Raw genomic sequence first — 56,695 nt, forward strand, 5'->3', positions numbered from 1 at the left:
AGGTCCTTCAGGATCCGCACGAACGCCATCGTGGTCGCGGCCGCCTGCTTGCCCGAACCCCGCTTGGCCGTCTCGTACGCCTTGTCCCCGGGCAGCACGACGTCGGTGTGCCTGGTGCGCCGTTCGGGCACGAACCCGCCGAGCTCGCGGCGGCGCTCGAGCAGGTACTTGATCTCCGGGGCGTCGGCGCCCGGGTGGTAGTACGGCGCGTTGTAGAGGTCGTCGTCGATCTGCTCGTCGGTGACCGGGATGCGCAGGTGGTCACGGAACGCCTTGAGGTCGGCGTTGGTGAGTTTCTTCATCTGGTGGGTCGCGTTGCGGCCCTCGAAGTGCGGGCCCAGGCCGTAGCCCTTGACGGTCTTGGCGAGGATGACGGTGGGCTTGCCCTTGAACTCCGTGGCGGCCTTGTAAGCGGCGTAGACCTTGCGGTAGTCGTGCCCGCCGCGCTTGAGGTTCCAGATCTCATCATCCGAGAGGTCCTCGACCATGGCCTTGGCCTCGGGGGACTTACCGAAGAAATGATCGCGCACGAACCCGCCGGACTCGGCCTTGTAGGTCTGGTAGTCGCCGTCGGGCGTCTGGTTCATGATCTCCACCAGCGCACCGGAATCGTCCTTCTCCAGCAGCGCATCCCACTCACGCCCCCACACGACCTTGATGACGTTCCAGCCGGCACCGCGGAAGAACGCCTCGAGTTCCTGCATGATCTTGCCATTACCGCGCACCGGCCCGTCCAGGCGCTGCAGGTTGCAGTTGATCACGAAGTTCAGGTTGTCGAGCTTCTCGTTCGCGGCCAGCTGCAGCAGACCCCGCGACTCCGGCTCGTCCATCTCACCATCGCCCAGGAACGCCCAGACCTGCTGCTCCGAGGTGTCCTTGAACCCGCGGTTGTGCAGGTACCGGTTGGACTGCGCCTGGTAGATCGCGTTCATCGGCCCGATGCCCATCGACACGGTCGGGAACTCCCAGAACTCCGGCATCAGGCGCGGATGCGGATACGAGGACAACGCCGAGCCCTCCTTGGACTTCTCCTGCCGGAACCCGTCGAGGTCGTCCTCGCTCAGGCGGCCCTCGAGGTACGCCCGCGCGTACATGCCCGGCGACGCGTGCCCCTGGAAGAAGACCTGATCCCCGCCACCGGGGTGGTCCTTGCCCTTGAAGAAATGATTGAACCCGACCTCATACAGCGTCGCCGCGCCCGCGTAGGTGGAGATGTGCCCGCCCACGCCGATCTCCGGTCGCTGCGCGCGGTGGACCATGACCGCGGCGTTCCAGCGCATCCACGCACGGTACTTCCGCTCGATCTCCTCATCCCCGGGGAACTCCGGTTCCTGATCCGCCGGGATGGTGTTCACATAATCCGTCGTCGTGACCATGGGCACGCCCACGGACTGCGCACCGGCACGCTGCAGCAACGAACGCATGATGTACTGCGCGCGCTCGGTGCCCTGGGTGCGAATCAGCTGGTCGAGGGATTCGATCCACTCCGCGGTCTCTTCCGGATCCCCATCGGGCTTACCGACGGTCAACCCGCTCAAAATTTCTGAAACATCGTCAGTGACGCTCATCAGACCCTCTCCTAGACGTTGAGCGATCAGGATCACCAGATTTCGCTCATCGGAATTATTATTCCGTGATACAAGATACAGTGATTGCTGCCCGGCAGAACAGCGAGACGCCGCGCATCGCCTGTAGACCCGCATCTGAAGGACGTCCGGTATGCCAGAGCCCACATCCCACGCTGCTCCTGCCCGGATGCTCCCGGGTTCCCTTCCTCCCCCGCGGCCGGCCGGCGCGCCTCTCGATGGGGCCATACCCTCTCCGGCGCATGCCTCTGCGATTCAACCCGTGGCCGGCCCCGTACACACCGGACCGTCCCCGAAGCTCGGAACTGCAGTCGTGACCGGTGCCGGGTCCGGCATCGGTCGTGCTGTCGCACAGCAGTTGCATGAAGTGGGGTTCAACGTCGTCCTCGCCGGCCGGACGTTCACCTCACTCCAGGAGAGCGCATCCGGCATGGACAACGCCCTCTGCGTACCCACGGATGTAGCCTCGCCCCACGATGTAGCGGCTCTCTTCGCGGCGGCACGCGCCCGGTGGGGCAGGGTGGACCTGCTCTTCAACAACGCCGGCATCACAGGACCATCGAAGCCGCTGGAGGACATCACCATGACGGAATGGCTGCAGGTCGTACAGGTCAACCAGACAGGGGCTTTCCTCTGCGCAGCTGAGGCGATCCGAACCATGAAACGACAGCAACCCTCAGGCGGGCGGATCATCAACAACGGCTCGATAGCAGCCCACGCACCGCGCCCCCACGCAGCCACCTATGCCATGACGAAAAGTGCTGTGACGGCGCTGACGAGAAGCATCGATCTCGAGGGCCGGAGTTTCGGCATCACTGCGGGCCAGATCGACATCGGCAACGCCTCCACGGGCATGATGGGCACCTTGGGCGTCGATAGTGGCGCTCTGCAAGCGGACGGAACCCGCACCGTCGAACCCACGTTCGACGTCCATCAGGCAGCACGGGCCGTAACACTGATGGCGACCATGCCGCCAGAGGCCAACATCAACAGTCTGACCATCACCGCCTCCGGAATGCCATTCATCGGTAGAGGCTGACGAACACCGTTCGCCCGGACGATAGGACAGCGATCACTGCACGACCGACCACTGGCTCCTGGATCCCACCGTCACGGACCTCGAGGCCCGCGCGACCTCGCCCTACCGGCCGTCGGCTCCGTCCATGAAGACGGCCAGGGCCTGAGGCCTCTTCACTCCGAGAATCTCGTGCTGCTCGAGCGTTGCCAGATCGATCATCGTCAGACCGTCCCAGAATCCATCCCTCGTGTAACCCCCGGAGAGAAGCGCGTACTCGGAACCTCCCACCGCAGGTGACCAGGGGAGCACGTTCTCGTGGAGCCGCTGCAACGGTATGACCACCTCGGATCCGGCGGCCAGGTCCCGCACCGTCAGGTTCGGGGTTCCCGTTGCGTTCCCGAAGGACCCGGTTCCCACCACGAGCAGACTGGTATTTCCTTGGGTAAGGGCGGCACCGTGCTGGTGTGAATTCGCGGTCATGAGCTCGAGTCGCGTCGATGCCGTCGCTGGATCAAGGATCGCCAGGGTCCTGCCCTGAAAAGGCAGAAGCAGGGAACCGTCAGCCGCCAATGCACCGTAATGAGGTTTCTCCCATGATGCCAATCCCCCTTCGGTCCCGAAAGGCGCGATCGCAACCTCCACTGCGCCCATCGATGAGGTCTGGATGATGTGCACCGAGAAGCTGTCATGGTTGATCGAGTACAGCTCCGCCCCATCGGCTGACAGGACGATGTCGAAGGGCCGCTGGCCCACCTCGACCCAGCCCTCCCGCGACCCGTCCCGAAGATCGATCTTCTCCACGACGGCCGCCCCGGTAGTTCTTACGACCGCCACGTAACCGAAACGCCCATCCGGCGAGATCGCGACACCCGTTCCGCCCGGACGATACTCACCGTACAGAACCTGATCCGGCCCGAAGGTGTACGGAATGGTCCGAATCGCTTCCTGCACACCGAGGTCGATCACCGTCAGACCAACAGCCGTAGAGACGACTGCCTGCCCGGTGGCTTCCGATACTGCAACATCCCAGGGAGCCGGTCCTACCTCGATCCGCGCCACAACCTCACGGTTGACCGCAGCAGGGTCCAGGACGGCGACGGTAGAACTGGTGGCCTCCGTTGCCAGCACCAGGGAGCGTAACCGGTGACCCGCTGTTGGAACCGGTTCTGCCACTGGCGCCGGTGCGGTCTGCCCTGCAGGAGGAAGGGGCCCGTTGCTCACTGAGGGACGCGGATTCGACGTCCGTGACGGCGGGGCCACAGACCCCTCGGAGGCCGAACAGGAAACCATCGACACCAGCAGGATCGCACTCACGACCTGCCCGACCCGGACCGCGGCCCGTCTCACGGTCCCACCTCCCGTTGCAACGCGTCGTCGTATGGTCGGTGCCGGCCGGCAGATCCCGACCACCGCTGAAGAGCCGCGACCCACGCAACGCCAGCCAGTAGAGCAAGAACGCTCAGGGCGAGCCAGGCCGTGCCCGGTCCTGCAACCCAGCGGCCACTGAGCATCAGGGCTGCCGGAACGGTGGTGGTCGGCAATGCCCACAGGACCGTCAACCAGCCGGCGAACATGGAAAGCCACTTCACGTGCAGGGCGAACTGCGAAAAGAGCAGGACCCACAGCGCTGCCCACGCCATCCACAAGACCCCGAGCCCAGCATCGTCGGACCAGGTGTCCCAGGCAAGATACCCTGCTGCACCGGCCACGAAGAGGGCGAACCACCCGGTACCTTCCTGCGGCAGACCAGCAAGATCCGAGATCCCGATCGAGAGATAGGTGAACCCGAAGAGGAACAGTGGAAAGGCCTGCTGGTTCTCCCCCATGCCCGCCTCCGGGTGGGCGAGCACCAGAAGAGGGACCGTGCACTGGAGGAGCCCGACGAGAATGTTCATCAGCGCCGCACCGCGCACCGGCAGGAAACCCAGGGAGGCAAGGCCGTTGAGAAGAAGTGCAGCGCCCACGTAGAAAAGGCTGACCGACGTCACAACCGCACACCTCTCACTGACCGAGCCTCCAGCCCGATATCACCTGACGGAAAAACAATTTCATAACCCGACTCTACTGGGCGCAACCCGGAGGACCGAGCACGCCTGGTCGTCGCCTTCCCGGGCAGGCGGAAATAATCCCCGCCTCCCCGTGGCTGGAAGGGACATGGAGCAGCGCATCGCAGTCACAGGTTCAACCGGCACCGTGGGTGGCCAGGTCGCCCGCACCCTCGCAGCGGAAGGGGTGCCGCTGATCCTGCCGGTCCGGTCGCCGGACCGCGCGCAGCACCTGCCCGAGGCGATCGTGCGTCAGACCACCTACGCGGACTTCGACACGTCCGTGGAGGCACTCGCCGGCGTCGACCTCCTGTTCATGGTGTCGGCCGCCGAGGAAGCGGACCGCGTCGCCACCCACCGCACCTTCATCGATGCAGCGAAACGAGCGGGTGTCCAGCACATCGTCTACACCTCCTTCCTCGGCGCCGCTTCCGACGCGACGTTCCTCCTCGGGCGCGACCACTGGTACACGGAGGAGCACATCCGCCGGTCCGGCATGGCGTGGACATTCCTCCGCGACAACCTGTACCTCGATGTCGTGCCCGCCTTCGCCGAAGACGGCGTCATCCACGGACCGGCCGGGAACGGACTGCTGTCCGCAGTCGCCCAGGCCGACGTCGCCCGTTCCGCCGCTGCGGTACTGCGGGCACCCGACGCGCATGTCAACACGGCGTACCACCTCACCGGACCGGAAGCCTTCACCCTGGCCGAGGTCGCGGCACTCATCACCGAGCTCACGCCCGCCACGGTCCGGTTCGAGGACGAGACCTACGAGGAGGCCCTCGCGTCCCGCGCCCACCACGGCGCCCCGCGCTGGGAGGTAGAGGCCTGGATCAGCACCTACACGGCCATCGCCCGTGGCGAGATGGCTGAGGTGACACCCGACGTCGAACGCCTCACGGGGCGCCGGCCGCTCAGCCTCCGGGACCTCCTCACGGCGAAGTCCTAGCCATGCGCAGGGACGTCGTGCCGGACCCGGAAGCGAGCCGCGCCTTCTACAGGTTCCTCACCTCCGTCGTCGTCCCGCGCCCCATCGCGTGGGTCTCGTCGACGTCCGCGGACGGGGTGGACAACCTCGCGCCGCATTCGTTCTTCACGGTCGCCTCGGTCAATCCGCCGATCATCCAGTTCACCTCCGTGGGCCGCAAGGACTCCGTCCGCAACATCGAAGCCACGGGCGAGTTCGTGGTCAGCTTCACGCCCGAGGACCTGTTCGAGGCCGTCAATGCCACCGGCACCGACTTCCCGCCCGACGTCAGCGAGTTCGACGCCGTCGGCCTCACCCGGGAGCCCAGCGCCACCGTGCGCCCGCCGCGCGTCCTCGAATCACCCGTAGCCCTCGAGTGCCGGCTACACCTGATCCAGGACATGGGCGACTGCACACTCGTCTTCGGCGAGGTGCTGCACGCCGTGGTGTCCGACGACGTGCTCGACGGCGACCTCCCGTCCATCGACGCCCTGAAGCCGCTCTCGAGGCTCGGCAGGAACGAGTGGGGAACCGCGGGCAGGATCCGCACCATCACCCGCATTCCCGTCAGGGAATGGCCGGGCCACTACGATGCGCCCGGGGAAGCCGGCACGCATTGATCGGATGGCCCGGAATCAGGTCCCGCGCAGGGTGCTCCCGTAGAGTGGGGGCATCTGCGGGTTAGCACCCCACCCCGGCTGGGAAGCCTACCGCTACCCCCAGGGACCCCCATGAGCGTTACCGCTGCCCCGCGCACCGTCCGCATCTCCAAGCCGAACGACATCGTCGCCTCCTACTCCGTCCTGCTCAAGCAGGTCCGCAAGGAGGGCCTCCTGAACCGCCGTCGGCGATTCTACGTCTCTGTGTTCGCGGTCCTGGCCCTGGCCATGGGCGCGGCCTGGACGGGCTTCGCGCTCCTGGGCGACACGTGGTTCCAGCTCCTGGTCGCGGCCGTGCTCGGGGTCGTCCTCACGCAGATCGCCTTCCTGGCCCATGAGGCCTCGCACCGCCAGATCTTCAGGACCCGGGGCGCCAACGACTGGTCCGGGCGCATCCTCGCAGCCGGTGTCGTCGGCATCAGCTACGCGTGGTGGATGGACAAGCACACCCGCCACCACAACGACCCCAACACCCGGGGCAAGGACCCGGACATCGAGGTGGACACCATCTCGTTCCTCGAGGAGGACGCCGCCAAAGCCCGCGGCCTGCAAGCGTGGATCACGCGGCGCCAGGGTTACCTCTTCTTCCCCCTCCTGACCCTGGAGGGCATCAACCTGCACGCCCGTTCCATCAGCACCCTGTTCTCCCGCCGCACCATCAAGGGCCGCTGGGTGGAACTGGCGCTGCTCGGGGCACGCTTCGGCGCCTACCTCGGCATCCTGTTCTGGTTCCTCCCCGTCGGCCTGGCCTTCGCCTTCCTGGGCGTCCAGCTGGCGGTATTCGGCATCTACATGGGCGCGAGCTTCGCGCCGAACCACAAGGGCATGCCCGTGGTGCCGAAGGACAGCACGCTGGACTTCTTCCAGAAGCAGGTCCTCACCTCGCGCAACATCCGCGGCGGGTCCTTCGTCAACAACGCCTTCGGCGGCCTGAACTTCCAGATCGAGCACCACCTCTTCCCCGACATGCCGCGCCCGCACCTCCGCCGCGCCGCCGTCATCGTCCGGGAGCACTGCGAGCGCCTCCGCGTGCCCTACACCGAGGTGGGCGTCGCGGCATCCTACGGAGCCGTGGTGTCCTACCTGAACCGCGTCGGCCTCGCCGCGCGCGATCCCTTCGACTGCCCCCAGGTCAACCGCTTCCGTCGGCCCTAGGTACCACGCGGGGATGCTGCGGCAGGAATACTAAGGGTGCTTTCTACTGCACCCTCGGCCCGTTACTGTGGATGAATGTTCTTCCTCTTCGGCCTCACCACACGTGAGCACCTCCAGTTCACGCGCTCAGCCACCTGCCGCTACTGCAGGATGCACGCACCCCAGCAGGTGATCCAGCGCAAGACGAAGCTCTCGGTGTTCTTCATCCCGCTCCTCACCCTCAAGAAGACACGCCTGCAGGTCTGCACGAACTGCGGCGGCACCTCGAGGATCAGCGGCTCGGAGCAGCGCGCCCTGGCCTACTGACCCTGGCCCTCAGCTGCTCGCGGCGTGAATGGTGCCCCTGACCATGCTGATGCTGGAATGGGCGGGGTTGCCGTCCAGCGGCTCGTCCGAGACGTCGACGATGGGATACCTCGCCAGATCGATGTCGGTGGGCACGGCGAAGCTGGCGTGATCCGCGTCCATGAGCCCGACGCTGTACATCTCCTGCAGGTCGGGGGCTATCAGCCACACCTGCCTGTACCCCTCCGGAGTGGCCCCCGTCAGGTCGACGTCGAGGCTTCGGGTACCGTCGTCGGCGCGGGAGACGGTCGCTTCCCCGGACCCCGAGAAGCCGGGCAGGGGTTCCAGCTCGGCCTGGGCCAGCACCACACCCTTCTCGTCCGCACGCAGCGATTCCAGCCCCCACAGCGCTCCCCCACCCACGAGGATCCCGATGCCGGCGGCGACCGCCAGCCAGCGGGCGGAGAACTGCCGCCGCCTGCCGCCCTCGTCCCGGGCCGCCACCAGGGGGCGTACGTTCCCCGACGGTTCGGGGGCCGATGCCGCACCGTCCACCCCCAGCTCGGCGGGCAGGCCGAGTTCGGTCTTGATCGCGTCCCAGACGGCCGGGCTCGGACGTTCGAGGACGGTCACCGGCCCCTCGGCCTTCGCGGTGGTGACGACACGGCGAAGGGCGTCCACCTCGGCGGAACAGGTGCTGCACTGCCCCAGATGCTCCTGCGACCGGAGGTCGAGTGGCTCACCCAGCGCGGCCAGGCCGGCGGCGTCCGGGTCAAGATGCTGCATCCCACTCCTCCAATCGATTGCGTAGGTGCACGAGACTCCTTCGGATGTGGCTCTTGACGGTTCCCAGCGGAAGATTCATCCTCGCAGAGATCTGCTGGTGGGTGAGGTCTTCGTAGAAGGCCAGCCTGAGGATTGACCCCTGGGGTTCTCCGAGCCGTTCGAGCTCCGATGCGAGGACAACGCGGTCGGCGATGGTGTCGACGCCGGAATCGAGTGCCGCGCCGGTTTCGGGGGCGAATCCCGCCCGTACCACCAGGCGCTCCTGCCTGCTCCTGGCCGACAGATGATCGAGGATGACGTTCCGGCAGATCCCCACGATCCATGCCGGCAGAGGACCCGACTGCGGATCGAAGCTGTCCCGGGATCGCCACGCCCTGACGAAGACGTCCTGGGTGATGTCGGCCGCTGCCCCACTGTCCCGCAGGGACCGGAGGGCGATAGTGTAGACGAGCGGGGAGAAGCACCCGTAAGCGGTGGCCATGGCGTGCTCGTCCCCCGCGGAGAACTGCAGGTCGAGTTGCCTCGTCCACTCAGGGTCAGGAGCTGCCATGTGTGACTCCTCAAGCCGGGGCCGCACCGATGCGACGTCCTGCGATCCTCGGCTCCTGTCCCCCGAGACTCAGAGCGGTAGGGCCGTGAGCACCACATTATCCTCATAGTCTCCTATCTCCGACAGCCATTCACCCCCGCAGGTGATGATTTTCAGTTCGTGGTCACCGCCGCGCTCGAAGATCTCCGATCCGTTCAGCGTGGCCTTCGGGACGTTGCGCACATCGGAGACGGCGTAGGTCAACGACCGTCCGTCCTCCAGCCCGACCGTGACGGTGGTCCCGATCGGCACGTCCTTCAGCTGGGCGAAGGGCATCACCTCCGTGAGGCTGTCGACGTGGGCGGCGATCACCGCATTCCCGGCCTTCGCTCCGGGTGCCGGGCCGTACCGGTACCACCCCGCCTCGTAGAAGCTGTCCGGGATCTCCATGGCGCCGTTCTCCTCGATCCCGACGCCCACGACGCTCACGGAGATGTCCGTGCCGGCGATGTCGAGGGTCACCGGGGCCGGGGCGGGAGGCTGGAGCGCACCGTCCGCCTGCTGGATGGGCACCTGCGCGACCGCCGGAGGCGTCGCTGCGGTGTCGGTCGTCGGGGCGGTGTCGGCTGCGGGGGCTGCTGTGCCCTCCTCGGGGCCCGGCCGCGCGGAGGGGGGCGCCGTGAGCACGGGCGCCGGGTCCGCCGACGCGTCGTCGCCTCGCGCACATCCCGTGAGGAGGATGGACGCAAGAACTGCCACGGCGATCGCTGATTGTCTGGAATGCACGGTGTCGGACTCCCCTGGGATGATGGCCGGGCGGGGAGGGTCGAACAGCCTCCCCACCCGGCGTGACGGCTTCAGATCCGCACGGTCCGACGACGGGCTGCGGCTACGGCACCGGCGAGCAGCACCAGGAGCACTGCGCCCATCCCGACGGCCGCCCCGTCGTCGTCCTGCGCTGCAAGGCCGGACTGGCCCCCGGGAACGGCGCCGGGGGACGAGTGGAGGCCCTCGATCGTCTGGGTGGCGAGAGCGAGGTTGCCGGCCTCCAGGCTTCCCCAGGCGTAGACGATCGTCGAGGTACCTTCGGGGAGGTTCAGGTCGGCAGGGCCGATCACGGGGGCGGTGGTACCCGTGGCCGCGACAGCCGCCGACACCGTACCGGGATCCGTGGTCAGCGAGGCCTCGCCTGGATTGGCGAGGTTCTGGACGATCGCCGCGCCTCCGGCCAGGACGTCGACAGCCGGGGCGGCTGCGACATGGCGGACCGTCAGCCGCGTCTTGCCTGCCTCGATGGTCGAGACGTCATTGGTGTAGAAGTTCGCCGTGGGCTGCCCCGCGGCATCCAGGTTCGCGGTCGCGGTGTAATTCCCGCCCGCCTCGAGCTTCACGTCCACGGGGCCGATCACCGGCGCGCTGGCGTCCGCGGCGTCGGCCGCCGTGATGGCCAGCTGGTAGTCCCCGGCCGGCAGGTCGAGCGGACCCGCCAGCGTGCCCGGGGCGAAATCGTCCAGCGTGAGGGCGCCGTTCACATAGACGTCCACGGTGAGATCCGGCACTCCATGGAGGACCGACAGGGTCGCTCCGGCCGGCGTTTCGGCGGCGGTTGCCGGGGCAGCGACGGATGCCGCTCCCAGGGCTGCTACGGCTCCAATGGCAAACAGGCTTCTTTGCATGACTACTCCTTGGTGTGGTCCCGTGGCGGGGACTTTTCGCTGACATCCGGTACTACCCGGATGAGCGGCGATCTGGATGCAAGGAGCTGGAAGTTTTTTTGGTCAGGCGTTCCAGAGGCCGTAGGAATCAGCCAGCGAGGAGATCTTCTGTGCGCGCGCAAGACGCGGCAGGTAGGACCCGTCGCCGACGACGGCGCCCGCGGCATGCTCGCGCAGGAGTTCGGCGGCCCAGCTGATCTCGGACTCGCTCGGTGACAGCCCGCGGTTGATCGTGTCGGCGGCCTCGGGCCGCAGGCACAGCTTGCCCGTCATGCCCATCGAGGCGGTGACCTTGCAGGCGTCGAGCAGTTCGTCGCCCAGGGCTCCGACGGTCGGACCGTCGATCGGGCCGGGCAACTGCCCGACACGTGATGCCACGACGAGCTTGGACCGCGCGTAGGCGAGCGCCATCGGCTCGTCGGACGCCCCCGTGTCGCGCCTGAAATCGCCGACGCCGAAGGCGAGGCGGAACGTGCCGGGAGCACTGGCGATCGCCGTCGCATTCTCGATGCCGAGGGCGGATTCGACCAGGGCGAGGACGGGCGTCCCCGCCTGCAGGCGCATGGCGGTGTGGGTGACCTGCTCGGGCTTCTCCGTCATGGCGAGCATGACCCCGCGCAGGCCGGGCGCCTTGGACAGGGCAGCGAGGTCATCGGCCCAGTACTCGGTCTCGATGCCGTTGACGCGCACCCACGCGGTCATGCCGGTGGACAGCGCCTCGACCACGCGCTCGCGGGCCTCGGCCTTGCCCGCAGCGGGGACCGCGTCCTCGATGTCGAAGACCACCGAATCCGCCTCCGACGTGAGGGCAGGGATGAAGTTGTCCTCTGAAGCAGCGGAGGCCAGGAGCCAGGATCGGGAGAGCTTGGCGGGAAGCGCGGCTGCGCGGCTGTTTCTGAGGGAAGCCATCCTCAAACAGTACTGAGGACTGCCGCGCATTATCCAACGGAGACGCCCCGCACGTCGTGAACACTACGACCAAAACGGGCTGCCGGGAGGGAGATCCGCCAGTATGGCGCGCAGCATCGATGCCGGGGCAGGAGGATCGGCACCCTCGATGACTGCCTCCTGAGGTCAGCGCCGCACGCGGTAGCGGGAGATGACGACGCCCGAACCGAAGACACGGCTCCCGACGAGCTCGAGGTCCGTCCGGCGCTGGTGGCGGGGGAAGAACGGGCGCCCACCACCCACCAGCACCGGGTGGACCCTGACCCGGTACTCGTCGATGAGGTCCAGCGCCGCCGCCTCCTCCGCGAGCGCGGCCCCTCCGATCGCGATGTCCCCCTCCGCCGGCTCCGCTCGCAGGCGCTCGATCTCCTGCGCGAGGGTGCCCGACGCCAGGCGGGTGTTGCTTCCCCGGACCGCTGAGAGCGAGTGGGAGAACACCACCTTCGGGAGTGGTTTCCAGAGTGCGGTCCACTCGCGTTCCGCCTCATCGGTCGACGGGTCCTGGTCGGCGGTCTCCCAGTACAGCATCGTCTCGTAGAGTCGGCGCCCCAGCAGGTGGACGTCGACCGTGCGGATCTCGTCGATGGCCGACCGGAAGACCTCCTCATCCGGTGTCGTGAAGTCGAAACCGCCATCCGGCCCGACGATGTAGCCGTCCAGGGAGAGCCCCATCGAATAGGTCACCGTGCGCATCAGATCTCTCCTCCGTGAAGTGTGAGTGCTCGGACCCTCGCACCCGCGTCCGCTCGTGCTGCGGCTGATCCGGGGACTTCCCTGCAGGGCTCCGCCGTCAGCGCCGGATCCCTTTCCAGAAGTACAGGATCGGGCCGAAGAAATTGACCGGTATGACCGCGGCCCAGGTGCCCTTGTTCCCGTTCACCTGGTCCCTGGGGCGTGTGGCCAGGTCGGCCCAGGCGGAGGCCACCAGGGACAGTTGCACGGAGGCGAGAACCAGCACCCCCGCTTTCTGCCTGCCGGTCAGGTCGCTCCACCGCTTGCGGCCGGAACCCTTGCGGCCGCGCGTTCTCCGGGCAGGTGCTGTGCGGTCAACCATGATGTCTCCCGAGTCGGAGCCCGTACCGGAAACGGGGTGAAGCGTCGTTCCCGGCGCGCGGGCGGGTGGAACCTTCGGGTGCCTATTCCACCACGGACCCTGGGTCCGCCACCATGCTGCAGGTGGATGTTTCCGGGAAGGAAGAGGAGGGACAGCGCCGGCTGGCCGGAACTGATGCCCGAGCCCGCGGGAGGAGGGAGTACTACAGTGAAATCCCGCGGACTTTCCACTCGCGGCCACCAGTCGCCACAGGAGAAACGCATGGCTCCCAGCCGCAATCCACTCGATGACCTGCGCGAAACCATCGGCCATCTGGCCGATCAGCTCAAGCTTCCCGGTTCGGAGCGGGTGGACGACCTGATGGGCGACCTCATCGGTGCCCGGCCCGGACCGGCCCGACCGCTCTCCGAGGTGCAGGCGGAGCTCGACGCGCTGGTGGGACTGGAAACCGTGAAGGAACAGGTGCGGGCGCTCGTCGCACTGCTGCAGGTCCAGGCCCGCCGCAAGGCGCACGGCCTGCCGGAAGTGGCCACGTCCCAGCACCTGGTGTTCCTCGGGAACCCCGGTACCGGCAAGACCACCGTGGCGCGGCTCCTGGCCGAGATGTACCGCGCCGTCGGCCTGCTGCAGAAAGGCCACCTGGTCGAGGTCGACCGCTCCGGCCTGGTGGGACAGTACGTCGGCGCTACCGCCATCAAGACGGACCGGGTGATCCGGCGGGCACTGGACGGCGTCCTGTTCATCGACGAGGCCTACGCCCTGGCTCCGGAGGACGGCCGGACGGACTTCGGCCCCGAGGCGATCGAGGTCCTGCTCAAGCGGATGGAGGACCACCGCCACCGCCTGGTCGTGATCGTGGCCGGCTATCCGCGGCTGATGGAGGCGTTCCTGCTCTCGAACCCCGGCCTGCGCTCCCGGTTCGCCCGCGAGATAACCTTCCCCGACTACTCCGTCGACGCACTCCAGACGATCTTCTCCCAGATGCTGGCCCAGCACGAGTACACGCTGGAGCCGGGCGCGGACCAGATGCTGCGCCGCATCCTCGCCGGCCTTCACACCGGCGAGGACTCCGGTAACGCACGGTTCGCCCGCACACTGTTCGAGCAGGCGCTCAACCGCCAGGCGCTGAGGCTCTCGCTCGACGAGGACCGGGACCTCGACGCACTGGACCGCGAGGACGTCATGACGCTCACCACGGCCGACCTCGTCGAGGCCGCCCGAGCCCTGGGCGAGGGACCGGCACCGGAACCCGACCCCGAACCCGAACCGTCGCGGTGGTGGCGCTGGCTCCTGTGACGGCCGCGGCCCGTACCGGGGGAGGCACGTGATCAGGGCGGGTCGCCGTCGTGGCTCCGGGCCCCTCTCCCGCTAGGCTCCAGTCATGACGCGATCCTCCGGTCCCCGGTCCATCCGACGAACCGCCGGAGTCACAGCCCTCCTGCTGGGGGTGGTCTCCGCTTTCCAGGCCGCACTGGCGGGAGGAGCACCGTGGGGCTCGGCTGCCTACGGCGGCTACCACCGCGGAACACTGCCCGCCAGGTTCCGGGCGACCAGCGCTGCCTCGTCACTGGCCTACCTCGCGCTCGCCCTCGTCACGGTGGACAGACGCCTGCGGACGACGACGAAACGCCGGATCCTCACGGGCTCCGCGGGCCTGATGGGGGTGGGCACGGTGATGAATCTGGCCTCGCGGTCCCGCGTCGAGCGCCTGCTGTGGACGCCGGTTGCAGGGGCGCTTGCAGTTACCCTGCTGCGCGTCGCCCGGCACCTGCCGGACCAGCCCTGACCCCTACAACTGGTCCTCGAGGTGGAAGACCTCCTCGAGCCGGAGGAAACCCTCGTCGGGCCGGCCGTCGAGCGCCAAGAAGAACGGCGCCATGTCCGCCTGCCACCGCGCATTGACCTCGGTCCCGGCCATGGCTGCCTGGGAGGCGGCGAAGTCCTCGCATTCCACGTAGCCGATCAGCAGGCCGTCCGGACGCAGGAACAGCGAGTAGTTGTTCCATCCCGTCTCCTTGAGCGCCCGGGCCATGTCCGGCCAGATCGCGGCATGGCGCTCGCGGTACTCGGGGATCCGCTCGGGCCGGACCTGCAGCTGGAAGCACACGCGTTCCATCGATTGTCGTTCCTTTCGAAAGGGGTGACGTCGGAGGGGCGACGCCGTAGGGGCGACGTCAGAGGCTGACGTGGCGATGTTCGACGCCGAGGAGGGAAGCAGCCGCCTTCACGTCGGCGGCACGGTGCCCCACACAGAGCGCCCAGTGGTGGCCGATGCCGGTCTGGCTCCAGGCGTCCACCCACAGGCCGGGGTCTCCCCCGAAGTCCACGCGCGACGTCGTGTTGCCGATGGCCAGCAGCGGACCGGGAACCACGGTCCCCTCGGACGTGATGAAGACGTAGGAGCCGTCCGGGTCCTGTCCGATGCCGAAGGTCGTGACCGGGCCGTGCCGCACGTCGAACTCGACCGAGACGCCCCAGCCGCGCTTGCCGTGATACACCCCGAGTCCGCGCAGCAGCGGGTCGGCGGCGCTGACGGCGAGGTGGGCCGGGCCGTCGTGGCCCATCTCCACCACGTTGTCGAAGAAGTTCAGTGCCTGGATCTCGGTGAAGGAGCCGCCCGCTCCCATGGCCTGCGCGGCCAGCATGGCGATCGACGTCCGTAGCTCGTACTCACCGGCCATCGGCACGCCGCGCGCGGTGAGGATCGAGGCGCCGAGGATCATGCCCGCCCCGAGACGCTCATGCTGCTCGCCCGCGAGCCCGCGGTGGTAGTAGGCGAGGGAGTCCAGGTCGAATTCCGCCACGAGCCGGTCGAGCCCCACGGAGACCCTGGCGCCCCAGGCGAAGTCCTCGTCGTTCACCGACTCGTCCACGGTGAAGAGGCTCCGGGCGAGAGCCACGCGCTCGTGCACCTGCTCCTCTGTCACCTCGCCCACGAACTCGCGCAGATCGTCGAATTCGAGGACCTCGACATGCGAGCCGAACGTCGTCGACACCGTGGTGAGGTCGGTGGAGACGTCGAGCATGCCGGGATACACATGGCCCATGAGGCCGTGACGGGCGTGCCGCAGTCTGCCGCGGACCCCCGCCGCGTGGACCCACTGGTTGATGCGCTCCCATGCCGATTCCTGCTTCAGGTGGCCGGACACCGAGCGGAACGGGATACCCGCCCGCTGGAAGACGTTGGCCACCTCGGGCACCGGGCACTGGCCGCAGTAGGCGAGCCATTTGCCGGTGTCGAAATTCGAGTGGTCCATGGCCTCCGTCGGCTGGAGGTCGATCACGAGGACCGGCGCCTGCGACCGCTGGGCGATCGGCAGCACCATCGAGGACGTCAGGTACGTGGTCAGGAAGATGACGATCAGGTCGCAGTCCGCGCGGCGGAGCTCCTCCGCCGCGGAAGCCGCCTCGCGGGCATCGGACACGAAGCCGACGTCGGTCACCTCGGCGTCGAGCTCGTTGAACCGGGCGGTGACATAGCGGGCCGATTCCTGCAGCTGCGGAAGGAGGTCGGGAAACTGGGGCCAGTACGCGCCGAGGCCGCCCGAGACGAGTCCGAGGCGGGTTGGCCGGCGGCGGATCGGTTCGAGCCGGCCGGACAAGGCCAGCGGGGCGGACGTGGCGGGAGGATCGGTGGTCATGGATGCTCCTCGAACAACGGATGCGACGACGGATGGAAGAAGCGGGAGGAATGGAAAAGGGCGGGACGCCTGAGGACGCCCCGCCCCTGGAACGACTAGAAGTCGTACTCGTCGATGTTGTCCGCGTTGAACTGCGTGGGCGGGCCGACCAGGACGATCCCGCCGTCGCCGACCTCACGCTCGCCGAGTTCCCCGGCCTCGAAGGTGTCACCGGTCTCCCCGGTGATGTCGCCGTCGGCCAGTGCCTTGCCGGCGAACGCCGCCACGTATCCGAGCTGTGCCGGATCCCAGAGCGCGAACTCCTCGACGGTGCCGTCCTTGACGAACGGGCGCATCTCGTTCGGCAGGCCCAGGCCCGTGAGTGCGACCTTGCCCTTGTACTCCGAGGTGGAGAGGTAGCGGGCGGTGGCTGCGATGCCGACCGTGGTGGGCGAGATGATGCCCTTCAGGTCCGGGTAGGCCTGCAGGAGTCCCTGCGCCTCCTGGAAGGACTTCGTGTCGTCGTCGTCGCCGTACACCTTCGCGACGAGCTCGATCTTCGCGTAATCCGGGTTGGACTTCAGTTCCTCCTCCATGAACTTGATCCACTCGTTCTGGTTGGTGGCGTTGGCCGTGGCCGAGAGGATGGCGATCTCGCCCTCTCCACCGATCTGCTCCGAGATCAGCTCGAGCTGGATCAGGGCCACGTCCTTGGCATTGACCTGGCTGACGAAGAGGTCGCGGTAGTCGGGGTTGGTGTCCGAGTCGAACGCCACGATCTTCGCACCCGCCGCGCGGGCTTCCTCGAGGGCGGGCCCGACGGCGTCGGGGTCGTTCGCGGCGATGACGATCACGTTGGTGCCGCGCTGGGTCTCGGCGTTGATGAAGGACACCTGGCTCGAGGCGCTGGCGTCCAGTGGCCCGACGACCTCGGAGGAGGCGAACCCTGCTTCCTTCGCGCCGTCCTCGCCGCCGCCCAGTACCACGTCGGTGTAGGGGTTGTTGAGTTGCTTGGGGATGAAGGTGATGGTCTGGTCGCCCTCGGACCCGCTGCCGGACTCGCTGCCGCTGCCTTCGGTGGCCGCACCGCCGCCACAGGCGCTGAGGACCAGGGCTGCGCTGGTTGCGAGGGCTGCGAATGCCGCCCGTCGTCCGGTGGATCCGGAATGGATGAACCTCATTGTTTCTTCCTTTCGATGGGCGCTGGGAACCCGGCGCCGGGTGCAACCCTAGGAGGACGGCCTAGGGAAGTGGAGCAGTGCGGACGCGCCGGGAGTGGCGGGCCTGCTTGATGGCGGACGCGATGTTCGGCGCCACCACCGAGATGATGAGCAGCGAGCCCGTCACGATGATGAGGACCACTTCGGAGACGCGGTCCAGTTTGAGGGCGTAGTTGATGGTGCCGATCAGCAGCACCCCGGCCAGGACGCCCGGGATGGAGCCCTTGCCGCCGAAGATCGAGACGCCCCCGAGCAGCACCGCTGCGATGACGGCGAGTTCGAGGCCGCTGGCGTTGTCGCTGCGGGCGCTGGAGTAGCGGAGGGTCCAGTAGATGCCGGCGAGCGCGGACACGGTGCCGGTGGCCAGGTACAGCAGGAACTTGGAGCGGGCGACATCGATGCCGACGAACGTCGCCGCTTCCTTGCTGTAGCCGAGGGCGAAGAGCCCGCGGCCGAACGGCGTGAAGTGCAGGACGACGGCGAAGGCGATGATGAGCAGGACGACGCCGACCATGACCGTGGGGATGCCCGTCCCGCCGATCTTCGAGGTGAAGAAGGCCGTGAGTCCCGGCGGGAAGTTCGCCACCGCGTTGTCGCCGATGACCACGAGGGCGAGGCCGCGGAAGAGCGCCAGCGTGCCGATGGTGACGGCGAGGGACGGTAGGCCGAGGTAGGCGATGAGCAGCCCGTTGAAGGCGCCGGCGACGAGGCCGGCCAGCACGCAGATCGCCAGGACGAGGCCGATGTTCATGCCCCCCTGCCAGAGGACCCCCATGAGGGCGCTCGTGAGCCCCGCGATGCTGGCGACCGAGAGGTCGATCTCCCCCGAGATGATGACGAGCGTCATCGGCAGGGCGATGAGCAGGGTGGGGATCACATCGAGGAGGAGGAACCCGACCGTGACCGGGGAGGCGAACCGCGGGATCACGATGCTCGCGTAGATCACGACGACGAGCAGCACGTAGATCATGACCGCGTCGCGCCCGAGCAGGATCCGCGCTGCACCCGTGCGGCCCTTGGGCACGGCCAGCACCTTCGAGGTGTCGGCCTTGCCCGCGCCCTGTCGTGCCTGCTTCGGACGCTTCCCGACCCCCTGGCTGGTGCTTCCAGGTGTTCCTGCCATGAGCCTGCCTTTCGCTGGGGAGCCGTTGTCCGGCCGGTGCCCTTCGGGCGGGAGGATGGTCCGGGCGCCTGAGGGATCAGACATTGCGGGCCTCCGCGATCCGGAGTTTCCGCGCCGACCGCACGCTGGCGATGCGGTCGATGACGACGGCGGCGAGGATGAGGATGCCCACGATGGCCTGCTGCCAGAACTTGTCGACGCGCAGCGCTGTCAGGGCACTCGTGATGGTGGTCAGGAGCAGGGCGCCGACGGCGGCCCCGAAGACCGTGCCGCTGCCGCCGAAGATCGCGACGCCGCCCACCACCGCGGCCGCGACGACGTCGAGCTCGAGACCGGATCCCGTCGTCGCGCCCACCGAGTTGAAGCGGCTGGCGTACAGCACGCCGGCGAGCCCGGCCAGGAGCCCGTTCACCACGAAGGCGAGCAGGACGCGGCGCTGGACGGGGATGCCGAACAGCCGGGCTGCGTCGGGCTCGGATCCGATGGCGTACAGGTCGCGTCCCGGGCGGGTGCCGAGCATGTACACGGCGACGAATGCGACGACGACCACCGCGATCAGCGTGATGACCGGGAACCCGAGGACCGTGTCGACGGAGAGGTTGCCGAAGGCTTCGGGGCGGTCCCCCGCGAAGTACTGTGTGCCGCCGGCCCAGGCGTTGCTGATGCCGCGGAAGATGTAGAGGGTCCCGAGCGTGATGACGAGGGCCGGGACCTTCGCGATGGTGATGAGGAGGCCGTTGAGGGCCCCGAGGACCGCGCCGAAGAGCATGCCCAGCACGAACACCGCGACGATCGGCAGGTCCGGCGCGGCCACGAAGATGCTGCCCGTCCCGAACGCCACGAGTCCGAGGATCGAACCGACGGAGAGGTCGATGTTCCGCGTGATGATCACCAGGGTCTGGCCGACGGCGAGGATCATGAGGATGGTCGCGTTCAGCAGCAGGTCCTTGATGCCCTGCTCGCTGAGGAACAGCGGATTGAGCGCCCAGGTCACCGCGACCAGCACCACGAGGGCGAAGATGACGGGGAGTTCGCGGAACTTCATCAGTGACGCGAATGCCGAGGGCCGTGCGTGCTCGGACGGGGTGTGTGCGGGGGCCGCACTCTTGCTGTCGAGGCTCATCGCGATGTCTCCAGGGATGCGGTTGCGGCGTGCATGACGGTTTCGGCAGTGGCGTCCGAGCGGTCCAGCCGGCCCGTGATCCGGCCCTCGCGCATGACCAGCACGCGGTCGGCCATGCCGAGCACCTCGGGCAGCTCGGAGGAGATCATCAGGATCGCGATCCCCCGCCCGGCGAGTTCGGAGATCAGGCGGTGCACCTCGCTCTTGGTGCCGACGTCGATGCCGCGCGTGGGCTCGTCGATGATGAGCAGCTTCGGGTCCGTGGCGAGCCACTTCGCGAGGACCACCTTCTGCTGGTTGCCGCCCGACAGGGTGGAGACGGCGTGTTCGGGCGAGCCCGCCTTCACCTGCAGCCGCTTGCCCCAGGTCTGGGCTGCCTCGCGCTCGGCCCTGCCGCTGATGAGCCCGAACCTCGCGAGCGAATGCCGCAGGGTCAGGGCCGCGTTGCGTTCCACGGAGAGCTCCATGACGAGGCCCTGCTTGCGGCGGTCCTCGGGGACGAAGCCGATGCCGGCGTCGATCGCCGCACGGGGGTCCTTGCCGCGCAGCCGCTGCCCGAACATCTCGACGGTGCCCGACTCGTACCGGTCGATGCCGAAGACGGCGCGTGCCACTTCGGTGCGGCCCGCGCCCACGAGCCCGGACAGAGCGACGATCTCGCCTGCCCGCACCTCGAAGTCGATGTCGTGGAACACGCCGGGCCGCGTCAGCCCGCTCACCTTCAGGACGACGTCGCCGACGTCCGTCTCGCTCTTGGGGAACAGGGCGTCGATGTCCCGGCCCACCATCTCGCGGACGATCGCCTCGACCGACGTCGCACCCGTCTCGTGGGTGGCGATGTACGTGCCGTCCCGCATGACGGTGATGCGGTCGCACAGGCCGAAGACCTCGTCGAAGCGGTGCGAGATGAAGAGGATGCCGCTGCCGGCGTCGCGCAGGCGGCGGGCGACGGCGAACAGGCGGTCCACCTCGACGCCGCTGAGGGCGGCGGTGGGCTCGTCCATCACCAGGACCCGGGCGTCCAGCGAGATGGCCTTAGCGATCTCGATGATCTGCTGGTCGGCGATCGATAGTCCCTCCGCCACGCGGTCGGGATCGATGGGGACGCCGAGCTGGTCGAAGAGCTCCTTCGCCCGGCGGCGCATTTCCACGCGGCTGATGAGGCCGAAGCGGCCCTTGGGCTGGCGTCCGATGAAGATGTTCTCGGCGACCGTGAGGTCCGGGAAGAGCGTGGGTTCCTGGTAGATGACCGAGATGCCGGCAGCCTTGCTGTCGGCGACGTTGCGGAAGCTGACGGGCTGCCCTGCGACGAGGAATTCGCCCGCGTCGGGCTGGTGCACGCCGGCGAGGATCTTCACGAGCGTGGACTTCCCGGCGCCGTTCTCCCCTACCAGGGCGTGGATCTCGCCGGCCGCGAGGTCGATGGTCCCGTCCGCGAGGGCGACCACCGGGCCGAACGTCTTCAGGGCTCCCCGCAGGGTCAGCACGGGGGTCCGTGCCGGTACGGCCGGGTCGGCGGCCTCACTGCCACGACCATCAAAGTGCGTCACTGCGACTCCTCCGGAGAAATGAATCGTTTCAGAGCTACGATCCATTCCGAATACTAGGCGTGACGCCCATCACCGTCAACAGGCCGAGATCGAGTTGTTACTCCGGCTGCCGGGGCACGGAAAGTCCCTAGCTGACGGCGCGGACCGGTGCCGTCGTGCTGCCGCGCTCCACGAGTTCCGGGTCGAAGATGACCTGCCGTCGCCGCGAGGCCGGACCCTCGATCTCCTCGAGGAGGAGCTCGACGGCGGTGCGTCCCATGAGTTCGGTCGGCTTGCGGACACTCGTCAGGGGCACCACGGCCGAGGCGGAGAAATCGATGTCGTCGTAGCCGATGAGGGCCAGGTCCTCGGGGATCCGGAGTCCCCGGATCAGCAGGACCGCCTGCATGACACCGATCGCGAGGAGGTCGTTGGCACAGAAGATGCCGTCGGGCAGGTCGCCCGGCCGGCGCTGCGCGATCGCCTCCCCGGCGTCCCTGCCCGCGAGGACGGTCATGGCATCGGCTTCGACCACCTCCAGCACCGCGCCGTCGTGTTCGTCGACCGCCTGCCGGGCACCTGCCAGCCGGTCCGCCACCTGGCGGTAGTCGGCCCGGGTGCCCACGAAGACGATCCGCCGGCGTCCCGCCTCGAGCAGGTGCCGCACGGCCATGTAGCCGCCCGCGACATCGTCCACGGATACGGAACTGCAGCGGCGCTGCGGGTCGACGCGGTCGACCAGCACCACGGGCATACCGCGCTTGCGCAGCGCCTCGACACGGGGCCCCACGTCCCCGACGGGCGAGATCAGCATGCCCTGCACACGCTGCTGCTCGAAGACGTCGATGTACCTGGCTTCGCGTTCGGGGTCCTGGCCACTGTCCCCCAGCACCACGGTGCTGCCGTTCTCGGCGGCGCAGTCCTCGGCCGCCCTGGCGAGGGAGGAGAAGAACGGGTTGCCGACGTCGAGCACGATCAGGCCGATCGTGCGGCTCTGGCCCGCCCTGAGTTGCCGGGCGGCATCGTTGCGGACGAAGCCGAGCTCGTCGATCGCTCCCTGCACGCGCTCCCTGGTGGCGGCGGAGACGCGTGCGGGGTGGTTCAGCACATTGGACACCGTGCCGATCGCCACACCCGCCCGGTCCGCAACGTCCTTGATGCTGACTGGTCGACTGTCCATGGGTACCTCGAAGCTCGTGTCCGGCGCCGATCGCGATCGGCGCCGGGACTGTTGACACTCGGTCTTCTGCAAGGATAACTTTGAAACGTGCCAATGAAACGATTCAATGGCGCACCAGTTCTGCGCCCTTCTCCCGGGTCCCGCCGGGGTACAGGAAGTCCGCTGAGAAACCCCCGCCCGGAGAGCACCCGGTCGCCACCACGCTGGAGAGAGTACATGACTGTCATCGACGACATCGCTGCGGAGCTGGATCAGCTCGCCATCGAGGTGCCCTCCTGGGCCTACGGAAATTCCGGAACACGCTTCAAGGTCTTCGCGACCCCTGGCACCCCCCGCACGGTCGAGGAGAAGATCGCGGACGCGGCGATGGTCAACAAGCTGACCGGACTCGCCCCCAGCGTGGCCCTCCACATCCCGTGGGACAAGGTGGACGACTACGGGAACCTCGCGTCCTTCGCGGGTGAGCACGGCATGAAGCTCGGCACCATCAACAGCAACACGTTCCAGGACGACGACTACAAGTTCGGCAGCCTGACGCACAGCGACGCCGCAGTGCGGAACAAGGCCATCGACCACATGTACGAGTGCATCGAGGTCATGAACGTCACCGGTTCCCGTGACCTGAAGATCTGGCTCGCGGACGGCTCCAACTACCCGGGCCAGGCCGACATGCGCTCCCGCCAGGACTGGCTGCAGGACTCCCTGCGGAAGGTCTACGACCGCCTCGGCGAGGACCAGCGGCTGGTCCTCGAGTACAAGTTCTTCGAGCCGGCGTTCTACCACACGGACGTCCCCGACTGGGGCACCTCGTACGCCCACTGCCTGCAGCTCGGCGAGAAGGCCCTCGTCTGCCTCGACACCGGACACCACGCACCCGGGACCAACATCGAGTTCATCGTGGCGCAGCTGATCCGGCTCGGGAAGCTCGGCTCCTTTGACTTCAACTCGCGCTTCTACGCGGACGACGACCTCATCGTCGGTGCCGCCGATCCGTTCCAGCTGTTCCGGATCATGGCCGAGGTGGTGCGCGGCGGCGGCCTCGACCCGTCCAGCGGCATCGCACTCATGCTCGACCAGTGCCACAACCTGGAGGAGAAGATCCCCGGCCAGATCCGCTCCGTGCTGAACGTGCAGGAGATGACGGCGCGGGCCCTGCTCATCGACCGTGCCGCGCTGACCGCGGCGCAGGAGTCCGGCGACGTGCTGGGCGCCAACGCCATCCTGATGGATGCCTTCTACACCGACGTCCGCCCGGGCCTGGCCTCCTGGCGCGAGTCCAAGGGCCTTCCGGCGGACCCGATGGCCGAGTACCGGGCCAGCGGCTACCAGGACCGGATCAACACCGAACGACAGGGCGGCCAGCAGGCCGGATGGGGAGCATGACAGTGACGACGACGACAGGGCCCGCGACCAGCTCCACCACGAACCCGACGGTCAGTGAGCTCATCGGGCGCTCCAACCGGCTCGGCGCCGACAAGCGCAACACGAACTACGCCGGCGGCAACACGTCGGCGAAGGGCACGGGCTTCGATCCGGCCACCGGCGAGGACGTGGAACTGCTCTGGGTCAAGGGCTCCGGTGGTGACCTCGGGACCCTGAAGGAATCCGGGCTCGCCGTCCTGCGGCTGGACCGCATGAAGGCGCTGCGCTCTGTGTACCCGGGGGTGGAGCGTGAGGACGAGATGGTCGCGGCCTTCGACTACACACTGCACGGCAAGGGCGGTGCGGCGCCGTCCATCGACACGGCCATGCACGGGCTCGTCGATGCCGCGCACGTGGACCACCTGCATCCCGACTCGGGCATCGCGATCGCGACGGCCGCCGACGGCGAGGCCCTGACCGCCACGATCTTCGGCCCCAAGGTCGTCTGGGTGCCCTGGCGCCGGCCCGGTTTCCAGCTCGGACTCGATATCGCCGCCATCAAGGAGGCCAACCCGCAGGCCATCGGCACCATCCTCGGCGGTCACGGCATCACAGCGTGGGGCGACACCTCCGCCGAGGCCGAGGCGAACTCGCTGGAGATCATCGAGACGGCCGAACGCTACATCGCCGAGCAGGGCAAGGCCGAGCCCTTCGGTCCCGCCCTCGAGGGCTACGCGGCACTGCCCGAGCAGGAGCGCCGGGCCAAGGCCGCGGCCCTCGCCCCGACCATCCGCGGACTCGCCTCCACGGACAAGGCCCAGGTGGGCCACTTCACGGACGACCCCCGCGTCCTGGACTTCCTGGCCTCCACAGCGCACCCGCGCCTCGGCGCGCTCGGGACGAGCTGCCCGGACCACTTCCTGCGCACCAAGGTCAAGCCGCTCATCCTCGACCTCCCGGCGGAAGCCGACGTGGAGAGCTGCCTGCTGCGCCTGCGTGAACTGCACGCCGAGTACCGGACGGACTACGCCGCGTACTACGAGCGCCACGCGACGGACGACTCACCCGCCATGCGCGGCGCGGACCCGGCGATCGTGCTGGTACCGGGCGTGGGCATGTTCTCCTTCGGGGCGAACAAGCAGACCGCCCGGGTGGCCGGGGAGTTCTACCTGAACGCCATCAACGTGATGCGCGGTGCCGAGGCCATCTCGACCTACTCCCCCATCGAGGAGAGCGAGAAGTTCCGCATCGAGTACTGGGCCCTCGAGGAGGCCAAGCTCGCACGGATGCCGAAGCCGAAGTCACATGCCGGGCGCATCGCCCTGGTGACGGGGGCGGCGTCGGGCATCGGCAAGGCGATCGCGACGCGCCTCGCCGCGGAGGGCGCCTGCGTGGTCATCGCGGACCTCAACATCGACAGCGCGAGCACGGTCGCCGAGGAGCTCGGCGGTTCCGACGTCGCCATCGGCGTGCAGGCGGACGTCACGGACCCGGCGCAGGTGCAGGAGGCCGTGAAGGCGGCCGTACTGGCCTTCGGTGGGCTCGATCTCGTGGTGAACAACGCGGGCCTGTCCATCTCCAAGCCCCTCCTCGAGACCACCGAGAAGGACTGGGACCTGCAGCACAACGTCATGGCGAAGGGTTCCTTCCTCATGTCGCAGGCCGCCGCGAAGGTGCTGATCGAGCAGGACATGGGCGGGGACATCATCTACATCTCCTCCAAGAACTCGGTGTTCGCGGGCCCCAACAACATCGCCTACAGCGCCACCAAGGCGGACCAGGCACACCAGGTACGCCTGCTTGCCGCGGAACTCGGCGAATACGGCGTCCGCGTCAACGGCATCAACCCCGACGGCGTCGTCCGGGGCTCCGGCATCTTCGCCGGCGGCTGGGGCGCCAAGCGGGCCGCCGTCTACGGCGTGGAGGAGGAGAAGCTGGGCGAGTACTACGCGCAACGCACCCTGCTCAAGCGCGAGGTGCTCCCGGAGAACGTCGCGAACGCCGTCGCCGTCCTGACCTCCGCCGAACTCTCGCACACCACGGGCCTGCACATCCCCGTGGACGCGGGCGTCGCCGCGGCGTTCCTGCGCTGACATGGGCGTCGGTTCTGGAGCAGTCTTCGCCGCCGTCGACATCGGGGCATCCTCCGGACGCGTGATCCTCGGGAAGCTGACGGACCACGGTCCCGAGCTGGTGACGGCGCACCGTTTCCCGAACGGCGCGCAGTTCATCGGGGGTGCCCTGCGCTGGGACGTCGAGGCACTGTTCACCGAGGTGGTCGCCGGACTGGCGACCGCCGCGGACATGGCGGCGCGGGCCGGGGACACCGTCACGAGCATCGGGATCGACACCTGGGCGGTGGACTACGGGCTGATCGACGGCTCCGGCACGCTCCGGCACCTGCCGTTCAGCTACCGCGACGCCCGCACCGACGCGACCATCGGCGTCGTGCACGCCGCCCTGCCGCCGGAACGGCTGTACGCGCGCACCGGGCTGCAGTTCCTGCCCTTCAACACGCTGTACCAGCTGGCGGCGGAGCGGTCGCTGGCCGGGGTGCAGGCACTGCTCATCCCGGACCTGCTCGCCTACCGGCTGACCGGCGTGCGCCGCACCGAGGCCACCAATGCGTCCACCACAGGGTTGCTCGACGCCGGGACGGGCACGTGGGCGGAGGACCTGTTCGCCCCGCTCGGGCTGGCACCCGACCTCTTCCCTCCGCTCGTGGAACCGGGCGCGGTGGTCGGCCGGCTGCTGCCCGCCGTCGCCGCGGCAACGGGACTTCCCGGGTCCACCGCCGTCGTCGCCGTCGGTTCCCACGACACCGCGTCGGCCGTCGCCGCCGTCCCGGCCGAATCGCCCCACTTCGCCTACATCTCGTCCGGCACCTGGTCGCTGGTCGGTGTCGAACTCGACGCGCCGATCCTCACGGACGAGAGCCGCGAGGCGAATTTCACCAACGAGCGCGGCGTGGACGGGACCATCCGCTACCTCCGCAACACGGGTGGCCTCTGGCTCCTGCAGGAATGTCTGCGGGAGTGGGGCATCGAAGGGCCCGAGCCGGACCTCGCCGGGCTGCTCGCAGCCGCCGCGGCGCTACCTGCCGGCGGGCCGACCATCGACGCGGACAGCAACGACTTCCTCGCCCCGGACGGGATGCCGGGACGGATCCGCCGGGCAGCCGAAGCTGCAGGGCATGCCGCACCGTTCTCGCGGGAAGCGGTGGTCCGATGCATCCTGGACAGTCTTGCCGATGCCTATGCCCGCACCCTGCACGACGCCGCCCGGCTGTCCGGTCACCGCATCGACGTCATCCACGTGGTCGGTGGAGGGTCGCAGAACGCGCTGCTGTGCCAGCTGACCGCGGACCGGACAGGCCTGCCCGTCCTCGCGGGCCCCGTGGAAGCGACCGCGCTCGGCAACATCCTCGTCCAGGCACGTGCCGCCGGCCTCCTGGCTGCCGGCCCGGGTCTCGCCGGCATCCGGGCGGCGGCCCGGGCTGCGGCCCGGACCGTCCGCTACGAACCCGCGGACGCGGCACTGTCCTCGGCGAGGTGACCCCGCTACGTGCGGTCGCAGGTGGGACTCCGAAGGGGGTCCCGCGTGCGGCCGCGCGGCCTCACATGCGGCCGAAGATGGAGCGGATCACCGCGAAGATCCCGTAGCAGATCAGGCCGACGGCGATCGCCGTCAGGACGTAGACGCCCACCGGGTGGTACTGGAGCGACTTGAGGCTGCCATCCAGCCCCGTCGATTCCTGCGGATTGCGGTCCAGGCCGGCGAGAACGAACAGGCCACCCACAAGGAGCAGCGCGAGGCCCTTGGCCACGTGCCCCACGACGCCGAAGACCTCGATGACCCGCCCGCGGTGCGTGTCCTCGAACTTCCTGAGTTCCGGCCGGAAGCCGCGGCGCATGCCCTTGACCACGAAGTGCACCCCGATCCCCAGGATGACGCCTGCTGCGATGAACACGAGGAGGACCCCGAAGTTCGAGGTCAGGAGGGACCGCGTGAAGTCGACGGTGGACTCGGAGGAGTCGGGGCCGTCGCCGAGTGCGAAGCGCGCGAACGTGCCGGCCATGGACCCGTAGATGAGGACGAGCGCACCGGAGGAGATGTGCTTGCCGATCCGCTTCCCGGTGGGAAGATGCCGCGCGCGCAGTGTCGCCTCACTGAACTGCCACAGGGCCAGGCCGGCGCAGCCGATCGCGCAGACCCACAGGATCGGTGTTCCGAACTGCCCCTCGGCGACCTCCTCGAGCGCGCCCGTCGGCTCGGCCTCGCCGTTGCCGCCGAAAGCGATGCGCAGTGCGATGGCGCCGATCAGCACGTGCACCAGTGCGAGCGCCGCGAACCCCAGCCGCGCCGTGACATCGAGTGCGCGCGTGTCGGAGACCTGCTCGATGACGTCCGCGGCCCGGCTCGGCAGGCTCTGCGGGTCCGCGCTGCTGTCCGTCGTCACTGCGTCATCCTCCCGGTGCCGTCGTCCGGGCGCCGTTCCTCGGGAGGACGGTCGCCGTGGTGGTTGCTCAAGCATAGGAGAGCCGACGGTGCCGGAGGCAGCCGATGCGCAGGCTTGTGCCGTCCGGCCCGAGGGGCTTCCCGTTCCCCGACGTCAGGAGGACCGTGCAAGCCGCTCGTGGAGTGCTGCCCGCACCAACTCCGCACCGCCCTGGCCGCCGTAGTTCGCCGCGAAGCGGGGATCGGAGACGTACATGTCGCCCAGCCCGCGGACATACTCCGCCGACGGGCCGCCGTCCTCGTCGGAGGGCACGCCGGGGATCCCGGAGAGCCACTCGATGTGCTGCCGGGCGAGTGCCTGTGCCTCATCGCTGGTCGGAGTTGCTCCCCGCGCAGCAGCATCCGTCCAGCCCCTGTTGAGGTCGGCGACCTTCCTCGAGAACGCTTCCTTCTCGTCGTCGGTCTTGCCGCGCCACCAGGAATCGCCCTGCGCGTAGGCGTCGGGCCCCCACCGCTCCTCGACCTCGTCCCTGTAGCGCGCGGTGTCGAATCCGTCGAACATCTTCTCTGGCATGGGTTCTTCTCCTCGTTCGAGGGCCTCCACCGTTGTGAAGACCGCGCTGATCTGCCGGTCGAGCCGGTGACGCTCGCCATGGAGGTAGTCGAGATGGATCCGCAGAGCCTCTGCGGCGCTGTCCGGGGCGCCGTCGTCGATCGCCACGCGGATCGCCGGCAACGGCAGTCCGAGCGATCTCAACAGCAGGATGCGTTGGAGCCGCAGCAGGGCCGCGGAGTCGTAGTACCGGTAGCCGTTCGCCCCGACGCGGGACGGTTGAAGCAGTCCGATGTGACCGTAGTGGCGCAGCGTGCGGCTCGTGGTGCCGGCCAGCCGGGCGACGGCGGTGATGGGGTAATCCATCTGCCCTCCTCCTCTTCCCGGCACACGGGGCGCCGGTGCTACCCACAGTAGGAGTTGACGCACCGTCAAGGTCAAGGGAAGGAACCTGCGCCCGGGCGGCAGCAAATGGCCCGCGGGCTGTCTTCGCCCGCACGGCACCCCGCGCAGGTCCGGCCACCTGCGGCGGACGGACCAGCCTGCCGGAGACGATCAGGAAATCAGCTGTACCAGAACCACTGCGGCGGACGCCACGATGCCGGAACCGTATGGGCGTTGAAGGTGCCGCACTCGGAACAGGTGTAGCTCGCGCTGGCCGCGATCAGGTCGATGGAGTGGTCCGCCTGCCGCACGGGGACGAATTCCTCGAAGATCAGGTATTCGTCGGTTCCGCACCGGGGGCAGGAGGGTGCCTCACCCGTGTCCATCTGGAAGAAGGAGCCGCTCGTACGCAGGCTCCGCCCGGAATCGATTGTTGTCATCATGATCACCGTCCAGTCTTGCAACCGACGCTGGAAGCAAGTAGTAAGGGTACTTACATCCAAATATAGGCACCCGCTACGCGTTGCGGAAGCGAAGGCCCCGTGCTGCCCCTGGGGATGGCGTGCCCGCCGGCTGGCACAATGTCCCTATGACGGCCAGGGCCCCGAGATCCGCAGCAGCACTCCCACCCGAGCAGGCGGGCCCCCTGCGGCGTGCCCTCACCGACAGTGCCGACGTGACGGTGTTCGTGGACGGCACCGCCCACCGGCTTCCCGCCGAGGCGCAGGCCGCCGTCGTCGACCTCCTCGCCCGGCTGTCCGACGGCGACGCCGTCCAGGTGACCTCGGTGGCCGAGCTGCTGACGACCTCCCAGGCGGCCGAACTCGCCGGGATCTCGCACAGCTACCTGCGCAAGCTCACGGATGCAGGCACCCTCCCCGTCGAGTACCGCGGCTCCCACCGGCGCCTGCGGAGGTCCGACGTCGAGGAGTGGCTCCGCAGCCAGCTGCGGCGTACTGATCCGTCCGCCCCGCCCGCTACCCCGAAGCCGGCGGATCCGGCCGCGTCCTAGGACTGCTCGAAGCGGGGGCGGGACCGCCAGCGCCGGGCCTTGAGCGCGAGGTGCAGTTCCAGCCGCACCATGCCGCCGAGCGGGTCGGCGCCGATGAGCGACCGGATCCGCGCCAGCCGGTTGTACACGGAGCTGCGGTGCAGGTGGAGCTGCGCGGCGACATCCTGCACCGAGCCGTTCTTGTCGTAGAGCAGTTCGAGGACCGGAAGGAGCTCGCCCACGCGGTCGGCGTCGCTCAATTCCGCGAAGTGCACACTGCCGTGGGCGGGCGCCTGCCAGCCCACGGCACCGAGGAACTGGTAGACGCCGATCTCCGCATAGGAGGACACGTCGCCGAGCTGCGGGTCCACCGAGGCCGCCTGCACGGTGTGCTGCGCCTGGGAGAACGCGTCGGCAAGGCCCCGGAGATCGGCTGCGGGTTCGCCGAGCCCGAGCACGACGCGGCCGGCAGGGCGCCCCGCCCGCTTGGACACCTCGGCGCGGTACCGGTCGAGGACCTCCTGCAGGGCCCTCCGCCCGATGTCCGGGGTGCACAGCAGGACGGAGAAGGTGGAGGCTCCGGCGCTGAACAGGACGGGTGCGACGCCGACGGTCGCCTGGAGCGCGAGGGTCCGCTGAAGGAGGGCGGCCTCGTGCGGATCGTGGCCATCGCCCCCCGCCGGCTCCGTCCGCCCGGCGGAAGCCCTTTCCGCCCGTGAGCCGGGCAGCGAACCCCTGGGCGTTCCTCCTGGCGCCGCCGTCGTCGGCCCGTCCGGCCCCGCCCCGGCCAGCTCGTGCACCACCGCCACGCGCCAGGGCCCGCCGCCGAGTTCACGCCAGCCCCGCAGTTCCTCGACGGCAGCGGCGACACCGCGGCAGGCCGCGAGGAACGTGGCCTCACGCTGCGTCCGGCGCTCGGAGGACGCCGTGTCCGTCTCGAGGAGCAGTTCGGCGAGGCGGTCGATGGTCGGCCGGACGGCCGGCAGGGCCGCCAGGATGCCGGACGCCGGATCGTCGTCCGATTGCTGCTGCACCCACAGGTAGCCCACCCGGAAACCGCGCACCAGCAGCGGGACGCACACCCGCCCCAGCATCCCGAGCTCCTCGTTCGCCGGTACGGCGACGGCGCGCACGGCCCGCGCGATCCCGTGGCGCAGCTGCCACTCGCTCACGTCCGCGGGAACCTTTTTGCTCAGCAGGAAGTTGACCCTCACGCGGTCGGCCGAGGTCTGGTGGCTGCTGTAGGCGAGGAGCACGCCGTCGGGGTCCTCGAGGGAGAGGCCGCGCCCGAGCTCCTGCGCGATCGATTCGACGACGTCCTCGATGACCTGGTTCTGCACAGCCCCACAGTAGACGGGCAGCGCGGTCCGGACGACATCTGCCGCTCTCGAACTCGACATCTGTCGATGGCGGCCGGAGCGGACGCATGCTAGTGGTCCAGCTCACACAATGCGAGAGCCGCGGAATGACGGGTTCGAGGCTCCATCCGGCTGGTCAGGCCCCGCGGAGGGGTGCCGCTCGTTCGTCGGGGATCGGCCGCGGGCTTGAGGTCCTGTCCCTATTCTGGAGCTACCCGCCCATCCCGATCCCGTGGAGAACCCAATGATCATCGGCGTCCCCAAAGAAGTGAAGAACAACGAGTTCCGTGTCGCCATCACCGCATCCGGCGTCCACGAGTTCACCGCGCACGGGCACACCGTGCTGGTCGAGCGGGGAGCGGGCGTCGGCTCCACCATCACCGACGCGGAGTACGAGGCCGCAGGCGCGGAGATCGTCGATGCCGCCGACGACGTCTGGGCGCGCGCCGACATGGTCCTGAAGGTCAAGGAGCCCATCGCCGCCGAGTACCACCGGTTCCGCAAGGGCCTCATCCTCTTCACCTACCTCCACCTCGCAGCGGAGCCCGAGCTGACCCGGGCACTCCTCGACGCCGGCGTGACGGCCATCGCCTACGAGACCGTCCAGGACGGACGGGCCCTGCCCCTGCTCGCCCCGATGTCCGAGGTGGCCGGCCGGCTCTCGGTGCAGGTGGGCGCCCAGGTGATGACCGCCCCCGCCGGTGGTCCCGGGCTGCTGCTTGGAGGCGTCGCGGGAGTCCGTCCCGCGAAGGTGGTCGTACTCGGAGCCGGAGTCGCCGGCACCAACGCGACGGCGATGGCCGTCGGCACGGGCGCCGAGGTCACGATCCTCGACATCAACATCGCGCGGCTCCGCGAGCTCGACGCCCTGTACACGGGCCGGGTGAAGACCGTCGCATCGAACTCCCTGGAGATCGAGAAGTCCGTGCTCGAGGCCGACCTCGTCATCGGTTCCGTCCTCATCCCGGGGGCGCGGGCGCCGAAGCTCGTGACGAACGCGCTCGTGGCCCGCATGAAGCCCGGCAGCGTGCTCGTGGACATCGCCGTGGACCAGGGCGGATGCTTCGAGGACTCGCACGCCACGACCCACGAGGACCCCACCTTCACCGTGCACGGGTCGCTGTTCTACTGCGTGGCCAATATGCCGGGCGCCGTCCCCAACACCTCGACCTACGCCCTGACCAACGTGACCCTCCGCTACGCGCTCGCGCTCGCGGACAAGGGTGTGCGGGCCGCCTTCCATGCCGATCCGGCGCTCGCCCGAGGCCTCAACGTCGCGTCGGGCACCGTGGCCCACCACTCGGTGTCGCAGGCCCACGGTCTCGACCTGGTCGAGGACTGGGCGGCGCTGGTCTAGCGTCCCCGCCCGGCCGCCTTCCCCGCCCCGCGCAGGGCAGGGAAGGCGGCATGCACCTGCTCGATGATGCGCACCACCTCCAGCGCATCCTCGGCAGCCACCGGCGGCGCACCGCTTCCCCCGATGGCGGCCGCCAGGCCGGCGTAGAAAGCGGTGTACGTGCCGGGGCGGACGGCGAACGGCTCGGTGTGACCGTTCCGCACGAGGAGCCCAGCGGCGTGGTCTGGATCCACGGGCCTGCCCGGGATCTCACCCGGCAGCACCCCGGCCGCCAGGAGTTCCTCCTGCTGGTCTGTACCGGCGATGGTGAGGGCGGCCCCGTCGCCCATGACCCGGAAACGGGGACGGGCCAGTGGCACGAGGGTCCCCGCATGGAGGTGGCTCGTGAGGCCGTCGCGATGCCGGAGAGCGAGGAAGAAGGAGTCGTCGGCCCGGGCGCCCTCGCGGTCCAGCCGGAGTTCGGCGAACACCGGGACGGCAGGGCCGAACAGGGTGAGGGCCTGATCGATCAGGTGCGGACCGAGATCGTAGAGGACTCCCCCGCCGTCCCCGGGTCCGGCCTCCAGCTTCCACTGCTTGGTGATCGACGGCTTCCAGGATTCCAGCGCGGATTCGAAGGTCCGGATCCTGCCCAGGGAGCCCGACTCCACGGCCGACCGCACGGCCAGGAAGTCGCCGTCCCACCGCCGGTTGTGGAACGGCACGAGGAGGCGGCCCGCCGCCCGTGCGGCCTCGATGAGGCGCTCACCGTCCTTCGAGCGCACCACGAAGGGTTTGTCGATCACGACGTGCAGCCCCCTGCCGATCGCTGCCGTGGCGAGCGGCGCGTGGGTCGCGTTGGGCGTGCTGAGAACGGCCAGGTCCAGGTCCGGCACCGCCTGGAGGGCGTCGTCCAGGGTCCCGACGACGGCGGCGCGGGGGTACATGCTCCTAGCCGCCTGCTGTCGGTCCGGACTTCCCGTCACGATCGCGGCGAGCTCGAAGCGCGGGTCGTGGGCGATCAGCGGGGCGTGGAAGACGCGGCCGCCGTGCCCGAATCCCATAAGCACCGTCCTGACAGGTGCATCCTGCGCCATCCGCGTCCCCCGCTCGCTCCCGCCGGGAGGAACTCCCGGAGCGTTCCGAGTGTACTCGGGGGGCGGTGCACCAAGAGCGATGGACGAGGACAAGCCGGGTCGGTATCGACTTGAGCGACATAAGGTGGGCTACCGGTCGTCAGCAGTCCTTTGAGGACTGGGATGATGAGCAACTGACATCGACGGTCCTTCAGTTGGCTAGTGGTCAGCCTTCGCATTCGGCGCAGTACTTGTCGCCGTTCTTCTCGCGGGCGAGCTGGGTGCGGTGATGGACGAGGAAGCACGACATGCAGGTGAACTCGTCCTCCTGGACAGGGATGACCTGCACCAGGAGTTCTTCTTCGAGGATGGCACCGGGCAGGTCGAAGCCTTCGGCGGTGTCGCCGTCCTCTACGTCGATGACGGCGGTCTGCGTGGTGGTGCTGCGCTGGGCCTGGATAGCCTCGAGCGGCTCATTAGCCGGCTGGTCTTCCGGACGGACGCGTGGCTCGTCGTAATCCGTTGCCATGGTGTATCTCAGTCCTATCGTTGTGGGGGGCGTCGCAACAGGGTACAGGCGCACGCGGGGTAGCCGGTTTTGGTTTCGCTGGCTGCCGATTTCTGGACTATTCGGAGAGGAACAAGGGGGTCGTTCGAACCGGCGCGGCGGGCACACGTCTTGGAGATGGCGCGTGCGGGTGTCACCGTGGGTGTTCATCAGGGGCTCGGGGGCGGCTCAATGACTCGGCGGGTCAGTGGGGTTCTGGAAGGATCGAAGCATGACAACCCCTGACGTCGCCCTGCCTGACGGGTACGGCTCGACCCTGCAGGCGCTGAAAGACCGCGTGCGGCGTGCTCGCCAGAGAGCCCAGCGGACGGTCAACACGCAGCTGATCGAGCTGTACTGGCACCTGGGCCACGAGATTCTGATCCGGCGTGAGCGCCAGGGGTGGGGGACCGGTGTCATGAAGCAGCTGGCCGATGATCTGCGGGCTGAGTTCCCGGACATGACCGGTCTGTCGCGCAGCAACCTGCAGTACATGCGGGCCTTCGCAGCGGCATGGGACGAGGAAGCAATTGTCCAACAGGCTGTTGGACAATTGCCGTGGGGCCACGTCGTCCTGCTTCTGGACAAGCTCGACAACCGGGCATCGCGTGACTGGTACGCCGCCGCAGCGGTGGAGTACGGGTGGTCCAGGAACGTGCTGGCGAACATGATCATGAACAAGTCGATGGAGCGCACCGGCACGGCGCCGTCAAATTTCACCCGCAGCCTGCCAGCAGCCGACTCCGAAATGGCACAGCAGACAGCCAAGGATCCCTACGCCTTCGAGTTCCTCGGACTCTCCGGCGAGGTCGCCGAGCGGGATCTTGAGCAGGCCCTCATGGACCGCATCGTCGACACCCTCCGGGAGCTAGGCCCAGGGTTCGCGTTCGTCGGCCGACAGGTACACCTCGAGGTCGAGGGAGACGACTTCTACATCGACCTGCTGTTTTTCCACGTCGAGCAGCTGCGCTACTTCGTCATCGAGCTCAAGACCGGGAAGTTCCAGCCCGAATACGCCGGGAAGCTGAACTTCTACGTCGCCCTTGTCGACGACAAACTTCGCCGTGAAACACACAATGACACCGTCGGAATCCTGATCTGCGGCAGCAAGAACGACCACACCGTTCGCTACGCTCTCGGCCGCTCCGAATCACCCATGGCCGTGTCCACCTATACCTACGAAAACCTGCCGGTTGCGGAACAACGCGCCCTGCCAGCGGCCGACGAACTCACCGCGGCGTTCGACCAGATCGCATCGGAGAACGCGCAGTAGGAGGGTGCCCTATAAGTCCCTTCCTGACCCGCTCACCGGAACGAGGAAATCGCCGTGCCTCAAGGGACATCGCGAGGTGGAAGTGCTTGTGCCGAAGGAACCTCTGGAGGCGTCACTAGTGCTCAGCCGTCAGTCAGTCTGTAAGTCTGAATTCACCCGCACAGCTGCACGTAGTCCATCAGTAGCAGGTCTAACTCCATGTGTGCCCAGCCTTACCCCGAAACGAGCCGATAAGGCTCAACCCGTCATCGACAGACACTTGTGCAGACACTGTCTGCACAAACGTTTTGAACCAGGTTCTGCGGCTGAGCTGCGAGTAGCAGAGGAGTCGGTGCACGCGTCCCGACGCAGTGTTTCTCGTCAGCACTTCGGTAGCGGCGCCGGGGGGATCGACCGCGTCAACATAACTTGACATAAGGTAAATTATCGGCAATCCAGATATGTGCCGGGGGCGGCGTAAAAATGACGACGAGTAACAAAGTGGAACTTCCTCATCCGTTTGGTGCGGGCATTTCCAGTCTGGCTGTGCGGGCAGCAACTCCATCGTCACTACAGTAGCCAAGGCCGGTTCTTTCCAGGCAGAGCGGGCCGAGAAGTTTCCCTTCCGCATTTACCACCGCGAGTCGACGCCGGCCTGCTAGCTGCAGTGGCATCATCAAGGCACTGCGCGGCCTAAAGGAACCGGATCATGCGTGTGTTGCCTAGGGTGTTGGGCTTCACCCGGGCGAGGTCTAGGAATTCCGCAACACCTTCGTCGTGTGAGCGGAGGAGCTCCAAGTACACCTCGGGGTCCACCGCAGATTGGTCAGCCATCACCTCGAAGCCGTGGCACTTGAAGAAGTCCACCTCAAAGGTGAGACAGAAAACGCGAGCAACGCCCAACGAGCGGGCTCCCTTGATTAGACTCTCCATGAGCGCGTGACCAACACCTTGGCCGCGCCAGCTTTCGGAAGTTGCCAAGGTGCGGACCTCTGCCAGGTCCTCCCACATGATGTGCAGGGCGCCGCAGCCGATCACCTCACCCTGGCTGGACTCCGCAATTTGGAACTCCTGCAGGCTTTCGTAGTAGGCCACCGTCTCCTTTGTCATCAGGATCCGCTGCTTCGCCAGGGGGGCTACCAGCCTTTTGATGGCAGCCACATCACTGGTGCGGGCAGGCCGGATGTGGAATGAATCGGTCACGGGCTAACCCTACGGGCCCACGCCCGAGCCATCTTGGCGATCTGTACAGACAAGAAGGCAGCTTTAGACGATCTGCACGGTGACGTCACTAGGGTCACTTCCGGCACAATTGGGCAGTTCGCACAACTGGAACGTTACATCTTGACCATCATTCGGCTCCAGCTTTACCACCACAAGCTTCTGCCCCTCCTTTGGGCAAGCACTCCCCGAGATACCAAGTGGAGCAGTCCCAAGTGCCCCGTTCATGAGGTTCTTGATGTTGGTCGTTGGAGAGTGAGGCATGATGCTAGACCAGAGGTAGCCAGGATCTGCCGCGCAAGAACTTTTTGGAGCGCACGTTTCTACGCACCGTTGGTATGCCTCCAATGCTGTTCACGACCCTTCGTCCAAAGGAGAAACCATATGAGTTCCTATGCCGTCGTCAATCCATCCACCGGGGAGACCGTTCGCGAGTACGACACGTTCACTGATCAGGAAGTGGACGCAGCGGTCTCGAACACTCACGACGCGTACCGGCAGTGGTCGCGCTCGGCCCCGATTCAAGCGCGGACAGCGCTGATCGCCCGGGTAGCGGCCCTGCACACGGAACGGCGTGAACAGCTGGCGGAAATCATCGTGCGCGAGATGGGCAAACCGCTTGATCAGGCTCTGGGCGAGGTCGACTTTGCTGCGGCGATCTATCAGTATTACGCCGATAACGGCGCGGATTTTCTCGCCGACGAACCCATCGAGTTGTCCGAGGGCACTGGCTCTGCCTTCATCCGTCGTGCACCGCTCGGCGTGCTGTTGGGCATCATGCCGTGGAATTTTCCCTACTACCAGGTGGCGCGCTTCGCGGGCCCGAACATCGTGGCTGGCAACACTGTCCTGCTCAAGCACGCTCCGCAGTGCCCGGAGTCAGCGGCGGCCATCGCGCAGATTTTCGACGCCGCGGAAGCCGAACTTGGTGCCCATGAGCACGTGTACGAGAACCTCTATGCCACGAATGAGCAGATCGCCACCGTCATCGCGGACCCGCGGGTGCAGGGGATCTCGGTGACCGGGTCCGAACGCGCGGGTGCGGCCGTGGCCGAACTCGCCGGAAAGCATCTCAAAAAAGTGGTGCTCGAACTCGGCGGCTCCGACCCGTTTATCCTGCTCTCCACCGAGGACCTCGAAGGGGCCGTCCAAGACGCGGTGAATGCACGCCTGGATAACAACGGTCAGGCGTGTAACGCCGCCAAACGCTTCATCGTCATCGACTCCCTCTACGAGGAATTCGTCGATAAATTCACGCAGGCCATGAAGAAGGTGCAGCCGAACGATCCGATGGCCGATGGCACTCTGCTGGGTCCGCTTTCCTCGGCCGCCGCGACGTCACGACTTGAGGAGCAGCTCGAGCGCGCCGTGTCCCAAGGTGCGACCGTCTCGGTAACAGGCGAGGTCTCGGGGAACTTCTTCCCTCCAGCGGTCCTCACCGAGGTGACGCCCGAGATGGACGCCTATCACGAGGAGTTCTTCGGCCCGGTCGCCATGATTCACAAAGTGGCATCCGAGGAAGAAGCTGTGCGCCTTGCCAATGACACCCCGTTCGGCCTCGGGTCCTACGTCTACACCACCGACCAGGAGCAGGCCCTGCGTGTCGCAGATGCGATCGAAGCCGGCATGGTCTGGATCAACCTGGTACTCGGCGACGCCGCCGAGCTGCCCTTCGGGGGCGTGAAACGCTCCGGATCGGGTCGTGAACTCGGCCGGTTCGCGATCGAGGAATTCGTCAACAAAAAGATGATCCGCACCGCCTGAGGGGTTCCGGTTCCCGCGGTCAGCTGACCCGCCATGAGGGGTCGGTACGTGCAGTAGGAGCACGTGCCGACCCCTCCTGGTCTGCTCGTCCCGCTGACTCAGCCCGACGTCAGCTGGAATGCGTTGTTCGCCATGCCTGATATGCAATCCAGGTCGCCGACAGGTCAGCTGTTTTCGACAGGGTCAGCCCTGTCTGCTCCACGGACGACGAGGTCAGGCACTGGCTGGCAAGGATGCCGCTCGTGGCGTTGCGTCCGCGCTTGTCCCAGCTTCCCGCATAGCCGCAAGAGGCACCTCGATCAGGAGCTCCTCGAACCGGTCCCATCGGTGCGCCCTCCAGGTCGTGACGGGCAGTCTCACCGGAAATCCCCGGGCACCCGACATGTAAAGCGAGCTCTCTCAACTTTTATTGGGCGAAACGACTACCGAAAGATGGTAGGTGTGCAAAATGTCCAATAAAAGGCGTGACCACTCCCCTAGTGTTGATGTCATCAATGATGATCACTCGATGAGGCGGTAGTGATGACTAACCAGACCCTTTCCCGTTCCGCTTACCCAAAAATGGACTTAGAGGCACGAACCGGAACGCATTGCCCAAGCACAGGACTGTGGCGAGTGTCAGCCAATGAAGCGACCCTGCGCTTCATTCCTCAGGGAACAATGATGCCGTCCCTGCTTGGGGAACCCGTGACATGGACCAAGGTTCCAATGGGGCCTCGAGCATAGCTATCACCGCTCAAACAATGCATGCCATGTCTATCTCCTGCTATTGGATCGACCACCGAAGCGGCGATACCATCGAGCACTCTTGTCAGCCCCGACCCTTGCCTCTGATGTATTAGTTTGGGTTGGATTTGAATCACCTACTGTGCGTCATCGAGCTCCAATAGGCGAGACCGAGCAGCAATCCTAGCCAGTGGCTCCTTGCTCAGCTTCGAGCCGCTAAGCGCCTGATTCTACTTCGCTGCTGGTGCTGGCTCTCGTTCTCTGCGCTCATTGGAATCCGCTCTAGATTGCCGTTATCGTCACTACTAGGGTAGGTGGCGCGAGAAGAAACGGGCACAGCATCGACGCCGCGGTGCCGGTTGTAATGGTGAATAATCGCAGTGTTTCAGGCAGTCGCAATCCCGGCGGTAGCTGATGCTTGCATCCATTGGCCCCTCCAGCGCGACCAGGCGACGAGAACAGCCAAGTCAATCAATAACGTTTCAAGCAGCTGGCGGAGGGCACTGTCGTACTGGCACGGCCACCTGTCGACGTGAGACTCTCTCGTAGTCTGCCTCGCAACTAGCGCGGCCCGTATGGCGCCCAGCAGTGGCCCAAAAATTCCTTGCTACATTCACTCGCTGTCCTTTAGTGTTTCCGTACAACCAGGCGGCATTTTGCCCTGAACAGTAAGCATTTTTTCGGTCTGCCCCAGAGTACGGATCCGCCATTCTTTGCAGGTCGCAGTCCTGCTATGCACTCCCCTGCAGCGCTATTTGCGTCTCTGCCCAGATCCTAATTCTCCGCACGAGCAATTATCGCGGCAGGAGCAGCGCCGATGATTCGTTTCAGCCGGGCAAGCACTATTCGCAGCCAGGCTAAGGCGCATTCGCAGGGGAAATAGTTTCGACTGAAAATGTTACTTCAGATTTTTTAGGTATACTAAGACCTGAAGGTAGCACCTGCATCGCCGAAGGGTTTTGTCCTATGCGTAATTTTTTATCGATCTTGGAGGAAACGTCTCCCAGCGATCCCGGTAAGGACAAGGTCAGCCAACTGATCGATCGGATCGATGCGGCCATCTCTTTTGGCTTGCTGCGCGCGGGTGAAAAACTGCCTTCTGAGCAGCAGCTCTCGGAAATGCTGCAGGTATCAGTGCCAACGCTGCGCGAGGCGCTGGCCGCTCTCAGGGACGATGGGATAATCGAGACGCGGCGCGGTCGGTACGGCGGGAGCTTCCTTGTTGGGACAGCTGATAGCTGGAAGCACCGAGGCGAGATGCTGCTTCAGAGCATGACAATGGCCGAACTGAGGGATCTCGAAGATCATTCCCTCGCCGTCTTTGCTGCGTCGGCGACACAAGCCTGCCGTCGAGGCACGGCAGCAGATTTCCAGCGACTGCGGCATCTGCTGGGTGCCCTCAAGAGTTCGACCAGCCCGTCGCAGATGGCCGTCAACGATAGCCGGTTCCATATCGAAATCGCTGTCGTATCGCAATCGATGCACCTCACCCACGCCGCTGTGAGAATACGATCCCGCCTGGCTCCCTTGCTGTGGTCAAACCCAGAGAATGACGATGTCATGGAGCGCGCTTTTGCTCACTACTCGGCTGTCATCGAGGCCCTCCAGGACAACGACTCTGCTCGGGCTACGGAACTGATCGAAGTCCACCTGCGGGAAGTCTTCAGTCACCTGATCCGATTGAAGCTCAAAGCCCTACAGCGCGAACAAGGGGAGTCGGTGAAATCGAGCGAGGATGCGATCAGGTACATCTTCGCGGAGTTGGTGGCCGATCTAACGAAAAACGCTCATGCGGTGGCGAGGTCGTTGGCAGATCTTTCAGGCAGTGCCGGAGGAGACCCATTCTCAACTATGTTGGTGTCGAATTTTTCCATGGCTGTGCTGGATGCTTTCCCTATGGTTGCGGGGGCTGGAGCGATGTTGGCATCACCGCCGGTTCCTGATGCGCCTGAATGCCACTACTGGTGGGCAAAAAATCAGCAGGGCGCGGTGAGCCGGCTGATCATGGATACCACCTCGGGCACCGACAGATTCTATGACTACCAGTCAATGCCATGGTTCGCTGAGGCTCGTCAAAACAGGGCCCCAATCCTCGATGGCCCCTACGTGGACTACCTCGGGTACGACCAGTACATCGTGACTGTCTCGGTTCCCATCGAATCGGATTCGGGCGATTTCCTCGGCATCTTCGGGGTCGACATTCTCGTAGGGGAACTGGAGAAGGTGCTCGTTCCGTTGCTTCACAACCTTGATCTCAAGGACGCGACCGTGGTGAATGAGGTGGGGCGCGTCGTTGTCGGGCGTGCACCTCATCTGGTGAGCGGCGAACTACTCGCTGGTTTCGATGCACGCCAAGCGGCCGCGCTGTACCCGGACTCGTTGGGCATCTACCTCGTCGGAGTCGACTCCACCATCGAAAACGACCGAAGTCGTCGATCTGATGAGCTCGTTTCGTAACTGGTTGGAGGCAGTGGCGCCGGGACTGAGGAATTCGGTGACGGGAGGAAGGCCACGTCTTAGTACGAAGGGCTGAAGTTCATCAGGGCTCGCTCAGTAACCTGCTCGATCGTCCCTATACCGTTGATTCTCGTGACGATGCCTCGCTGGTCGTAGAGAGACACGACTGCTTCTGTTTGCTCGTGATAGATCTTCAGCCGGTGACGAATCACCGCTTCGGTGTCGTCCGAGCGGCCGTCAGTCTCGGCGCGGCGAATCAGCCGCCGCACGAGTTCTTCTTCGCCAGCGGTGATTTGCAGGACGCCGTTGAGCTCCACGTCATTTGTCCGCAAGATGTCATCCAGCTCCAGGACTTGGGCACCTGTGCGGGGGTAGCCATCCAAAAGGAAGCCATCGCAGACATCTTCTTGAGCGAGCCGATCACGGACCATACTGTTCGTGACACTGTCGGGGACAAAATCGCCGCTATCCAGAAAAGCCTTGGCCTTCATTCCGAGTGAGGTCTGCCGACGGACATTGTCGCGGAAGATGTCCCCGGTTGAAATGGCTGGAATACCAAGGCGCTCTGCAATGCGAGCTGCCTGGGTCCCTTTGCCTGCTCCGGGCGGACCGATGATAAGCATTGCCGTCACTGCTGTACTCCTTGGTAAGCGGCTCACGTGGATGGGGATGGGCTGTGCGGTAGGAAGGCTTCACTTGCTGTTGACTGCCGGAGCAGTGCGTCAGGCGCGTTTCAAGCGCAGGTCAGCCGGCTGCCGATGCCCGGGCAGCCAGCTGACCTGCCTGCATAGTGCACTTCAGCTATGACGTTCAGCGGCCTCTGGCCATCGAAGCGCCGAAAGATCCACGTTTGTTAGACCGCACCTGCTCCACGAACGCCGTGAAGAGATTCCGTCGGTCCTCAGCTGACCCATCGTCATCCTCCGGATGCCACTGGACACCCACCACCCAGGTGGCTTGCTGATGCTCAGTCGCTTCGATGATTCCATCATTGGCGACGGCGCTGGGTGTCAGGCTGGGAGCAATTTTCCCTACCGCCTGATGATGGCCTGACCGTACGGTGATCTGCTCAGATCCAAAAATGCCGGCGAGTTTACTGCCCGGGGTAATGGTGACGTCCTCATCGAGGAAGACGGGCTGACCTGGTCCACCCCGGTGCAGGTGCCATGGATCGAGGTCTGGGATGATCGTGCCTCCGCACGTGAGATTGAGCAGCTGGGAACCGCGGCATATCGCCAGCATCGGAGCGTCGCGGCTCAGGGTTTGGTCGATGAGTTGCATCGTGTACACATCAGCACGTGGATCGACGCCGTATTCGTTAGGCACCGGCCCCTCCACTCCGTAGAGCGACGAATCTATGTCCCCTCCCCCCAGGACGAGTACTCCGTCGGCTGTCCCGGTAACTGATGGGTCTGGGAGTTCGGGTGCGCTGGAGTCCACGAGGACCGGCCTCGCTCCGACGTCGACAAGGGTCTGCAGTGCGGTCCGGGTGAAGCGACGCATTAACTCGAGTGTCTGCGAGGTGAGCCCTGGAAAGTTCAGTGACACGACGACGGCCACCCGTGGCGCATCCTCAGGCAGTTCCTGTGTACCGGAGGGTATTACATCGTCTTGGGAGAGGTACAAGGAGGACCTGGTCATGCGCTCACTTCCTGTTGGGCCGACCGGCGTTCGTTCTTAGCCGCGTGATGGTCTCGGGCTGCATCAACAACCCACTGGAAGAGCGCGTGGTCCGTGGGGCTGGTCACGGCATTGTCCTCCGGATGCCATTGGACGGCGATCATGGGTACACCCGGGATCTCTAACGCTTCGATGATGTGGTCTTCGGCGCGACCGACGACGACCAGGTCTTTCCCGACTCGATCGACCCCCTGATGATGGTAGGAGGAAACCATGGGATCCTGCCCGTGCAGGGCCCGGCCCAGGTTGGAGTGCGGGGCGACGTCGACGAGGTGAGTGCTGTCAACGTGGTTGATCGGCGACGTCGGTATGTGCTGAATCATGTTGCCGCCACGGTCCACGTTGAGCAGTTGCATACCCCGGCAGATGAGCAGGAGAGGAATCTTGCGCTCGATGCAACCCCGAATGACCGTAAGGTCTGCTTCGTCCTGCCCCGGATGGTCGGTCACCTTGGTTGTCGCATCAGCCTGGGCTCCGTAGCGGGTCGGGTCAACGTCCGCGCCGCCGGGTACGACCACACCGTCGAGTGCGTCGTACCGTTCGTCCGGGTCTGTTTCGGATCCGGGGAAGAGGATGACGGGCTCTCCCCCGGCGCGCACGATGGAGCGCAGGACCTCGATGGCCGCGGCGAGTCCGTCAAAACGCAGGCCATGCACCGAGTTCGCCCACATTCCGGTGACTCCGATGAGCGGGGTGCGTGCTGTGCCCTGGGTCATGAGCGTGTGCCTTTCAACAGTGCGGGAGGGAAGGGCAGGTCGGGCATCCACTTGTTCCAGATCTGTTCCAGCCGGCCGTCGGCGATGACCTCACCGAGTGCTGTGCCCACGGCGTGCAGCAGTTCCTGGTTGTGCTTGGCGATGCCGATCCCCCAGGGGTTCTCGGTCTGGGCAGTGAAAGCAATGTCGAAGTCGGGGTCGTCGCCTAGCGGAACGGTGACGACGTCGTCGTCGACCATGGCATCGACGGTGCCGTTTCGTAGCGCCGCAATCATGTCCCCGAATACGTCAGCGGAGCTGCTGAACGGGATGGTGATGCCACCATCGAAAGTCTCGGCTAGTCGCATGTTTGCGCTTCCAGCGATGGCTGCGATCCGGTAGCCAGCGAGATCTTCTGGTTTCCTCGCAGGATCACCTGCGCGCACCAAAACTGTCTCGTTGAAGACGGCGTAGGGGCGGGTGAAGTCCAGCTGTTCCTGTCGGGACGGGATGATTCCCTGCCCACACCACACGGCATCAGCCCGGCCCTGCTGGACGGCGGGGATCATATCGTCCCAATCGGTGAATACCCATTCTAGGGTGTAACCGAGCTGCTCGGCCACCAGTGCGGCAGCTTCCGGTTCGTACCCGGTGCGTGTTTTCCCGTCCTTGCTCGCGTCAAAGAGAGGTGCAGCCTCGGAGTCAATGCAGGCGAGTCGTAGTGTTCCGGTCACGGGATCGACTCCCAATACATGTCGTGGTCCCAGTCGGTGACGGCCCCGCAGTAGCGGGCCCATTCGTCCTCCTTGAGTTCGATGAGAACGTCCTTCATCTTTTCGGGCATCGCGTCGTGGACGAGCTTGTCGTCCTTGAACGCCTGGATGGCTTCGCCGAGGGTGCGGGGCAGAATCCCGTGGTCCAGTGTCGGGCGTCCGTCTCCGGCAGGGTTGCCCGGATCGATCTGCTTCAGGATTCCTTCGGACATGGCCGCGAGCAGGACTGCGTGGGAAAGGTAGGGGTTGACCATGGCGTCGGGCACCCGGAACTCCATACGGCCGTTGGCGGAGATGCGGATGAGCGCAGCGCGGGAATCGAGGCCCCAGTCAATGGTGGAGGGCGCGAACTGGCCGATGTCCCAGAAGCGCTTGTATGAGTTGACCGTCGAAGCCATGATCAGCATCGCGCCGGAGGCGTGTTTGAGGATCCCGCCGATAGCGTGCCGGCCGATTTCGCTCATGTGCAGTTCGTCCACGCCTTTGTCGAGGAGCACGTTCGTGTCGCCGTCCCAGAGGCTGAGGTTGTGGTGACAGCCGTTACCCATGGTGCCGATGGCGGGTTTCGGCATGAAGGATGCGGTCACTCCGAACTCTCGGGCGACCTGCTTGCAGATCTGCCGGTAGGTGACGAGCCGGTCGGCGGTGAGTTCGACGTTGTCGTACATCCAGTTCAGTTCGAGCTGGCCGCCGTCCTCGTAGTCTCCCTCGATCATGTCCAGGCCCATGGCCTTGGCGTAGGTGACCAGGCGCTGGTAGATCGGGCGCATCCGTTCGAGGTTGTCGACCTGGTAGGCCGGTGATCCGCCTGGCCTGGTCTTCACGTCCAGGCCTTCGCCCTCCCATGTCATCTCCGGTTCGGTACCTGAGCGTGCCTCGAGGCCGTGCACCTGCTTGAAGGCCGCGTGCATGATGCGCAGAAGGTGCCGTGAGTCCAGTGCGAGGGGTCGGCCGCCGACGGTTGGAAGGTGTGTGGGCTCGTAGGCCGTGCAGAATATCCGGGCGACCTTGGTGTCCCAGGGAAGGACGGTGAAGGTTTCCGGTTCTGGGATACCGACGAACTCCTTGGCTTCGATGCCGCCCCCGATGAGGTGACCAAGCCGGGAGGTTTGCAGGTCCGCCAAGGCGGTGCGGTGGAACGCGATGCCTTTTTGGAAGTTGCGGGCGAAGTGGTTGGCAGGCACCATCTTCGCGATGTTCCTGGATCCAAGCGTCGGGAGCATGTAGTAGATGTACTCGACGCCGGCTGCCTCGATTTTGTTCTTGATGTCGGCGATAACGTCGGGCTGCAGGTTGGCCTGGATATGGCGATCAAGGGCGGTGTTGTCGAGCATGAGCTCTGACAGGGCCTTGTACATGTCCGTTACGTCTCGGGTCGGTGTGAGCGTCATTGGTCTCTTCTTTCTAGGGAAATGTGAAGTGCTTAGACCGCGGCGGCAGTCAGTTGGGTGCGGTACTGCAGTAGCCGCTGCGCTGGCAGGCCCGCGACAACAACGCCGATGAGGACGTTGTCGCGCCAGTAACCGACTGCGATCCCGGCGTCGATGTCGTCCAGGGTGCCTTCCATGACCGCGAGTTCGTCGGCCAGGGCGGGGCTGCCGAGCCCGGAGATGCGTAGACCGAATTGGTCCGACCAGAAGTTCGGTAGTGCATCGCACGGATCAGGGAGGGAGGCGCCGGCAAGATCTGCGGCGAGGGTACGTGCGGCTGTCTTGGCGGTGTCTCCGGGGGTGGCCCAATGTTCGATCCTGCGCGGTGTCTGGCGCAGCCGTAGATCCGGGAATCGGGCGATGTCTCCGACGGCGACTACGTTGCTGGTTCCCACCGGGCGGAGCCATTCGTCGCAAAGCACGCCGTCAGTGAGGTCCAGGCCGTTGCCTTCGAGCCATTCGACGTTGGGTACGGAGCCGACTGCCTCTATGACCACGTCTGCGGGCAGGCGTTCACCTCCGGCCAGGACGACGGCGCCCACTCTGGTGGGATCGGTGTCGGAGGCCTCGAATTCCTCGACATGGCGGTTAGCCAGGCACGTAATGCCGCGCCTCGCCAGCCGGCGGCGGAAGGCCTCGGCCACATCGGAGCCGAGAGGCCTGTGCATGGGTCCTTTGCCTCCCTCGACCAGGGTGACATCGCACCCCAGTTCGAAAGCGGTGGCGGCGGCTTCGCAGCCGATGAAGCCGGCGCCGATGACGACGACCCGGGCGCCGGGCTTCAGCTCGGAGTGCAGCGCCAGGCTATCATCAAGGGTCCGGATGACGTGCCTACCCACCGTCGGCCCGGGTGCAGTCAGACGGCGTGCGCGCAGTCCACTGGCGATGACGAGCCCGTCAAAAGCTACTTGGGTGCCGTCGGCAAGGCACAGGACCCGTTCCTGAAGGTTCGAGGAGACCACGGCGGAGCCGAGACGGAAGGTGACATCTTCCGTCTGCTTCCTCCGTCTGAAGGCCACCTTCGCGAGAGCTTCATCGGCTGAGAGACCCGGGTTGGCAAGGAGCTCCTTTGACAGGGGAGGGCGGTTGTAGGGTGCGTAGGGCTCATCCCCGATGACCTCGATCTCGCCATCCCAGCCAGCCGCACGGAGCTGTTCAGCTGCCCGCAGGCCGCCCAGCGAAGCTCCGACGACGACGATGCGCCGTTCTGTGGTGTTCACCATGAGGAATTCCTTCGAGGATTAAGGGTTGGTGGTTGGATCAGTCGGAGGCCAGCAGGATGGCCTGTACCGGGCAGACGTCGATGGCTTCTTCGACCTCTTCAACCTGGTCGTCGGTGATGTTCTCGTCGTATTCGAGGACACCGTCGTCGTTCATGCGGAAGACATCTGGTGCGGCGATGGCGCACTGGCCGTGGTTGTCGCACAACTTGCGGTCGACATGTACTTTCATGGTTCTTGATCCTTTCCAGGGTGCCTGGTGGGCCGGTCAGCGATGCGCTGGGGTGAAGGTGGGTGTGTAACTTCGAACGCAGGTCAGGATCGCTTGTCGAAGGTGATGGGCAGCCGGACCGGTCCGGTGTTACCGGAGTCGGGCATCCACTCGTCATCGCCTGCGATGCGGGGGTTGGCCATGCGCGCAGCCAGCAGTGGCAGCGCTTCGCTCATGTCGGCCCGTGCTACGAAGTGGCCGAGGCAGTGGTGGACGCCGCCGCCGAACCCGTAGTGCGCGGCATGCTCGCCGAGAAGGTCCATCTGCGGTTCGGGAAAGGCCCGCGGATCTGTTCCGGCGACCTGGGTGAACAGGTGCACGGTCGTACCGGCCTCGATGGTCAGGCCCTTGTGTTCGAAGTCCTCGACTGCCTCCCTGGTCACCCACGTGACGGTGGGGTTGATGCGCATGACCTCTTCGACGGCTTTGCCCCCCAGCTCGGGGCGCTGCGCCAGCAATTCCCACTGGTCCGGGTGGTGCATGAAGGACTGCATGGCGAGGCCGAGCTGATTGCGGGTGGTGTCCATGCCTCCGAAGATCAGCAGGACGAGAGCGTTGCGCAGCTCGGGGTCTGAAAGCCGGTCGCCGTCACGATTGGCCAGAACCAGTTTGGACACAAAGTCGTCTCCCGGGTTCTGGTGCCGGTCCTTGATGAGGTCTTCCGCGTAGGCGTAGAGCTCCTCGACGGCGGCTTCCACCTTCCACAGGTCCTGCTTGAGGGTGACACCCAGGGCGAGGCCGATGGTTGATGCGAGCTGCGCGATCTTCGGCCATTCGTTCTCATCGATGCCGAGCAGGATGGTCAGCACCCGGGTGGCGTAGGGCTCGGCGAAGTCCTGAACGAATTCGCAGTGGCCCTTGTCGATGAACGCGTCCACGAGCTCGTTGGCCAGAGCCTGGAAACGAGGTACCAAGGAGCTGATCATCTTCGGGGAAAAAGCGGGATTCAGCAGCCGGCGGATGCGGTGGTGGTCCTCGCCCTCGAGGACCAGAAGGTTTTTGGTCCACCAGTCGTAGAAGATGCCGGAGTGGACGCCGTTGTGCTCGGGCCACCGGGCCGATCCCTGCCGGAGCTTGGGGCTTTTGAGCAGTTTGGAAACATCCTCATACTGCAGGACGGCGATGCCGTAGTTGGTCTTGGCGTACCAGCTGCGTTCGCGGGCGTTACGGACCGCTTCGGAGTGCATCGCGAAGGCTGGATCGGAAATATTGAAGTAGGGAGCTTCAACGGTGGTCGTCATGGGAGGTCCTTCCGGTGTTTGTCAGTCGTGTGAGGTGCCGGCGCCTAGGCGCGGTGGGCGTCGCCGTGGGGTGCAGGGCTGTTGTCGTAGGGCCGGCGCAGTGCCATGTAAAGCAGCCCGAAAGCCAGCACGACGATGGCGGAAAGGACGGTGAGCCAGTTTTCGAACCAAGGCAGTTCCGGGTAGCGGGGCCAGGCGATGTTGGCGATGCCAATCAAGCCCCACACCAGGGCGAGAATGTTCACTCCGATACCCCAGCCCCCCAGTGTGAAGGGGCCAGAGGGCTTCCACCCTTTGAGCCGTGCCCGTAGGGCAGCCAGGACTACCATCTGGAATCCGAGGTAAATGCCCAGGGAGGCAAAGGAGACGATTGCTACCAGTGCATTCTCCGAAACGATCGACCCGATGATGATGATGGCCGGAATGGCTCCTGCCACGAGCAGGGCGAACGGCGGTACATCGAGCCGATCGTTCCACTGGCTGAGGAAGCGGTGGCCAGGGAGCATCTTGTCGCGGCTCATGGAGTAGATGAGGCGGGAAGCTGCGGCCTGCAGGCTCATGACGCAGGAGACGAAGGAGACGAGAACGACGGCCAGGACCAGTTTGTAACCCAAGGGGCCGAAGGCGCCCAGCAGGGTCGTCCCGACGGGATCAACGTCCGTGCCGTTGATCACGGCCGAGATATCGGGGACGGCGAGGATAAGGGACAGGCACACGAAGGTGGCGGCGAAGCCACCGATGTAGATGGTCAGGCGCATGGCTTTGGGGATGCGGCGTCCCGGATCGGAGATCTCCTCGGCAACGTCACCGCAGGCTTCGAACCCGTAATACTGGAAGATACCCAGGAGGCCGGCGGCGGCGAAAGCGAAGAAGTAGTGGTTGCCTTCCCCTGCTCCGAAAGTGTTGAAGAGGACGGAGAGGTCATTCTTGCGTGCGAACACCAGGAGCAGGACTCCTACGACGAGGGCTCCGCCGAGCTCGGCAATGAGTCCGACCATGGCGACAGTGCTGAGGGCCTTGGTCCCGGCCAGGTTGATGGCGGTCGCGATGGCCAGGACGACAAGTCCACTGATGACAGTCGTCCCGACACTGGACTCGAAGCCCAGCAGGGCACTGAGGAAGGGTCCGGCGCCATACGCGACTGCGGCGATGGTCGCGAGCAGGGCGACGGCGTAGACCCAGCCGTTCATCCACGCCCACTTCTTGCCCCAGAGGCGCCGGGACCAGGGATAGACACCTCCGGCGACCGGGTAGTTGGAGACGATTTCGCCGAAAACCAGGGCGACGAGGAGCTGGCCTGCTCCGACGATGAGCAGGGACCACAGCATTGGGGGTCCGCCGGCGGTCATGGAAGCGGCGAAGAGGGTATAGATGCCTACGACCGGGGAGAGGTAGGTGAAGCCCAGGGAGACGTTGCCCCAAAAGCTCATCTCCCGCTTGAACTGCTTGTCATAGGTGTATCCCAGCGCTGCAAGGCGCGCTGCGTCCGCGTCGTGGGTGTGATCCACGAGGTGGGACTCGGTGTTCTCGCTCGTTGACACAAGCGTCTCCATCTGTAGAAGTAATCCGGGCCAGTGACCGGCAGGTACGGGGCCGGAGAGGAGGAAGTGGAGCAATGATCCATGGAACCGAAGGGAGAGTCGCACTGCGAAACTCTCCCGATGCCTTCCCTGAAGGTGACCAGCCGAAGTACTCTGGATGCCTCAGGTCTAAACATTAGAAACTTTATGTTTCCATTGTGTGTCAGCCAGGTCACATTGTCTACTCCTACTGACTACCCGAGTTTTCGCCCCAGCGACCGAAGCCTTGATCGCCCACGGCGTTACCTGATCAGCACGTCCCATTGATGTATTAGGAGAGCTCCGATGCCCTACAAGACAGTGAATCCAGCCACCGGTGAGACGGTGCAGGAGTTCACCAGCCTCACCGATGACCAGATACTTGACGCCGTGGACCGGTCCGCGGCCGCGTACCGGTTGTGGAACCGAACGCCGCTCGAGGAGCGCGTCGCGCTGTTGCGCCGGCTGGCCGACCTCTACCAGGACGGTGAGGAGGAACTGGCCCGGATCATCACGGAGGAGATGGGAAAGCCCATCCGTCAGGCGCGCGGCGAGATCCAGATTGTCCGCGATATCTACCGCTACTACGCCGATAACGCCCAGACACTGCTCAAGCCCGAAAAGCTCACGTCATCACTGGGTGGACAGGCCGAGGTCGTGCTGCAATCCACCGGCTCGATTCTGGGCATCATGCCGTGGAACTACCCCTTCTACCAGGTGGCCCGACTCGTGGCACCGAACCTGTTGCTGGGCAACACAATCCTCCTCAAGCACGCCAGCAACGTCCCGCAGGCCGCTCTGATCCAGGAACGGCTTATTCACGACGCCGGATTCCCCAAGGACGTCTACATCAACCTGCTGGCGTCCGGGAAGCAGGTCTCCACCCTGGTGGTTCCGGCCCCGTCGGTCGAGGGAGTATCACTGACAGGTTCCGAGCCTGCCGGTGCTGCAGTCGCTGAAATCGCGGGCCGTCACCTGAAGAAAGTCGTCCTGGAGCTGGGAGGATCGGACCCGTTCATTGTGCTCGACGGGCACGACCTCCAGCGCACCGTGACCAAAGCCGTCAGCGGCCGTGTCGGAAACGCCGGCCAGGCATGCACCGCGTCAAAACGCTTCATTGTGGTCGAAGATGTCCACGATGACTTCCTCACCTCGTTTTCCGACGCTATGGCAGGCATTACACCCGCCGACCCGGCAGACCCCGCAACCGTGCTCGGCCCGCTATCCTCCGTCGAGGCCCGGACGGACGTCATGGAAATCGTTGAGGACGCCGTCAGTAAAGGAGCCACGCTTGCAGCGGGAGGCCACATCATCGACGGCGCAGGAGCTTACATGGAAGCGACTGTCCTCACCGACGTCACACCTGACATGAGGGCCTACGCGGAAGAGATCTTCGGCCCTGTCGCCGTCGTCTATAAGGTAAAGGACGCCGACCACGCCGTCGAATTGGCCAACTCCTCGCCCTATGGCCTCGGGGGTTCGGTGTTCAGCGCCGACCTGGAACAAGCACGCCGCGTGGCCACGCAACTGGAGTCAGGCATGGTCTTCGTCAACGAAGTGACCGAGTCCGCCCCGGACCTGCCCTTCGGCGGGGTCAAGCGCTCGGGCGTCGGTCGAGAGCTTGGCAAGTACGGCCTCGAGGAGTTCGCGAACAAGAAGCTCATCCACCTCCCGGCATGAGGCGCCTGCTTTTGACCCGCTGACTCCCCCGGGAGGGACGGCCGCACAGCCGTCCCTCCCGAGCATCACCGCTTGCCCTCCAGCCCTTAATACCGCGTGCCGGCCTCGTCCTGAGGACCTGGGATGTTCTCGGCCTACAATTTTGTGTCCCGTGCCCTGTGCCCCGTGCCTCGAGGACCACGAGGGGTCGGCATCAGCCGAGCCTTCCCTAGCTTGCTGTGATCATGGACTGGTCTACGAAGACCCCCGATCTGGGGCCTCATCGTTCTTCCTTGGTTCGGGGTGGTCGTCAGTACCTCGTGCACTCCCCCATCCCACCGCTGGGTTGTGGAGCCACCGCCGCCGGGCAGGATTGCCGTTGCATGGGCTGTAATGGCCCTTGCAGGGGGAGAAGGAGGGCGTGAAGAAGATCAGTCCCGGTACAGCAACAGTGCTTCGCCCTGTCCTCCGCCGCCACACAGTGACACAGCAGCCTTGCCTGAGCCACGGCGAGCCAGTTCAAGGGACGCGTGCAGTACCAACCGGGCACCGGAGGCGCCAATGGGGTGCCCCAGCGCCACGGCTCCCCCGTGAATGTTTGTTTTTTGCAACGGGTAGTCCAGATCCTGCAGTGACTGAACGAGCACCGACGCGAATGCCTCGTTGATTTCGATGAAGTCCAACTCGTTCACGGACCAACCGGCTCGGGCCAGGGCCCGCTTGATGGCATGTGAAGGCTGGGAGTGCAGGGAGGTATCCATACCGGCTACCTGACCTGGAGCGCCCACGACAGCGAGGTATCGCAACCCGTGGCGTTCAGCGTAGCTGCGCGTGGCGAGCACGACCGCCGCAGCTCCATCGGTAAGCGGTGAGCAATTACCGGCGGTAATCGTCCCGTCCCGATCGAAGGCCGGGCGTAGCTTAGCCATCGACTCAAGTGTCGCTTCGGCGCGGATACCCTGATCACGGTTCACCACGAGCGGGCCGGTGTTGCGTTGCGGAACCGTCAGCGGAGCGATTTCCTCGTCAAAAACACCCTCGGAAGCAGCCCGCGCCGCACGCTGGTGGCTGGCTACCGCGATTTCATCCTGCTGCGTTCGTGAGATGCCGCGTGTCGCATTCCCGCCCTCCGTGAGTGATCCCATGGATCTTCCCTCGGCGGCGTCACCAAGCCCGTCCTTGGCCACCGAATCCTCCAGCGCAAGGTCTCCGTAATTCTTGCCCTGGCGTACGCCGAGGGCTAGGTGCGGGGCATTGGTCATCGACTCCTGGCCACCTGCGACGACGACGTCGACTTCACCGCCACGCACCATACGAGCAGCACTGATGATGCTGGTCAGACCGGATAGGCAGACCTTATTCACGGTCTCGGCGGGAACGCTCAGGGGAATACCCGCTCCGATGGCCGCTTGACGCGCCGGGTTCTGCCCCACTCCAGCTTGCAGGACCTGGCCCATGACCACATAGTCGACCTGCTCAGGGGCGACTCCAGAACGGTGCAACGCTGCACTGATCGCATGTGCGCCCAGTTGTGGCGCATTGAAGGTCGCCAGCTGGCCCAAAATCTTGCCCTGGGCAGTGCGGGCACCAGCCAAGATGACAACATCGGTGGGGTTCATTTGTTCTCCTCAAAGGTGAAAGCCGCTCAAAATTTTTCCAACAGCTTCACGTGGTGTCGTGATACGGCGCATTAGGGGGTTAACTCCAAGGTGATGAGCGATGCCTGCTCTGGGGTACCACCGGACTACTCGCGACACGATGCGGGACACGATGCGGGATGTGCAGCATTCAAGACAGCCAATGACGGCCCTGCCTCTGGTGACTCAAGGGATACAGCCACCCTGTTTCGGAGCAGGTTGGCGGCGGAATGGAACCCACAGAAAGAGCAGACCTTCTGCGGTCTCCAGGCGCTCCGCCAGTTAACGGCACATCAATCGTGTGGTCTCCCCCATTACGGTGTTGCAAGGATGATGGTCGCTGCTTCTGATGCTGGTCCTCCACACGGTGTGGAGGACCGTCTGCCGGCCTCGGGACGTTTTCATATGCTTTCCCTTGGCGTGGAGGAAGCCGTTCCATGCCCATAGACGTAGAATCCGGATCCGCTCTTGCGCCCCAGCATCCCCTGGGCGACCAGGGCCGCGACGGTGGGGTCGGGCTTGTCGGCGTCCTGGCCGGTTTCGGCGTGAATCGCCTGAGCAATGAAGTCGAGGACATCCAGGCCGATCATGTCCATCAGCTCGAAGGGGCCCATCGGGTGGCCCAGCGCGGCCCGGGCCGTGATGTCGATGTCTTCCTTGGTGGCAATCCCGGCGGCAGCCAGGGCGAGGGCCTCGCGCTGCAGGGCGCCCATCAGTCGGTTGGCGATAAAGCCCGGGATCTCCCGTGTGAGCAGCACGGGTTGCTTTCCGAGTCGTCTGGCGAACTCGAGGACCGCATCTACAGTGCCCTGCGAGGTCCCCTCATGGCGGACGACTTCGACGCACTTCATCACTAGAGCGGGATTGAAGAAATGCAGGTTGCACACCTTGTCGGGGCGGTGGGTGGCTCCGGCTACCTTCGAGGAACCTAGCGTTGAGGAATTGGTTGTGAGGATCGCGTGCGGGGGTGCGCACCGACCCAACGTCGCGAAAATCTCAGTCTTGATGTCCAGCCGTTCGGTGGCTGCCTCGACCACAAGGTCGGCAGTGGACGCAGCTTCTTCGAGATTGGTGGTCCATGACACGCGGTCGAAGGTGGTGTCGGCCGCTACCCGGTCGACTTTTCCCTTCGCTACCCGTCCCTCTGCCCAGGATATGAGATCAGATTGGGCGGCACCGAGCATGTCGCTGGAAATATCCTGAACCGTCGTCCGGTATCCGGCAAGGGCAGCGGACATGGCGATCTGGCGCCCCATGACACCGGCGCCGACGATCAGGACGTTCTTGATGGAGGTGTTCACGCTGGAGTGCCTCCGCGCAAATAGACCGTCATTGTGTGCGTATAGAAGTCTTGGGCTGCGCCGCCTTGCTCCATGGGACCGTAACCGGAGTTCTTCGCACCACCGAACGGAACATGGGGATCGGCGCCCGCCGACTCGGAGTTGACGTGCAGGACACCGACATCGATCTCGTCCAAGGCGTCAAGAACGCGCGTGATGTCCTGGGTGAAGACGGCTGCAGCAAGTCCGAATGCACTGTCGTTGGCTAGCTGGAAGGCATCCTTGGAGCCAGAGGCTCGGCGGACCGTCAGGACCGGCCCGAAGAGCTCCTTGGACCATGCAGGATTTTGGGCGGCCGCGTTACCGGCGCCTGAAAGTTCCAAAATAGTGGGGGCGACGAAGCACCGGGAACCTGCTCCATCGATAGGCACCTGACCCTCATGGAGGACGGTCGCCCCGTCAGCCACCGCCGCGCAAATACCTCGTCGCACGGCCTCTGCCGCTGGTTCGCTGACCAGGGGTCCCATCTGTATACCCCTGGCGGTAGGGTCCCCGACGGTCCACTGCCCGAGGCGATCTTGAAGTCGCCCGAGGAAGTCATCTGCGATCCTCTCATCAACGATGAGGCGCGAGGTTGCTGTGCATTTCTGACCTGATGAGCGGAATGCGCCCAGCAACACCTGATCGGTAGCGAGTTCCAGGTCAGCATCAGCAAGAACGACAGAAGCATTCTTCCCGCCCATCTCCGCCTGCATGGGCACCCCGCGCGAAGCTGCAGCGGCAGCGAGTTCACGGCCGACTCGCGTCGATCCAGTAAAGGTCAATCCGCTGAGCCCACGATGCTCGACCAGAGCAGTACCCAAAGAACCTCGTCCCAGAAGGAGGTTCAGCACCCCCTCGGGTAGCCCGGCCTCCTCCAAGGCCTCGGCGAGCCGGACGGCCAGCAGCGGCACCGTGCTGGCCGGTTTCCAGACCACGGTGTTCCCGTAGACGAGGGCGGGAGCAATCTTCCAGGCAGGAATCGCAATGGGGAAATTGAAGGGGGTAACTATGCCGATCACACCCAAGGGTTTGCGTGTGACGAGGATCCGCTCACCGCGCCGTGGGGATGAAAAAACCTCCCCTGCGGAGCGATCCCCTGCCTGACCGTAGTACCTGAAGATTTGCGCGGCGCGAAGGACTTCGGCGGTCGCCTCCGACAGCGTCTTGCCTTCCTCCCGCGC

51 protein-coding genes and 1 pseudogene (1 of these 52 cut by a window edge) are annotated in these 56,695 nt (G+C 65.8%); 16 read left to right on the forward strand and 36 right to left on the reverse strand.

Annotated features, from left to right (window positions below):
- Positions 1-1,568, reverse strand: a pseudogene (locus tag ACX80J_RS04330) (pyruvate dehydrogenase (acetyl-transferring), homodimeric type); the annotation flags it as partial.
- 280 nt (positions 1,569-1,848) lie between these two features.
- Here ACX80J_RS04330 and ACX80J_RS04335 point away from each other — a divergent pair.
- Positions 1,849-2,625: an SDR family oxidoreductase gene (locus tag ACX80J_RS04335; protein WP_459346951.1), complete on the forward strand. Its 777-nt coding sequence runs from the start codon at positions 1,849-1,851 to the stop codon at positions 2,623-2,625.
- A 102-nt stretch (positions 2,626-2,727) separates the two neighbouring features.
- On the opposite strand, the gene ACX80J_RS04340 is transcribed toward ACX80J_RS04335, so the two are convergent.
- Both ACX80J_RS04340 and ACX80J_RS04345 read right to left on the reverse strand, forming a co-directional pair.
- A complete protein-coding gene (locus ACX80J_RS04340; RefSeq protein WP_459346952.1) occupies positions 2,728-3,732 on the reverse strand; it encodes a YncE family protein in 1,005 nt (334 codons plus the stop codon).
- 215 nt (positions 3,733-3,947) lie between these two features.
- The gene (locus ACX80J_RS04345; RefSeq protein ID WP_459346953.1) at positions 3,948-4,592 is read right to left on the reverse strand and encodes an AmiS/UreI family transporter; all 645 of its coding nucleotides are present in this window, start codon (positions 4,590-4,592) and stop codon (positions 3,948-3,950) included.
- Positions 4,593-4,758: 166 nt separating this feature from the next.
- Here ACX80J_RS04345 and ACX80J_RS04350 point away from each other — a divergent pair, with 166 nt between their 5' ends.
- The 4 genes from ACX80J_RS04350 (at position 4,759) to ACX80J_RS04365 (ending at position 7,736) form a co-directional block, all read left to right on the forward strand.
- Positions 4,759-5,598 carry an SDR family oxidoreductase gene (locus ACX80J_RS04350; RefSeq protein WP_459346954.1) on the forward strand — a complete coding sequence of 280 codons (840 nt, stop codon included), beginning with the start codon at positions 4,759-4,761 and terminating at the stop codon, positions 5,596-5,598.
- A 2-nt stretch (positions 5,599-5,600) separates the two neighbouring features.
- Positions 5,601-6,236, forward strand: coding sequence for a flavin reductase family protein (locus tag ACX80J_RS04355; RefSeq protein ID WP_459346955.1), 636 nt, complete (start codon positions 5,601-5,603; stop codon positions 6,234-6,236).
- 111 nt (positions 6,237-6,347) lie between these two features.
- Complete coding sequence (locus ACX80J_RS04360; protein ID WP_459346956.1) at positions 6,348-7,430, forward strand: fatty acid desaturase family protein; 1,083 nt, start codon at positions 6,348-6,350, stop codon at positions 7,428-7,430.
- A gap of 75 nt (positions 7,431-7,505) precedes the next feature.
- Positions 7,506-7,736 carry a zinc-ribbon domain-containing protein gene (locus ACX80J_RS04365; RefSeq protein WP_459346957.1) on the forward strand — a complete coding sequence of 77 codons (231 nt, stop codon included), beginning with the start codon at positions 7,506-7,508 and terminating at the stop codon, positions 7,734-7,736.
- 9 nt (positions 7,737-7,745) lie between these two features.
- On the opposite strand, the gene ACX80J_RS04370 is transcribed toward ACX80J_RS04365, so the two are convergent.
- The 7 genes from ACX80J_RS04370 to ACX80J_RS04400 all read right to left on the reverse strand — a co-directional run bounded on the left by ACX80J_RS04370 (position 7,746) and on the right by ACX80J_RS04400 (position 12,747).
- Positions 7,746-8,501: an anti-sigma factor gene (locus ACX80J_RS04370; protein WP_459345402.1), complete on the reverse strand. Its 756-nt coding sequence runs from the start codon at positions 8,499-8,501 to the stop codon at positions 7,746-7,748.
- Positions 8,488-9,051 (reverse strand): RNA polymerase sigma factor, encoded by a 564-nt coding sequence (locus ACX80J_RS04375; RefSeq protein WP_459345403.1) that lies wholly within the window; start codon positions 9,049-9,051, stop codon positions 8,488-8,490. Before ACX80J_RS04375 ends, ACX80J_RS04370 begins: the two co-directional genes overlap by 14 nt.
- A gap of 69 nt (positions 9,052-9,120) precedes the next feature.
- Positions 9,121-9,789, reverse strand: a complete 669-nt coding sequence (locus tag ACX80J_RS04380; protein ID WP_459346958.1) for a class F sortase — start codon at positions 9,787-9,789, stop codon at positions 9,121-9,123.
- Between the two features lie 98 nt (positions 9,790-9,887).
- Positions 9,888-10,706, reverse strand: coding sequence for a DUF4397 domain-containing protein (locus tag ACX80J_RS04385; protein WP_459346959.1), 819 nt, complete (start codon positions 10,704-10,706; stop codon positions 9,888-9,890).
- A 102-nt stretch (positions 10,707-10,808) separates the two neighbouring features.
- Complete coding sequence (locus ACX80J_RS04390) at positions 10,809-11,654, reverse strand: HpcH/HpaI aldolase/citrate lyase family protein (protein ID WP_301225073.1); 846 nt, start codon at positions 11,652-11,654, stop codon at positions 10,809-10,811.
- A gap of 165 nt (positions 11,655-11,819) precedes the next feature.
- Positions 11,820-12,386, reverse strand: coding sequence for a dihydrofolate reductase family protein (locus ACX80J_RS04395; RefSeq protein ID WP_459346960.1), 567 nt, complete (start codon positions 12,384-12,386; stop codon positions 11,820-11,822).
- Positions 12,387-12,483: 97 nt separating this feature from the next.
- Positions 12,484-12,747: a hypothetical protein gene (locus ACX80J_RS04400; protein ID WP_459346961.1), complete on the reverse strand. Its 264-nt coding sequence runs from the start codon at positions 12,745-12,747 to the stop codon at positions 12,484-12,486.
- 261 nt (positions 12,748-13,008) lie between these two features.
- On the opposite strand from ACX80J_RS04400, the gene ACX80J_RS04405 reads away from it, so the two are divergent.
- Both ACX80J_RS04405 and ACX80J_RS04410 read left to right on the forward strand, forming a co-directional pair.
- On the forward strand, positions 13,009-14,043 hold the full coding sequence (locus ACX80J_RS04405) for an AAA family ATPase (RefSeq protein ID WP_459346962.1): 1,035 nt from the start codon (positions 13,009-13,011) through the stop codon (positions 14,041-14,043).
- Between the two features lie 85 nt (positions 14,044-14,128).
- The gene (locus ACX80J_RS04410; RefSeq protein WP_459346963.1) at positions 14,129-14,533 is read left to right on the forward strand and encodes a hypothetical protein; all 405 of its coding nucleotides are present in this window, start codon (positions 14,129-14,131) and stop codon (positions 14,531-14,533) included.
- 3 nt (positions 14,534-14,536) lie between these two features.
- Here ACX80J_RS04410 and ACX80J_RS04415 read toward each other — a convergent pair whose 3' ends face one another.
- The 7 genes from ACX80J_RS04415 to ACX80J_RS04445 all read right to left on the reverse strand — a co-directional run bounded on the left by ACX80J_RS04415 (position 14,537) and on the right by ACX80J_RS04445 (position 22,542).
- A complete protein-coding gene (locus ACX80J_RS04415) occupies positions 14,537-14,863 on the reverse strand; it encodes an L-rhamnose mutarotase (protein ID WP_459346964.1) in 327 nt (108 codons plus the stop codon).
- Between the two features lie 58 nt (positions 14,864-14,921).
- Positions 14,922-16,388 carry an arabinose isomerase gene (locus ACX80J_RS04420; RefSeq protein ID WP_459346965.1) on the reverse strand — a complete coding sequence of 489 codons (1,467 nt, stop codon included), beginning with the start codon at positions 16,386-16,388 and terminating at the stop codon, positions 14,922-14,924.
- Between the two features lie 95 nt (positions 16,389-16,483).
- On the reverse strand, positions 16,484-17,548 hold the full coding sequence (gene rhaS, locus ACX80J_RS04425; RefSeq protein WP_459346966.1) for a rhamnose ABC transporter substrate-binding protein: 1,065 nt from the start codon (positions 17,546-17,548) through the stop codon (positions 16,484-16,486).
- 61 nt (positions 17,549-17,609) lie between these two features.
- Entirely contained in the window at positions 17,610-18,794 is a 1,185-nt protein-coding gene (locus ACX80J_RS04430; protein WP_459346967.1) for an ABC transporter permease, read from the reverse strand.
- Complete coding sequence (locus tag ACX80J_RS04435) at positions 18,787-19,833, reverse strand: ABC transporter permease (protein ID WP_459346968.1); 1,047 nt, start codon at positions 19,831-19,833, stop codon at positions 18,787-18,789. Before ACX80J_RS04435 ends, ACX80J_RS04430 begins: the two co-directional genes overlap by 8 nt.
- Complete coding sequence (locus tag ACX80J_RS04440; RefSeq protein WP_459346969.1) at positions 19,830-21,383, reverse strand: sugar ABC transporter ATP-binding protein; 1,554 nt, start codon at positions 21,381-21,383, stop codon at positions 19,830-19,832. Before ACX80J_RS04440 ends, ACX80J_RS04435 begins: the two co-directional genes overlap by 4 nt.
- 127 nt (positions 21,384-21,510) lie before the next feature.
- Positions 21,511-22,542 (reverse strand): LacI family DNA-binding transcriptional regulator, encoded by a 1,032-nt coding sequence (locus ACX80J_RS04445; RefSeq protein WP_459346970.1) that lies wholly within the window; start codon positions 22,540-22,542, stop codon positions 21,511-21,513.
- A 216-nt stretch (positions 22,543-22,758) separates the two neighbouring features.
- Here ACX80J_RS04445 and rhaI point away from each other — a divergent pair, with 216 nt between their 5' ends.
- Genes rhaI through ACX80J_RS04460 form a run of 3 tightly spaced genes read left to right on the forward strand, consistent with a single transcriptional unit; the run spans position 22,759 to position 27,459 of the window.
- Positions 22,759-23,925 carry an L-rhamnose isomerase gene (rhaI, locus tag ACX80J_RS04450; RefSeq protein WP_459346971.1) on the forward strand — a complete coding sequence of 389 codons (1,167 nt, stop codon included), beginning with the start codon at positions 22,759-22,761 and terminating at the stop codon, positions 23,923-23,925.
- On the forward strand, positions 23,922-25,997 hold the full coding sequence (locus tag ACX80J_RS04455) for a bifunctional aldolase/short-chain dehydrogenase (RefSeq protein WP_459346972.1): 2,076 nt from the start codon (positions 23,922-23,924) through the stop codon (positions 25,995-25,997). Before rhaI ends, ACX80J_RS04455 begins: the two co-directional genes overlap by 4 nt.
- A 1-nt stretch (position 25,998) precedes the next feature.
- A complete protein-coding gene (locus tag ACX80J_RS04460; protein WP_459346973.1) occupies positions 25,999-27,459 on the forward strand; it encodes a rhamnulokinase in 1,461 nt (486 codons plus the stop codon).
- Positions 27,460-27,520: 61 nt separating this feature from the next.
- Here the strand turns inward: ACX80J_RS04460 and ACX80J_RS04465 are convergent, their stop codons facing one another.
- The 3 genes from ACX80J_RS04465 to ACX80J_RS04475 form a co-directional block, all read right to left on the reverse strand.
- Complete coding sequence (locus ACX80J_RS04465; protein ID WP_459346974.1) at positions 27,521-28,363, reverse strand: DUF1206 domain-containing protein; 843 nt, start codon at positions 28,361-28,363, stop codon at positions 27,521-27,523.
- 153 nt (positions 28,364-28,516) lie between these two features.
- Complete coding sequence (locus ACX80J_RS04470) at positions 28,517-29,281, reverse strand: MerR family transcriptional regulator (RefSeq protein WP_459312506.1); 765 nt, start codon at positions 29,279-29,281, stop codon at positions 28,517-28,519.
- 197 nt (positions 29,282-29,478) lie between these two features.
- Positions 29,479-29,742 carry a hypothetical protein gene (locus ACX80J_RS04475; protein ID WP_459346975.1) on the reverse strand — a complete coding sequence of 88 codons (264 nt, stop codon included), beginning with the start codon at positions 29,740-29,742 and terminating at the stop codon, positions 29,479-29,481.
- Positions 29,743-29,888: 146 nt separating this feature from the next.
- Between ACX80J_RS04475 and ACX80J_RS04480 the strand changes: the two genes are divergently transcribed.
- Complete coding sequence (locus tag ACX80J_RS04480) at positions 29,889-30,311, forward strand: helix-turn-helix domain-containing protein (protein WP_459346976.1); 423 nt, start codon at positions 29,889-29,891, stop codon at positions 30,309-30,311.
- Here the strand turns inward: ACX80J_RS04480 and ACX80J_RS04485 are convergent.
- Entirely contained in the window at positions 30,308-31,630 is a 1,323-nt protein-coding gene (locus tag ACX80J_RS04485; protein ID WP_459346977.1) for a PucR family transcriptional regulator, read from the reverse strand. The two genes, ACX80J_RS04480 and ACX80J_RS04485, sit on opposite strands and share 4 nt — an antisense overlap.
- Before the next feature lie 262 nt (positions 31,631-31,892).
- Between ACX80J_RS04485 and ald the strand changes: the two genes are divergently transcribed.
- Positions 31,893-33,005, forward strand: a complete 1,113-nt coding sequence (gene ald, locus ACX80J_RS04490; RefSeq protein WP_459347438.1) for an alanine dehydrogenase — start codon at positions 31,893-31,895, stop codon at positions 33,003-33,005.
- Here ald and ACX80J_RS04495 read toward each other — a convergent pair.
- Positions 33,002-34,048, reverse strand: a complete 1,047-nt coding sequence (locus ACX80J_RS04495; RefSeq protein WP_459346978.1) for a Gfo/Idh/MocA family protein — start codon at positions 34,046-34,048, stop codon at positions 33,002-33,004. The genes ald and ACX80J_RS04495 overlap by 4 nt on opposite strands.
- A 238-nt stretch (positions 34,049-34,286) precedes the next feature.
- Positions 34,287-34,589: a DUF4193 domain-containing protein gene (locus tag ACX80J_RS04500; protein ID WP_459346979.1), complete on the reverse strand. Its 303-nt coding sequence runs from the start codon at positions 34,587-34,589 to the stop codon at positions 34,287-34,289.
- Positions 34,590-34,839: 250 nt separating this feature from the next.
- On the opposite strand from ACX80J_RS04500, the gene ACX80J_RS04505 reads away from it, so the two are divergent.
- Positions 34,840-35,880 (forward strand): PDDEXK nuclease domain-containing protein, encoded by a 1,041-nt coding sequence (locus ACX80J_RS04505; protein WP_459346980.1) that lies wholly within the window; start codon positions 34,840-34,842, stop codon positions 35,878-35,880.
- A gap of 672 nt (positions 35,881-36,552) precedes the next feature.
- Here ACX80J_RS04505 and ACX80J_RS04510 read toward each other — a convergent pair.
- On the reverse strand, positions 36,553-37,062 hold the full coding sequence (locus ACX80J_RS04510) for an amino-acid N-acetyltransferase (protein ID WP_459346981.1): 510 nt from the start codon (positions 37,060-37,062) through the stop codon (positions 36,553-36,555).
- A gap of 402 nt (positions 37,063-37,464) precedes the next feature.
- Between ACX80J_RS04510 and ACX80J_RS04515 the strand changes: the two genes are divergently transcribed.
- Positions 37,465-38,844: an NAD-dependent succinate-semialdehyde dehydrogenase gene (locus ACX80J_RS04515; protein ID WP_459346982.1), complete on the forward strand. Its 1,380-nt coding sequence runs from the start codon at positions 37,465-37,467 to the stop codon at positions 38,842-38,844.
- 1,692 nt (positions 38,845-40,536) lie between these two features.
- On the forward strand, positions 40,537-42,027 hold the full coding sequence (locus ACX80J_RS04520) for a GntR family transcriptional regulator (RefSeq protein WP_459346983.1): 1,491 nt from the start codon (positions 40,537-40,539) through the stop codon (positions 42,025-42,027).
- A 59-nt stretch (positions 42,028-42,086) separates the two neighbouring features.
- Here ACX80J_RS04520 and ACX80J_RS04525 read toward each other — a convergent pair whose 3' ends face one another.
- The 9 genes from ACX80J_RS04525 to ACX80J_RS04565 all read right to left on the reverse strand — a co-directional run bounded on the left by ACX80J_RS04525 (position 42,087) and on the right by ACX80J_RS04565 (position 50,878).
- Complete coding sequence (locus ACX80J_RS04525) at positions 42,087-42,650, reverse strand: adenylate kinase (protein ID WP_459347439.1); 564 nt, start codon at positions 42,648-42,650, stop codon at positions 42,087-42,089.
- A 187-nt stretch (positions 42,651-42,837) separates the two neighbouring features.
- Entirely contained in the window at positions 42,838-43,668 is an 831-nt protein-coding gene (locus tag ACX80J_RS04530) for a gamma-glutamyl-gamma-aminobutyrate hydrolase family protein (protein ID WP_459346984.1), read from the reverse strand.
- Complete coding sequence (locus tag ACX80J_RS04535; protein WP_459346985.1) at positions 43,665-44,423, reverse strand: gamma-glutamyl-gamma-aminobutyrate hydrolase family protein; 759 nt, start codon at positions 44,421-44,423, stop codon at positions 43,665-43,667. The genes ACX80J_RS04530 and ACX80J_RS04535 overlap by 4 nt, the downstream gene beginning before the upstream one ends.
- Positions 44,420-45,136, reverse strand: a complete 717-nt coding sequence (locus ACX80J_RS04540; protein ID WP_459346986.1) for a substrate-binding periplasmic protein — start codon at positions 45,134-45,136, stop codon at positions 44,420-44,422. The genes ACX80J_RS04535 and ACX80J_RS04540 overlap by 4 nt, the downstream gene beginning before the upstream one ends.
- Positions 45,133-46,566 carry a glutamine synthetase family protein gene (locus tag ACX80J_RS04545; RefSeq protein WP_459346987.1) on the reverse strand — a complete coding sequence of 478 codons (1,434 nt, stop codon included), beginning with the start codon at positions 46,564-46,566 and terminating at the stop codon, positions 45,133-45,135. Before ACX80J_RS04545 ends, ACX80J_RS04540 begins: the two co-directional genes overlap by 4 nt.
- Positions 46,567-46,598: 32 nt before the next feature.
- The gene (locus ACX80J_RS04550; RefSeq protein WP_459346988.1) at positions 46,599-47,828 is read right to left on the reverse strand and encodes an NAD(P)/FAD-dependent oxidoreductase; all 1,230 of its coding nucleotides are present in this window, start codon (positions 47,826-47,828) and stop codon (positions 46,599-46,601) included.
- 37 nt (positions 47,829-47,865) lie between these two features.
- Complete coding sequence (locus ACX80J_RS04555; RefSeq protein ID WP_459346989.1) at positions 47,866-48,057, reverse strand: ferredoxin; 192 nt, start codon at positions 48,055-48,057, stop codon at positions 47,866-47,868.
- Positions 48,058-48,140: 83 nt separating this feature from the next.
- Positions 48,141-49,337, reverse strand: a complete 1,197-nt coding sequence (locus ACX80J_RS04560) for a cytochrome P450 (RefSeq protein WP_459346990.1) — start codon at positions 49,335-49,337, stop codon at positions 48,141-48,143.
- Between the two features lie 44 nt (positions 49,338-49,381).
- Complete coding sequence (locus ACX80J_RS04565; RefSeq protein WP_459346991.1) at positions 49,382-50,878, reverse strand: APC family permease; 1,497 nt, start codon at positions 50,876-50,878, stop codon at positions 49,382-49,384.
- A gap of 324 nt (positions 50,879-51,202) precedes the next feature.
- Between ACX80J_RS04565 and ACX80J_RS04570 the strand changes: the two genes are divergently transcribed.
- Positions 51,203-52,576: an NAD-dependent succinate-semialdehyde dehydrogenase gene (locus ACX80J_RS04570; protein WP_459346992.1), complete on the forward strand. Its 1,374-nt coding sequence runs from the start codon at positions 51,203-51,205 to the stop codon at positions 52,574-52,576.
- Positions 52,577-52,986: 410 nt separating this feature from the next.
- On the opposite strand, the gene ACX80J_RS04575 is transcribed toward ACX80J_RS04570, so the two are convergent.
- The 3 genes from ACX80J_RS04575 to ACX80J_RS04585 all read right to left on the reverse strand — a co-directional run.
- The gene (locus ACX80J_RS04575; protein WP_459346993.1) at positions 52,987-54,174 is read right to left on the reverse strand and encodes an acetyl-CoA C-acetyltransferase; all 1,188 of its coding nucleotides are present in this window, start codon (positions 54,172-54,174) and stop codon (positions 52,987-52,989) included.
- A gap of 419 nt (positions 54,175-54,593) precedes the next feature.
- The gene (locus tag ACX80J_RS04580; RefSeq protein ID WP_459346994.1) at positions 54,594-55,493 is read right to left on the reverse strand and encodes a 3-hydroxyacyl-CoA dehydrogenase family protein; all 900 of its coding nucleotides are present in this window, start codon (positions 55,491-55,493) and stop codon (positions 54,594-54,596) included.
- A protein-coding gene (locus tag ACX80J_RS04585; RefSeq protein WP_459346995.1) for an aldehyde dehydrogenase family protein crosses the window boundary here: on the reverse strand, positions 55,490-56,695 show its 3' portion. It continues 285 nt past the right edge of the window; only the last 1,206 of its 1,491 coding nucleotides appear in the window; its start codon lies off the right edge, out of view — the gene reads right to left on this strand; it ends in the stop codon at positions 55,490-55,492. Before ACX80J_RS04585 ends, ACX80J_RS04580 begins: the two co-directional genes overlap by 4 nt.

This window comes from Arthrobacter rhamnosi (assembly GCF_054510975.1).

Excerpts from the sequence above, each read along its gene's own strand:
- ACX80J_RS04525 (WP_459347439.1), bottom strand. The coding sequence starts at position 42,650 with ATGCTTATCATCGGTCCGCCCGGAGCAGGCAAAGGGACCCAGGCAGCT.
- ACX80J_RS04460 (WP_459346973.1), top strand. The coding sequence starts at position 25,999 with ATGGGCGTCGGTTCTGGAGCAGTCTTCGCCGCCGTCGACATCGGGGCA.
- ACX80J_RS04365 (WP_459346957.1), top strand. The coding sequence starts at position 7,506 with ATGTTCTTCCTCTTCGGCCTCACCACACGTGAGCACCTCCAGTTCACG.
- ACX80J_RS04515 (WP_459346982.1), top strand. The coding sequence starts at position 37,465 with ATGAGTTCCTATGCCGTCGTCAATCCATCCACCGGGGAGACCGTTCGC.
- ACX80J_RS04570 (WP_459346992.1), top strand. The coding sequence starts at position 51,203 with ATGCCCTACAAGACAGTGAATCCAGCCACCGGTGAGACGGTGCAGGAG.
- ACX80J_RS04370 (WP_459345402.1), bottom strand. The coding sequence starts at position 8,501 with ATGCAGCATCTTGACCCGGACGCCGCCGGCCTGGCCGCGCTGGGTGAG.
- ACX80J_RS04430 (WP_459346967.1), bottom strand. The coding sequence starts at position 18,794 with ATGTCTGATCCCTCAGGCGCCCGGACCATCCTCCCGCCCGAAGGGCAC.
- ACX80J_RS04455 (WP_459346972.1), top strand. The coding sequence starts at position 23,922 with ATGACAGTGACGACGACGACAGGGCCCGCGACCAGCTCCACCACGAAC.
- ald (WP_459347438.1), top strand. The coding sequence starts at position 31,893 with ATGATCATCGGCGTCCCCAAAGAAGTGAAGAACAACGAGTTCCGTGTC.
- ACX80J_RS04480 (WP_459346976.1), top strand. The coding sequence starts at position 29,889 with ATGACGGCCAGGGCCCCGAGATCCGCAGCAGCACTCCCACCCGAGCAG.
- ACX80J_RS04495 (WP_459346978.1), bottom strand. The coding sequence starts at position 34,048 with ATGGGATTCGGGCACGGCGGCCGCGTCTTCCACGCCCCGCTGATCGCC.
- ACX80J_RS04420 (WP_459346965.1), bottom strand. The coding sequence starts at position 16,388 with ATGACCACCGATCCTCCCGCCACGTCCGCCCCGCTGGCCTTGTCCGGC.
- ACX80J_RS04385 (WP_459346959.1), bottom strand. The coding sequence starts at position 10,706 with ATGCAAAGAAGCCTGTTTGCCATTGGAGCCGTAGCAGCCCTGGGAGCG.
- ACX80J_RS04375 (WP_459345403.1), bottom strand. The coding sequence starts at position 9,051 with ATGGCAGCTCCTGACCCTGAGTGGACGAGGCAACTCGACCTGCAGTTC.
- ACX80J_RS04435 (WP_459346968.1), bottom strand. The coding sequence starts at position 19,833 with ATGAGCCTCGACAGCAAGAGTGCGGCCCCCGCACACACCCCGTCCGAG.
- ACX80J_RS04470 (WP_459312506.1), bottom strand. The coding sequence starts at position 29,281 with ATGGATTACCCCATCACCGCCGTCGCCCGGCTGGCCGGCACCACGAGC.
- ACX80J_RS04395 (WP_459346960.1), bottom strand. The coding sequence starts at position 12,386 with ATGCGCACGGTGACCTATTCGATGGGGCTCTCCCTGGACGGCTACATC.
- ACX80J_RS04400 (WP_459346961.1), bottom strand. The coding sequence starts at position 12,747 with ATGGTTGACCGCACAGCACCTGCCCGGAGAACGCGCGGCCGCAAGGGT.
- ACX80J_RS04535 (WP_459346985.1), bottom strand. The coding sequence starts at position 44,423 with ATGACCCAGGGCACAGCACGCACCCCGCTCATCGGAGTCACCGGAATG.
- ACX80J_RS04405 (WP_459346962.1), top strand. The coding sequence starts at position 13,009 with ATGGCTCCCAGCCGCAATCCACTCGATGACCTGCGCGAAACCATCGGC.
- ACX80J_RS04355 (WP_459346955.1), top strand. The coding sequence starts at position 5,601 with ATGCGCAGGGACGTCGTGCCGGACCCGGAAGCGAGCCGCGCCTTCTAC.
- ACX80J_RS04550 (WP_459346988.1), bottom strand. The coding sequence starts at position 47,828 with ATGGTGAACACCACAGAACGGCGCATCGTCGTCGTCGGAGCTTCGCTG.
- rhaI (WP_459346971.1), top strand. The coding sequence starts at position 22,759 with ATGACTGTCATCGACGACATCGCTGCGGAGCTGGATCAGCTCGCCATC.
- ACX80J_RS04560 (WP_459346990.1), bottom strand. The coding sequence starts at position 49,337 with ATGACGACCACCGTTGAAGCTCCCTACTTCAATATTTCCGATCCAGCC.
- ACX80J_RS04410 (WP_459346963.1), top strand. The coding sequence starts at position 14,129 with ATGACGCGATCCTCCGGTCCCCGGTCCATCCGACGAACCGCCGGAGTC.
- ACX80J_RS04530 (WP_459346984.1), bottom strand. The coding sequence starts at position 43,668 with ATGACCAGGTCCTCCTTGTACCTCTCCCAAGACGATGTAATACCCTCC.
- ACX80J_RS04445 (WP_459346970.1), bottom strand. The coding sequence starts at position 22,542 with ATGGACAGTCGACCAGTCAGCATCAAGGACGTTGCGGACCGGGCGGGT.
- ACX80J_RS04505 (WP_459346980.1), top strand. The coding sequence starts at position 34,840 with ATGACAACCCCTGACGTCGCCCTGCCTGACGGGTACGGCTCGACCCTG.
- rhaS (WP_459346966.1), bottom strand. The coding sequence starts at position 17,548 with ATGAGGTTCATCCATTCCGGATCCACCGGACGACGGGCGGCATTCGCA.
- ACX80J_RS04350 (WP_459346954.1), top strand. The coding sequence starts at position 4,759 with ATGGAGCAGCGCATCGCAGTCACAGGTTCAACCGGCACCGTGGGTGGC.
- ACX80J_RS04500 (WP_459346979.1), bottom strand. The coding sequence starts at position 34,589 with ATGGCAACGGATTACGACGAGCCACGCGTCCGTCCGGAAGACCAGCCG.
- ACX80J_RS04545 (WP_459346987.1), bottom strand. The coding sequence starts at position 46,566 with ATGACGCTCACACCGACCCGAGACGTAACGGACATGTACAAGGCCCTG.
- ACX80J_RS04360 (WP_459346956.1), top strand. The coding sequence starts at position 6,348 with ATGAGCGTTACCGCTGCCCCGCGCACCGTCCGCATCTCCAAGCCGAAC.
- ACX80J_RS04415 (WP_459346964.1), bottom strand. The coding sequence starts at position 14,863 with ATGGAACGCGTGTGCTTCCAGCTGCAGGTCCGGCCCGAGCGGATCCCC.
- ACX80J_RS04520 (WP_459346983.1), top strand. The coding sequence starts at position 40,537 with ATGCGTAATTTTTTATCGATCTTGGAGGAAACGTCTCCCAGCGATCCC.
- ACX80J_RS04475 (WP_459346975.1), bottom strand. The coding sequence starts at position 29,742 with ATGATGACAACAATCGATTCCGGGCGGAGCCTGCGTACGAGCGGCTCC.
- ACX80J_RS04575 (WP_459346993.1), bottom strand. The coding sequence starts at position 54,174 with ATGAACCCCACCGATGTTGTCATCTTGGCTGGTGCCCGCACTGCCCAG.
- ACX80J_RS04555 (WP_459346989.1), bottom strand. The coding sequence starts at position 48,057 with ATGAAAGTACATGTCGACCGCAAGTTGTGCGACAACCACGGCCAGTGC.
- ACX80J_RS04390 (WP_301225073.1), bottom strand. The coding sequence starts at position 11,654 with ATGGCTTCCCTCAGAAACAGCCGCGCAGCCGCGCTTCCCGCCAAGCTC.